Raw genomic sequence first — 54,981 nt, forward strand, 5'->3', positions numbered from 1 at the left:
GCAGCGTGTCGCCGAGGTGGAGGCCGCCCAGCGCGGTGGTGATCGCGTGGTGGCGGGCCTGGTCCTGCTGCAGCGTCTCGGTGAGCAGCTCGGTGAGGTAGAGCACCTCCACGTCGCGGTCGCGCAGCGCCTGCGCGAAGGCGTCGTGCTCCTCCTGGGCGCGGCTGACCCACGGGATGCCGTCGAAGAGCAGCTTGTCGTTGTTGCGCGGGGTCAGGCGCTTCAGCTCGGGTCCCGGACGGTGGAGCATCACCGTGCGGAGGCGACCCACCTCGCTGTCGGCGCCGTGCTTGCGGGGGGCCTGGTCCTGCGTCGTCATGGGCGAAGCCTAGTGCCGACGCGGCAGACACGCCCCTCCCGGCTTTCCCGCGGGACAGCGACGATTCGAGGCGCCGCGGGCGCGCGCGATACCCTCGGTAGGCCGGAGCGACGTCACGCACTCCTCCGCAGCCCAGACTTCAAGCCCCAGACTCCAGCCGGCCGCGCGCGCCGTCCGGGCCCGTGGCCCGCCGTACCGCGCGCAGCGCAACGACGGCCCGCCCGAGTCCGATCCCGGAGACACCCTTGTCCGCTGCTGCCCTGACCGCCCCTGCCCGCGACGACAGCGTGCTCGCCGCGCTGCGCGACCCGCGCCGCCTCCGCACCGAGGTGGTGGCCGGCCTCGTCGTCGCCCTCGCGCTGATCCCCGAGGCGATCTCGTTCTCGATCATCGCCGGCGTCGACCCGCGCCTCGGCCTGTTCGCGTCGTTCACGATGGCCGTCTCGATCGCCTTCCTGGGCGGCCGGCCGGCGATGATCTCCGCGGCGACCGGAGCGATCGCGCTCGTCGTGGCGCCGCTGGCCCTCGAGCACGGCGTCGACTACCTGCTGGCGGCCGTCATCCTCGGCGGCGTCCTGCAGGTGCTGCTGGGGCTCGCGGGCGTCGCCCGGCTGATGCGTTTCGTGCCGCGCTCGGTCATGGTGGGCTTCGTCAACGCGCTGGCCATCCTGATCTTCCTGGCCCAGATGCCCTACCTCGTCGGTGCTCCGTGGCCGGTCTACCCGCTCGTGGCCGTCGGCATCGGCCTCATCGTGCTCGCGCCGAAGGTGACCGATGCGGTCCCGGGTCCGCTGGTCGCGATCGTGGTCATCACGGCCTTCACGCTGGCCGCCGGCCTGGCGCTGCCCGACGTGTCCGACCAGGGCGACCTGCCCGAGAGCCTGCCCGCGCTGCTGTTCCCGAACGTCCCGCTGACCCTCGAGACGCTCCGGATCATCGCGCCGTTCGCGCTGGCGGTGGCGCTGGTCGGCCTGCTCGAGTCGCTGCTCACCGCGAAGCTGGTCGACGACATCACCGACACCCCGTCGGACAAGACCCGCGAGTCGCTCGGCCAGGGCGCCGCCAACGTCATCACCGGCTTCTTCGGCGGCATGGGCGGCTGCGCGATGATCGGCCAGACGATGATCAACGTGAAGTCGTCCGGCGCCCGCACCCGGATCTCGACCTTCATGGCCGGTCTGCTGCTGCTCGTGCTCGTCGTCGGGTTCGGCGACCTGGTGGGCATGATCCCGATGGCCGCGCTGGTCGCCGTGATGATCATGGTCGCGGTGGCGACCTTCGACTGGCACAGCGTCGCTCCCGCCACGCTGAGGCGGATGCCCAAGTCGGAGACCACCGTGATGGTCTCGACCGTGGCCGTGGTCGTCGCCACCCACAACCTGGCGATCGGCGTGGTCGTCGGCGTGCTGGTCGCGATGACGCTGTTCGCCCGCCGCGTCGCCCACCTCGCCGAGGTGCACCGCGAGCTCGTCGAGGATGCCGACGGCCGGGTGCACGCCCGCTACACCGTGACCGGCGAGCTGTTCTTCGCCTCGAGCAACGATCTCTACACCCAGTTCGACTACGCCGACGACCCCGAGCACGTCGTCGTCGACCTCGGCCTGTCCCACGTGTGGGACGCCTCCACGGTTGCCGCGCTGGACGGGATCGTCACCAAGTACGAGCGCAAGGGCAAGCGGGTCGAGATCGTCGGGCTGAACCGGGCGAGCGCCAGCATGCACGAGCGGCTCAGCGGCCAGCTCGCCTGAGGACGAACGGCTCCAGCCGGGAGTACCCCTTGACCGGCCGCCGGGTCATCCGGCGGAACCGGTAGCCGCCGGCCTCGGAGTACGGCGAGAGCTCGGCGAGCTCCTCGGCCGCCCGGTCGACGAGCCGGCCGAGGACCTGGACCGGCTGACCCGCGAGGACGGGCTCGTCGGTGGCCGCGCGCTGCACGGGGATCTCGACGGTGCGGGTGTCGTCCTCGGCGGCGGGACCGGAGAGGAACTCGTAGGCGCCACGGTCGACCAGCACGGTGCCGGGACGGGCGACCGAGGTGAGTCGGGCGGCGATGTTGACGGTGGGCCCGAACACGTCGCCGAGGCGGCTGACCACGTCGCCGTAGGCGATGCCGGCCCGCACCTGCGGGAAGGGGTCCTCGTCGTCGGCGCCGCGCTCGGTCACCGCGAGTGCCACCTCCGCGGCGGCCCTCGGGTCGTCGGTGACGAACAAGACCTCGTCCCCGATCGTCTTGATGACGCGGCCGCCGTGCTCCACCACGGTCCTGGTGACCTGGTCCTCGAAGTGCTCCACGAGGTCGACCAGCTCCGCGTGGCCGAGGTTCTTGCTGCGGCCGGTGTACCCGACGATGTCGACGAACGCGACGGCGGCCGTGGTCGTCGGGCTGCCCTGGGTCACCGACGCAGTGGTGAGGAGCCGGCTGGCGGCGCTGGCGAGGTGGCGGCGCCACACGTAGGCCTGCAGCTCCTCGATCCCGGGGATGACGGCGTCCATCAGCGTCGTCAGCCGCTCCTCGGGGTCGGGGCCCTCCACGGCGAGGCCGGTCAGCAGCCCGACCTGCCACTCCGCCAGCCGGGCGAAGCTGCGGCCCCAGGTGCGCACCAGGGCCGACTGCGAGTCCGGCTCCAGGATTCCCAGGGAGATCAGGTCACTGGTCTGCCGGAGCGCCCGGACGTCGGCCTCGGTGAACGCGACGTCGTCGTCGGCGGTGTGCGGGAAGCCGAGCTGCTGCCACAGCTCCTCGGCCACCTCCAGGGGGACGCCGGCGCGCTCGGCGACCTGCACGCGCGTGAACGTGCGCGGCTCGCCGAGCAGCGCGGCCTCGACCTCCTCGGGCGGCGCGAGCGGGCGTCCCTCGGCCAAGGCCGGCCTCAGCCGTCCGACCGGGTGGCGCCGAGGCGCTCCTCGGCGGCTCGGTCGAGGGCCTTGCGGAAGGCGGGCACCTCGTCGCAGAGCAGGCGCAGGGCGTCGCTGGTGAAGTGGAGCATCTCGAGCCTGGTCAGGCTGACGATCGAGGCGTTGCGCAGCTTGCCCTGCATGACCCCGGCCTCGCCGATGACCTCGCCCGGCCCGAGGCGGGCGACCTCCTGGCCGTCGCGGCGGACCGAGACCTCGCCGGAGAGCAGGATGTAGGCCTTGTCGGCCGGCGTCTGCTCCCAGATGGGGGACCAGTCGGCCGGGGTGGTGACGTAGGTGCCGGCGTTCTTGATCGCCTCGACCTCGGCGTCGGTGAATCCGTCGAAGATGGGCACTGCTCGACCTCTCGGATCACGGGGGCACGCGGGCCGTCCCCCCTCACGTCGCTCCTCCCGGTCCGGATCCTCCCCGAGCCCCGGCGGGCTGTCCAGCGAATGTGGCGCTCAGGACACCAGCTCGTAGACGGTGATCGCGAAGAGGAGGAGGCAGACGCCGGCCCCCAGCAGGTGGAGGGTGCGCAGTCGCACCCGACGAAGAAGCACCCGGCCGACGACCACCGCGAGGCCGCTCACCGCCAGCAGCGCAGCGAGCGCGCCCACGAACACGCTGGCGGGGTCGGAGTACTTCGCGACCAGCGAGAGCGTCAGCAGCTGGGACAGGTCGCCCCACTCGGCGGCGAAGAGCACGAGGAAGCTGGCGCCCACCGCCCGCAGCCCGTGGGCGCCGCCCCTCGCCGAGGCCTTCCCGGCGAATTCCGCCTCCGTGTCGGCCTCGTGGGCGTCGGCGCCGCGGGCCTCGCGGAAGAGCAGCACCGCCCCTGCGAGGAAGAGCGTCGCGGCCGCCAGCCGGACCCACGTGGTCGGAAGGAGGGCGGCGGCGGATCCGAGCAGGACCGCGATCGTGGTCTGCACGGCGAACGCGAGCCCCACCCCGATCCAGACGAGCAGGCCGCGAAACCGCGTGGAGAGGACCAGGGTGGCGATGAAGGTCTTGTCGGGGAGCTCGACCAGGAAGATGGCGGCGAAGGTCAGCCCGACGATGGTCAGATCCACCGCGCGATCCTCCCAGACGCGTCAGCGCGCGAAGTACGCGCGGCTGAGCGCGGACGCCTCGGCCAGCACGTCGGCGACCGGCCGACCGAGCGCCGCGGCCGCGCGGGCCACGTCGTCGTACTCCGGCTGGGCGTTGACCAGGGTGCCGTGGTGGCGGGCCAGCTTGACCGCGATCAGCTGGCCGTCGACCTCGACGGCGACCATCTCGCGGTCGAGGGCGTGCTTGGCGAGCGGCTGCTCGCGCAGCCCGATCGTCGAGGTCTCGCGGAAGACGGTGCTGCGTACGGCCTCGGCCCGGTCCGCGGCCACGAGCACGCTGAGGGTGTGGGCGGGACGGCCCTTCTTCATCAGGATCGGCGTCAGCCACGCGTCGCTGGCCCCGGCGGCCAGGAGGGCGGCGATGACCGCCGGCCACACGCGCGGGTCGAGGTCGTCGACGTTGGCCTCGAGCAGCAGCGCGCCGCTGCCGCCCCCGCTGCCCGGGACCGGCTCGCCGACCAGCAGCCGCAGCGCGTTCGCGTGGCCCTCGGGGTCGCGGCCGCCGGCACCGACCCCGATCGCCGAGGTGGACATCGGCGGCTGGGGTCCCCAGCCCGTTGCGACGGTCGTGAGGACGGCGGCGCCGGTGGGGGTGCACAGCTCCATCTGCGGCGCGCCGTCGGGCCCGGCGTACGACGGGACGCCGCGCAGCAGCTCGGCGACCGCGGGTGGTGGCACCGGGAGGACGCCGTGGGCGGTGCGGACGCTGCCGGAGCCGACGGCCACGGGCGAGACGACGACGTCGCGGGGACCGGAGGCCTTCTCGAGCAGGTGGGTGAAGCCGGCTGCGGCGCCGACGACGTCGGCGATCGCGTCGAGGGCGCCGACCTCGTGGAAGTGGACCTGGTCCGGCTCGGTGCCGTGCACGGTCGCCTCGGCCACCGCGAGCCGCTCGAAGATGCGCAGCGCGAGGGCCCGGACCGCCTCCTCGAGCGGCGCCGCGACCAACAGGTCGCGGACGTCGTGCCAGGCGCGGTGGTGGACGGAGTCGGCGATGTCGACGTGGCACCGGGTAGCGGCGAGCCCGCCCCGCTGCACCCGCTCGACCCGGAGCGCCACCGGCTCGGGGGAGACCGCGTCGACCGCGCGCTGCAGCACCTCGACGGGGACTCCGGCGCCGACGAGCGCGCCGAGCAGCATGTCGCCGCTGGCTCCCGACGACGCGTCCACCCAGACGGTCATGCCTTCGCGCCCACGCGGCGCGCGATCCGGGCGGCGGCGACGCCGGCGCCGTAGCCGTTGTCGATGTTGACCACGGTGATCCCCGGCGCACAGGAGTTGAGCATCGCCAGCAGCGCGGCGACCCCGCCCAGGGACGCGCCGTACCCGACGCTGGTGGGGACGGCGATCATCGGCACGCCCACCAGGCCGCCCACCACGGACGGCAGCGCGCCCTCCATGCCGGCGACGACGACGAGGCAGTCGGCATCCTCGAGCTGGTCGCGCACGTTCAGCAGCCGGTGCAGGCCGGCGACGCCCACGTCGTGGATCTCGGTCACGCCCGCCCCGTGGACCCGCGCGGTCAGCGCGGCCTCGCGGGCGACGGGGCCGTCGGAGGTGCCGGCGCACACGACCGTGACGTTGCCCAGGCCCGCGGGCATCGGCCCCATGGTGGCGGCCCGGGCGACGAGGTCGACGTCGGCGCCGGCCTCGGCCACGGCGTGCAGCGCCTCGTCGGAGAGGCGGGTCGCGAGCACGGCGCGGTCGGGGTGCTTGGCGTGCAGCGTCTGCAGGATGGCCACGACCTGATCGGGCGTCTTGCCCGCGCCGTAGACCACCTCGGCGTCACCGGTCCGGCGGGCCCGGTCCAGGTCGACCCGGGCGAAGCCCAGGTCCTCGGTACGTCCGTCCTCACTCACGGCCCGAATCTAACCCCCGCCACGCCTCTGCCACGAAGTGGCGAGTCAGGTGCGGCGCTCGGGGTCGGCGGGGTAGACGCCGAGGATCTTCACCTCGTGGGTGAAGAACTCGAGCTCCTCGAGCGCCCGCGCCACGGGCGGGTGCTCCGGGTGGCCGTCGACCTCGGCGAGGAACTGGGTCGCGGTGAACTCCCCGTCGACCATGTAGCTCTCGAGCTTGGTCATGTTGACGCCGTTGGTTGCGAAGCCGCCGAGCGCCTTGTAGAGCGCGGCGGGCAGGTTGCGGACGTTGAAGATGAACGACGTGACGATCGGGCCGTTGTCGGGCGGCGCCTCGACGTACTCCTTCGAGAGCACCACGAACCGGGTGGTGTTGTGCTCCTCGTCCTCGACGTCGTGGCGCAGGATCTTCAGCCCGTAGATCTCGGCGGCCAGCGGCGGCGCGATCGCCACCTGGGTGGGGTCCTGGGCCTCGGCGATCTCACGGGCGGCGCCGGCGGTGTCGCCGGAGATGAGCGGGGTGAGCCCGAGCTCGCGGATCACGCGGCGGCACTGGCCGAGCGCGTGCACGTGGCTGTGCACGGTCTTGATCGACTCGAGCGTGGCGCCCTCGGTGGCCATCAGCGAGAACTGGATGCGCAGGAAGTGCTCGGCGACGATGTGCAGGTTCGAGGTGGGCAGGAAGTGGTGGATGTCGGCCACCCGGCCCGCGATCGAGTTGTCGATCGGGATCATCGCCAGGTCGGCCTCGCCGCCCTCGACGGCCGCGAAGACGTCCTCGAACGAGGCGCACGCGACTGCCTCAGCCTCCGGGTAGTGCCGCTTGCACACCAGGTGGGAGTTGGAGCCGGGCTCGCCCTGGTAGGCGATGCGTCGGGAGGTCAGTCGCTGCTGGGTCACCTGCGCCATTTTTCCACGTGCCCCCTCGTGCCGCCGCGGTGCGACCGCGTGCCGAACATAGGCTTCGGCGCGTGGTGCTCGACCTCCTGACCCTCGCCCTGGCCGCCCTCGCCGCCCTGCTGGCCCTCGTGGCCCTGCGCAACCAGGCCGCCGGCCGCCGCCGGCTGGGGGCCGACGCGCTGCCCGAGGACGTCCACGGGCTGCGCCAGGAGGTCGCGGCGCTGCGCGCCGAGGCTCGCGACGCGCTGCGCCACATGGGCGTCGTCCGGTACGACGCCTTCGGCGACATGGGCGGCCACCTGTCCTGGTCGCTCGCGCTGCTCGACGACGGCGGCCACGGCGTGGTGCTGACGTCGATCCACGGCCGCAGCGAGGCCCGCAGCTATGCCAAGAGCATCGAGTCGTGGAGCTGCGCGCAGCCGCTGTCGCCGGAGGAGGAGGAGGCGATCGCGGGGGCCCGCCCCCGCTGACGTTCCTCGCGGGCTGACCGATCAGCCCGGCTCAGCGCGGGACGCGCACCAGCAACCGGCCGTGGACGCAGGTCATCCGCAGCTCCTTGCCGGGGCCGATGGCGTCGCCGTCGAGCTGGCGGGGCGTCTCGGTGGCCGCGCGGACGACGACGGACTGGCCGGTCATCCGGTTGACCAGCTCGTCGGTGTGCTTGCGCTTGAGCAGCACCCGCCAGGCCAGCGGGATCCAGGCGAAGAAGTTGCGGGGGTGCAGGATCACGACGTCGACCTGGCCGTCGTCGATCGCCGCGTCCGGCAGCAGCGGCATGCCGGCCTGGAGGAAGCCCACGTTGCCGATGACGACTGTGCGGGCGCGGTGCCGGGTGAACTCGCCGCCGTCGACGGAGATCTCGACCTTCACGGCCGGGAACATCAGCGACTTCAGCGCCGAGATGACGTAGGCGAACCAGCCGATCTTCTTCTTGATGTCCTCGTTGACGCCCTCCATGATCGCGGCGTCGAAGCCCATCCCGGCCATCACCATGAAGTGGGTGTCCTCCATGCCGTCGCCGGCGACCTCCACCATGTCGATCGCCCGGTCCTGGCCGTTGAGGGCGACGTCGATCGCGGCGCGGATGTAGAGCGGGATGCCGAGGTTGCGGGCCAGCAGGTTGCCGGTGCCGGCGGGGACGATCCCTACCGGGATGCCTGTCCCGGCGAGCTCGGCGCAGACCTCGCGGACGGTGCCGTCGCCGCCGCACACGAGCACCAGGTCTGCGCCGGCGACGGCGGCGGCCTCGGCCATCCCGGTGCCGGGGTCCTCGACGGTGGTGTGGTGCCAGGTCGGGTGCGACCAGCCGGCCTCCCGTGCCATCGCGGTGACGATCGCCTTGAACTGGCCGACGTCCTCGACCTTGACCGGGTTGAGCACGACGGCCAGGCGACGCTCGGACGGCAGCACCTCGGGCAGCGGCTCGGCCTTCTCCGCGAGGCTGCGCGGGAGGGGGCTGTAGACGGCGAGGCCGACCAGGATCACCGTCGTGCCGACCAGCAGCCCGGCGATGGTGTCGCTGGGGAAGTGCCGCCCGAGCAGCACCCGGTCGGCGGCGACGACCAGTGCGAGCACCACGGCGAGCACGTAGGTCAGCTGCCGGACGCTCGAGCGACGGACCAGCATCACCACCAGCACGATGATCGTGCCCGCGAGCGCGGCGATCGAGGAGGAGTGCCCGGATGGGTAGGCGTGCGTCTCCAGCAGCGACTGGGAGCTCTGCCAGTCGGGGCGGGCGCGGCCGATGATCTCCTTGAGCCCGGTGTTGACGACCGTGGTGACGACCAGCGCGCCGACGGAGAACATGGCGGCCCGGCGGTGCTTCTTCCACAGCAGCGCGGCCGCGATCGCCAGCGTGATGACCGTCTTGCCGACGGACCCGAAGATGTCCTCGACGACCAGCAGGGCCCGCACCAGGCCCTCACGGTCCGCGGCCCAGCCCTGGGCGGCCTCGCCACGGTCGTCGAGAGCGGCGACAGGCCCCCAGTCGGCCTGCACGGCGACGGTGAGCAGCGCGAAGAGGACGACGCAGAGCGCGGCCCAGGCGAGCGGGACCCTGCGCGAGCGGTCGAGCACGGTCGGCGCTCCTTCCGGGGGGTACGACGGGTCGCGGGACGCCACGGAGTTTCCCACGTCCGGTCCCCGAACGCGGAGTCCCGGCCCGGGTCGGGGGACGAGACGTGGACCACCTGGGAGCCGGATAGCCTTGCGGGCATGATCGACCCTCGCGTCCTCCGTGAAGACCCCGACCGCGTCCGGGCCGCCCAGGCCAAGCGCGGCCTGTCCGACGACGTCGTCGACCGGGCGCTCTCCGCGGACTCCGCGCGCCGGGCCGCGATCGCCGAGTTCGAGGCCAAGCGGGCCGAGCAGAAGCAGCTCGGCAAGCTGATCCCCCAGGCGCAGGGCGACGAGAAGGCCGGGCTGCTGGCCCGCACCAAGACGCTGGCCGCGGAGGTCAAGGCCGCCGAGGCCGCGCAGAACGCCGCCGAGGAGGAGTGGCACGCCGCCCTGGCGACCATCCCCAACCTCGCCGCCGACGAGGCCCCCGCCGGCGGCGAGGACGACTTCGTGGTGCTCGAGACGGTGGGCGAGCCCCGCGACTTCGGCCGCGAGGGGTTCGAGCCGCGCGACCACATCGAGCTCGGCAGGATCCTCGGGGCGATCGACATCGAGCGCGGCGCCAAGGTGTCGGGCTCGCGCTTCTACTTCCTCACCGGCGTGGGAGCCGAGCTCGAGTTCGCGCTCATCAACCTCGCCAACGAGCACGCCCGCGAGCACGGCTTCACCCAGGTCGTGGCGCCGTCGATGGTCAAGCCGCGCGCCATGGACGGCACCGGCTTCCTCGGCCAGGCGGCCGACGACGTCTACCGCATCGAGGGCCAGGACATGTACCTCGTCGGCACCAGCGAGGTGCCGATGGCGGCGTACCACTCGGACGAGATCCTCGACGCCGGCACGCTGCCGCTGCGGTACGCCGCGTTCAGCCCCTGCTTCCGCAAGGAGGCCGGCTCGCACGGCAAGGACACCAAGGGCATCATCCGGGTCCACTGGTTCGACAAGGTCGAGATGTTCGTCTACTCGACCGTCGAGGACTCCTACGCCGAGCACCAGCGGCTGCTCGAGATCGAGAAGTCCTTCCTCGACAAGCTCGAGCTCGCCTACCGGGTGATCGACACCGCCGCCGGCGACCTCGGCCTGTCGGCGCAGCGCAAGTTCGACTGCGAGGCGTGGATCCCCACGCAGGGCAAGTACCGCGAGCTGACCTCGACCTCCAACTGCACCGAGTTCCAGGCCCGCCGCCTCGACATCCGCGGCCGCTTCCTGAACGACGGCGGCAGCGAGATCCGGCCGGTCGCGACGCTCAACGGCACGCTGTGCGCCTCGACCCGGACCATCGTGGCCATCCTCGAGACCCACCAGCAGGCCGACGGGTCGGTGCGGGTCCCCAAGGCCCTGCAGCCCTGGCTCGGCGGTCGCGAGGTCCTCGAGCCGGTGGGCGGCCGGGCTTGACCCGCCGCGCCGGATGGCGGCCACGGCTGGTCGCCCTCGACATCGACGGCACCCTCCTCAAGTGGGTCGACGGCGCCGGCGCGACGTACGAGCAGATCTCGCCGCGCGTCTACGACGCGGTCCACCGCGCCATGGACCGGGGCGCCGACGTGGTGCTCTCCAGCGGCCGGTCACCGCACGGCATGACCCGGGTCGCCGACCTGCTGGGCCTCCACCGCGAGGAGAAGGACCGGCTGTGGGTGGTCGCCTCCAACGGCGCTGTCATCTTCCGTTACCCGCCCATCGAGGTCGTCCACGAGGAGACCTTCGACGCGGCTCCGGCGGTGGCCGCGGTGCTGGAGCACCACCCGGAGGCGCTGGTCGCCGTCGAGGAGCGCGGCGTCGGCTACCGGGTCAACAACCACTTCCCGAGCGGTGAGCTCTCCGGCGAGATGATCCTGACCGAGGTCGACGAGCTCGTCTCCGGCCCGGTCAGTCGTGTCATCATCCGCGACCCCAACGCCACCGCAGACGACTTCGTCGAGCTCGCCTCCCGGCTCGGCCTGCACGGCACCGACTACGTCGTCGGCTGGACCGCCTGGCTCGACCTCACCCCGGTGGGGGTCTCGAAGGCGTCCGGGCTGGCGATGGTCGCCGAGAAGCTCGGCGTCGAGCAGGACGACGTCCTCGCGATCGGCGACGGTCGCAACGACGTCGAGATGCTGCGCTGGGCCGGCCGGGGGGTGGCCATGGGGCAGGCGATCGAGGAGGTCCACGCGGCCGCCGACGACGTCACCGAGTCGGTCTACGACGACGGCGTGGCCGTCGAGCTCGAGCGGTGGTTCGGGTGAGCCTGCCGGGCGAGGTCGCCACGCTGCGGCTGCGGCTCCCGCTGGTCACCCGCGACGAGCGCGACGACATGCTGGCCGGCCGGCGCCGGCCGCGGTGGCACCCGGACTACCCGCGCGAGGACGACCGCGACGCGGCGAGCATGATCCCCGACGCCGGGCCCGGGCCGTGGCACGTGCGGCACGTGGTCCGCGCCTTCGACGGCCTCGTGGTGGGCACGATCGGGTTCTTCGGTCCGCCCACCGAGGTCGACGGCACCCCGGAGGCGGAGGTCGGCTTCGGGCTGGTCGAGGACGCCCGCGGTCACGGCGCCGCGACCGAGGCGCTGCGCGGCCTGCTCGGCGAGACCGACCGGCTCGGCGTCCGGGTGCGGGCCTCCGTCCGTCCCGAGAACGCCGCCAGCCTGCGGGTGCTGGCCAAGTGCGGCTTCACCGGGCTGCGCGGCAGCAACGAGGACGGCGAGCTGGTGATGGTCCGGCCGCTGGCGCAGCCGGTCGTCGCGTCGTGACCGGCGCGACCGCCCCCCGACCACCGCGTCCGCGCCTGGTCGCCACCGACCTCGACGGCACGTTGGTCCGCAGCGACGGCACCGTCTCGGCGTACACCCACGACGTGATCGCGCGCCTTGACGAGCTCGGGGTGCCGGTCGTCTTCGTGACCGGCCGTCCGCTGCGCTGGGCCGAGGAGGTCTTCGAGTACGTCGGCGGGCACGGGCTGGCGGTCGTCGCCAACGGGGCGCTCGTCTGGGACGTCGAGCGGGACCGGGTCGACCTCACCCGGCCGATCCCGGTCGACGTCGGGCTGGAGGCCTGCCGGCGCATCCGGCACGCCGTGCCGGGGTCGGTCTTCGCCGTCGAGACCCTCGCGGGCATCGCGCTGGAGACCGAGTTCACCGAGCGGCATCCCGTCCCGGACGGCAGCCGCCGCGGCAGCCTGGAGGACGTCTTCGACGAGCCGGCGCTCAAGCTGCTGGCCCGCCACGAGGAGCTGGAGGCGCTCGACTTCTGGACCCGCGCCGAGGAGGCGGTGGGCGACGCGGTCACGATCACCTGGTCCTCGACCTCGACACTGCTGGAGATCAGCGGCGCCGGCGTCACCAAGGCGACCACGCTCGCGCTGCTGTGCGAGCGCCTCGGGGTGGCCCCGCACGAGGTGATCGCGTTCGGCGACATGCCCAACGACATCCCGATGCTCGAGTGGGCCGGCACGGCGTACGCCATGGCGGACGCGCACCCGACGGTCCGGGCGGTGACGCCGCACCTCGCGCCCGGCCACGACGACGACGGGGTGGCGCGGGTGCTGGCTGGTGTGTTCGGCCTGTGATCTGGTGGGATTGCCCCGTGCTTCCCACGGTCCGCCTGCTCATCGCCGCGCTGGTGCTCGCCTGCGTCGGCGTGGTGACCTCCACGTCGCCGGCGCAAGCCTGCCCGTGCACCGCCACGTCCGTCGAGCGTGACGCCGAGCGGGCCGACGTCGTCTTCAGCGGCGTGGTCGTCGACCAGACCGCCCGCAGCGGCAGCCGCGGCACGACCTCCTACCGGGTCGAGCCCGAGACCCTCTACAAGGGCGACGTGTCCCGTACCCGCGTGCGTGTGACGTCGCCGGCCAACGACGAGTGCGGCCTGGGCGACCTGCAGGTCGACGAGCGCTACGTCTTCTTCGTCACCGAGTCCGGCGCCGACCTCGCGACCGACCGCTGCGCCGGCACCGGCCCGGCCGGCGACCGGCTGGTGCGCCTCGTCGAGGAGACCCTCGGCGCCGGCACCGACCTGAGTCCGCGCGAGCCCGCCGAGACCGAGCAGGCGGAGTTCACCCGGCTCGAGGACGCCGAGCCCGAGCGGCTCTCGCGGCTCGCGGCGCCGGGCGTGGCGCTGGTGCTGGTCGGCGTGCTGGGCCTGCTGGTGGTCTCCCGGCGCTCGCGCCGGGCCTGACCGACCGTCCGACGACCTAGAGGTACATCCCGCCGGACTCGCCCTGCTGTCGCGGCACGTCGCCCTGCTCGGCCTCGTGGCGCCCGTGCGGGTGGGGGTGCGCCCCGGGCAGCGCCTTGCGCATCTGCTCCAGCTGGGCGCGGGCGGCGACCTGCTGGGCGTAGATGGCGGTCTGGATGCCGTGGAAGAGGCCCTCGAGCCAGCCGACGAGCTGCGCCTGGGCGATGCGGAGCTCCCCCTCGGACGGGGTGGTGTCCTCCGTGAACGGCAGCGACAGCCGCTCGAGCTCCTCGACCAGCTCGGGGGCGAGGCCGGTCTCGAGCTCCTGGATCGAGGCGTGGTGGATGTCGCGGAGCCGGTTGCGGCTGGCCTCGTCGAGCGGCGCGGCCTTCACCTCGTCGAGGAGCTGGCGGATCATGCTGCCGATCCGCATCACCTTGGCGGGCTGCTCGACCAGGTCGGTGATGGCCCGCTCGTCGTCGCCCTCCCCGGCCTGGCCGGCGGTCGCGGCCGCGACCACCGAGGCGGGCAGGGTGCCGACGGGCTGGCCGTCGGGCCCGACGACCACCACGTGCTGCTCCGGGTCCGGCTGGCCGCCTGCCTGGCCGGCGTTCTCGCTGTCCTCGGGGCGGTTGTCGCTCATGGGCCTCACCCTACGGGGCGGCCGGAGGGGGCAGGTCAGGTCGTGAGCAGGATCTTCCCGACGTTGTCGCCGGCCTCCATGAGGGCGTGCGCCTCGGCGGCGCGCTCCAGCGGCAGGGACGTGTGGACCACCGGCTGCACCGAGCCCTCGGCCACCAGCGGCCACACGTGCTCGGCGACGGAGCGGCAGATCGCGGCCTTCTCGTCGGTCGGCCGCGAGCGCAGCGCCGTCGCGATGACGGCCCCCCGCTTGCGCAGCAGCGCCGCGATGTCGAGCTCGCCCTTCGTGCCGCCCTGCATCCCGATGATGACCAGCCGCCCCTTGTCGGCGAGCGCGGTCACGTTGCGGCCGAGGTACTTCGCGCCCATGTTGTCGAGCACGACGTCGGCCCCGCGGCCGTCGGTGGCCCCACGCACCGCCTCCACGAAGTCCTCCTCGCGGTAGTTGACGGCGACGTCGGCGCCGAGCTCGCGGCAGCGCTCGAGCTTGGCGGGCGAGCCCGCGGTGGTGACGACCCGCGCGTCCAGCGCCTTCGCGAGCTGGATCGCGAAGGTGCCGATCCCGCCGGCTCCGCCGTGGACGAGCAGGGTCTCGCCCCGCTGGAGGTGGGCGACCATGACGACGTTCGACCAGACCGTGCACGCCACCTCGGGCAGCGCCGCCGCCGTCACCAGGTCGACCCCGCCGGGCAGCGGCATGACCTGGCCCGCGGGGACGGCCACCTTGTCGGCGTACCCGCCGCCCGCGAGCAGGGCGCACACCTCGTCGCCGACGGCGAGGCCGGTGACGTCGGGGCCGAGCGCGGCGACGGTGCCGCTGCACTCGAGGCCCAGCACGTCAGAGGCGCCCCTGGGTGGCGGGTAGTGCCCCTGCCGCTGCAGCAGGTCGGCGCGGTTGACCGCGGTCGCGGCGACGTCGAGGACCACCTCGCCCGGACCGGGCTCGGGGTCGGGCAGCTCGGAGACGTTCAGGACCTCGGGTCCTCCGGGCGCGGAGGCGACGACGGCTCGCATGCGGGTCACCCTACGGGCGTCCGCCGGCCCCTCCGGACCCCTCAGTCCTCGAACTCGTCGCCGCTGTGGTCGACCGCGCTGTCGTCGGGGATCTCGTCGTCCACGTCGACCGGGTCTGGCGCGCCGGCGGGCTTGTCCCAGCCCTCGGCAAGGGACTGCGCCCGGGCCGCCAGCTGCTCGACCTGCTCGGGGTCGGCCTTCAGCGTGCCCGCGGCGTAGCCGAGCAGGTAGGTCGTGACCGGCGCGGCCATCCGCTCCACCTGGTGGGCGGCGACGCGCGCCAGGTCCAGCACCAGTGCCTCGTCGACCTCCGCGTCGACGTCGAGCACGTCGCACAGCTCGTCGATCCAGTCGTGCAGGTTCACAAGCCCCACCATGGCGACTCCGGAGTGGCCCCGCAAGCCCCGGGTCAGAGGTCGCGCAGGTCCGCCCAGGTGTCGACGTCGGCCGACTCGGCCCCGTGCGCCGGCACCGTCGCGAGCTCGAGCGGGCCCAGGAGCTGGTGCAGCGGCAGCCCGTGGGGGTCCGCGGGCGCCACCCGCGCGAGCGCCTCGGCGGCGACCACCCCGGCGAGCTGGCGCCGGCCGTCGGGGTCGGCGAGGAAGGCCCCGTCGTGCCCGTCGGCAGCCTCCAGCAGCCGGGTCACGGTCGCGGCCGTCACGTGCGGCATGTCGACGGCCAGCACCACCACGAGCCGCGGCGGGGCTGCGAGCGCGGCCACCCCCGCGAGCAGCCCGGCGGCGGGTCCGCCGTGGGTGGGGTCCTCCCGGGTGAAGGTGACCGGGCGCGACGTGGGGACCGGGTCGCCGACGACGACGGTCTGCGTCGCCGCGGCGGTCGCGACCAGCGCGTGCTCGAGCAGCGTCCGGCCGGCGTGCTCGATGCCGGCCTTGTCGGCGCCGCCGAGCCGGGCGCCGGTGCCGCCGGCCAGCACGACCGCCGCCACGGCCGCGTCGACCGCCCCACGACCCGCGCGCCCCTCCGACCGGTCAGCCACCCCCGCAGTCTCCCACCGACCCCGGCGGGGTGGCAGGCTGGAGGGATGGTGCTGCGAGTCGCGGTGGTGCAGGAGGCGTCCGGGCTGGACCCGGCGGCGAACCGGGAGGCCCTCGCCGGTCTGGTGCCCGACGGCACGGACCTGGTGGTGCTGCCCGAGGCTTACGCCCGCGACTTCGGCGAGGCCGGCTCCGACGTCAGCCCGTACGCCGAGCCGGTGCCGGGGCCGTTCGCCGACGAGGTCGAGCGGGTGGCCAAGGAGCGCGGCACCACCGTCGTGGCCGGCATGTTCGAGCGCAGCGACGACCCGGCCAAGCCGTTCAACACCCTCGTCGTGCGCGGAGCCGCCACGGCGGACTACCGCAAGATCCACCTCTACGACTCGTTCGGCTACCGGGAGTCCGACCGGCTCACCGCCGGGGTCGTGGAGCCGCGGCTGGTCGAGGTCGGCGGGCTGCGGCTGGGCCTGATGACCTGCTACGACCTGCGCTTCCCCGAGCTGGCCCGGCTGCTGGTGGGCGAGGGCGCCGAGGTGCTGGTGGTCCCGGCCGCCTGGGTGGCCGGTCCGCGCAAGGTCGACCACTGGCGCACCCTCGTCCGTGCCCGGGCGATCGAGAACACGGCGTACGTCGTGGCGGCGGCGCAGCCGGGCCCGCGCTACACCGGTCACTCGCTGGTGGTCGACCCGATGGGCGAGGTCCTGGCCGAGGCCGGGGACGGCCCGGAGACGCTGCGGGCCGAGCTGGACCGCGAGGTGCTCGCCGAGGCCCGGCGTACCAACCCCTCGCTGGCGAACCGCCGAATGTAACCTAGACGTCCGTGTCCACCGCCCCACCGCGTCGCCGCGCCGTCCGGCCGCCGTCCCGGTGGGAGCGCGCCCTGACGCGGACGGAGGAGCGGATCAGGAAGCTCCGGTCGAGCCGGTTCCCGCAGCTGCTCTGGGTGCTCGCCGTCGTCGGTGGTCTGGCCGCGCTCGTGTTCTCCGGGGTCGGCATCGGCCCCGAGTGGCTGGGTGCCGCCGGCTCGACGGCGATCGCGAGCGCCTACACGTGGGCGCTCGCCGCCCGCGCCGGTGGCCGGCCGCTGTTCTTCGGGGCGCTGGCGTTCGCCTACGGCGTGACGGCCACGGTCGCCGGCACCGACGTCCTCACGACGGGTGCCGCCGTCGGCACCTGCGTCGTCAGCGCCGTCCTCGCGGTCATGGCGACGGTCCCGGCGGTCCGATTCGTGCACGCTGCACGCGAGGCGGTCGTGGCGCTGCTGGTCGCGGCCGTCGGCGCGGTCGCCACGGTCGGCTTCGAGCCCACGATCTCCCTGCTGCGTTTCGAGTACGTCACCCTCGGCCTCGCCCTCGCGGGCGCGCTCGGGCTGGTCTACCGGCTCGGCGCCGGCCTGCACGGGTTGGGTCGTCGCGGGGTGGTCGTCGTGCTCGTCGGCAGCGTCGTCCTCGGCGTCACGCTGGCGTACGCCGAGTTGCTGCGCCGCTACGGCACCCCCGGCCTGGTCGGGTCGCTGCTCGACGGCATCCGGTGGACGCGCGCCGAGCTCGGCGCCTTCCCACGCCCGCTCGTGGCCGTGCTCGGCATCCCGGCGCTGGTCTGGGGCTGCTACATGCGCGCCCGCCGCCGGCAGGGCTGGTGGGTCTGCGCGTTCGGTGTCGCGGCGACCGCCCCCGTGGCGCAGGCGCTCGTCAACACCACCGTCTCGCGCACCGAGGCGCTGCTGGCGGTCCTCTACGCGCTCGTCGTGGGCCTCGCGGTCGGCTTCGTCCTCGTCCGGCTCGACCTGCGGTTCACGGCCCCGAAGGGCCGCCGCGGCCGCCGTGCCGAGGAGGCGGCCAGCGCCGTCCGTCCCGAGCCCGGCCGCACCGAGGCGCTGCTCTGAGGGCCCCATGAGGGCGCCGGTGCGGCTGTTCCGGGTACGCGCGAGTAACGACTAGGTTCGCGTGCATGGCGCGCGAACAGGTGACGGAGATCCTCGCGGAGATGGTGGCCAACGTGATGAACGTCGAGGTCGCCCCCGGGGACACCGTCACGGCCGGCGACACCGTGGTGCTGCTGGAGTCGATGAAGATGGAGATCCCCGTGATCTCCGAGCACACCGGCCGGGTCTCGGCGGTCAAGGTCAGCCCCGGCGACGTCGTCCAGGAGGGCGACGTCCTCATCGCCATCACGCACTGAGCGGATCCCGGGCGGGGTCCCTACCGGGATCTCGGTACCTGCCGGGCGCAAGGGTCTCCGAGCCGGTCGCTGCGGCTAGCGTCCCGTGGCAGTGACTCTGGCCTCCAGACCCTCCGGGAGGTGCCATGTCCCGACGTGGCTCCGCACTGACCCTCCTCACCTCTGCCGCCCTCCTCGTGGCGGCCGCCCTCGTGGCGACACCCGGCGCTTCGGGGGACGCACCGGACAACCGTCCACCCGTGGTCGTGGTCGACCCGGAGTTCGAGGTGGGGGCGCAGGTCAGGAGATGGCTCGGCTACGTCTGCGAGGGGCATGAAGTCACTGAAGTGCCCTACCTGGTCCGCTACTCCGCCACGGATGAGTCCGGCATCCGCTGGTACAACCGGTGGAACCTCGACGGGGACAGTGAACCCGAAGGTCCTAGCGACTTCTGGGGTGACTTCGACAGGCTCCCGTGGCACGACACCCTGACGGACTACGGCGGCGAGTGCGGCGGACGCATCCCGGAACAGTCGGGGTGGGCGGTCACCGCCTACGACCAGGCGGACAACGCGAAGTACGCCACCTCGGGTCCGGCGCAGCCGGAGGTCTACCAGCAGGACGGCGTATCAGTGGAACTTGACGCTGAGGCCATCCCCGTCGACCGGACCGGCCGGTGGCGGACGTCGACGTGCCGGTGCGCCTCGGGCGGGACGCAGATGCACACCTGGGGACGCGGCGCCACGGCGACGTACTGGATCGAGGTCGCCTCGGCGCGCGGGGCGCACCTCGGCCTGGTCATGCCGCAGGGGCCGAAGCGGGGGCGCTTCCAGGTCCTCGTGGACGGGGACGTGGTGGCGACGCTGGACAGCCTCGCGACGCGCAACCGCAACCGTGTCGTCGTGTGGCACGGCGTGGTGGAGCAGGGCGACCACACGCTGGCGGTGCGCAACCTGCGGACCTCGGGCCGGGGACGGATCGACGTCGACGCGGTGCTGGTCTACGAGCGGCGGCAGTACGTCTCGTGATCCTGACTGGCAGAGGGGGCGGGATTCGAACCCGCGGCTGACATCTCTGCCAGCGACCGCTTTCAAGGCGGTTCCGATCGGCCACTCCGGCACCCCTCCGTGCCGTCCGGGGACGGCGCGACGAGTCTAGGCGCCCGCCCGGGCGGCGAAGTGGGCCGGGCGGCCCTGAGGGTCAGCCATCACTCGGACCCGCCGAGCTCCAGCTCCACCTCGTCGTACGCCAGGTCGTGCAGCCGCTGGCAGTAGTGGCCGATGTCCGTGGTCAGGCGCCGCAGCTCCCGGCAGATGCCGGCCACGTCCGGGCTCTGGAGGACCACCGGTCCGAGCCGGCCGAGCCGCCCCAGCAGCAGGTCGCGCTCGCGCAGCAGCGTCACGCTGCGCGCCGCCAGCCAGCCGTCCGTCGCCGCGTCTCCCTCGCTGCCGAGGGCGTCACGCAGCTCGCCCAGCAGGCGTCGTACCTGCCAGCGCCAGCTGGCCGTCGCGCCGGTGGGTGCCTCGGGGACGGCCGACAGCGGCAGCGGTGGCGCGTCCAGCGCGACCGTGAGGCTGTGGAGCGCGGTCGCGGTGGGGGTAGCGGTCATGACGACCTCCCGGATGGCCCAGGTTCCGGCGGGGGATTCGAGTGTCCGCCCGCGGCCCCGCCGCGGCAACCCCTCCGGACGGCCGGTTCCGGCGGCGAGGGACAATCGACCCCATGTCGTCCGACTATCGGCTCGCTCCCGCCCTCGGCGCCCGCCTGGTGGGCCTGCTCATCGTCGCCGTGGCTTTGCTGGTCTTCGGAGCGACCCTCCTGATCGCCGTGCTCGAGCTCTCCGTGCTCGTGCTGCTGCCGGTCGCGGTGGTCGGCGTCGCGGCCGTGCTGGGCGTGGGAGCGTGGCTGCGGGCCACTCCGGTGGTCCGGCTCGACGACGAGGGCTACCGGGTCCGGCTGGTGCGCGGCGCCGGCGTCCGGCAGGCCCGCTGGAAGGACGTCGCCGAGGCGGTGGCCTCCCACCCGCGCGGCATCCCGTGCCTCGTGCTGCGCCTCGCTGACGGCCGCAGCACCACCATCCCGGTGCAGGCACTGGCGGCGGACCGCGACGAGTTCGCCAAGGACGTGCGCGAGCACCTGCGCCGCGCGGAGGGCCTCCGCCCGCTCGACGGCGAGTGAGCAGGACGCCCGGGACGTCCGGGTCGGCACCTGATTCGGCACCCGCGGCACCGGCCTTGTAGCCTGTGCGGGCTGTCCGAGTCGTCGTACGACGACGCGGGCCGTGGAGGAGGCGTCGCCTAGTCCGGTCTATGGCGCCCGCCTGCTAAGCGGGTTGAGGGCAAACCCCTCTCGCGGGTTCAAATCCCGCCGCCTCCGCGGTAGCGTCCGGCCCCTCCGGTTCATCCGGAGGGGCCGTTCGTCTTCCAGGGGCAAGCCGCGTGCCCACGACTGCAGGAAAATGCACTGCAAGTTTCTGACCCAACGATCGACTGCCGATCTCTGCACGGGTCCACCAAGATTGGTCCATCGGGTCCAGCCCAGCACCCGAACCCCGACGCGAAGGCGGAAATCAACATGAAGATCGTGACCAAGGTCGGCATCGTCGTGGCGACCGTTGCGATGAGCGTCGGACTGCTCGGCGCTCCGGCCGAGGCCCTGCGCGACACCAGCTGGGGCTGCCCCGGCTGTCGCGTCGCTCCCTGAGAACACCCCCCCTGTTTTGAGACGGGGACCTGCCACCCCCCACCCGACCGGTCCCAGTGCCACCCCCCCGGCCCGTCTCAACCACACGAGGACAGTGACCATGTCACTGTCCTCGTGTTGATTTCTGAGCCGAGCGGGTGAGCTGGTCGTCGGCCTGAGCGGCGCGCTAGTCGTCGGCCTGAGCGGCGCGCTAGCCGTCGGCCTGAGCGGCCGAGGCGTCGGTGCGCTCCCGTCCGGAGATGCCGCGCTGCCCCATGACGTAGCCGAGCTGGAACCGGGTCTCGGCCTCGTACTCCGATTTGAGGTCGGCGACGTAGCCGGCGTAGGTGCGCGGGCTGACCCCGAGCCGCTTGGCGCTCACCGGGTCGGCGTGGCCCTCGATGAGCATCCGGATCGTCATCGCGCGCTGCTCGGCCGCGATGTCGCGCAGCAGCGACGTCTCCCGGTTGGTGAAGGGCCGGGCGCGCTCCCAGGTCCGCTCGAAGATGTCGACCAGGTAGGCGATCATGTTCGGCTCGCGCACCGACAGCGCGACCGCCAGTCCCGCTTTCCCCGGGATCACGGCGATGCGACGGTCGACGATGATGATCCGGTTGAAGAACTCGTCCAGCGTGCGCACCTCGGCGCCCTTGGCGGTGACGGCCGCGACGTACTGGTGCGTGACCGAGGACCGCCGGGCGCTGTGCTGGTAGAGGGTGCGCATCCGCACGCCGCGCTCGAGCGCCGCGGTGTCGCGCTCGGCGGCGGCCGCCATGATGGCGGCGTCGCGGCCGGTCTGGGGCTGCGCCGTCAGCAGCTCCTCCTCGGCGTCGGCCACCACGCCGGAGATGTAGGACTGGATGGCCTCGGGACCGTGGATCTCGGTCAGCGGCCCGCGGGCGGACTGGGGTGACTTGCGCCAGGCCTGCGACAGCGAACCGAAGGCGCGGGCCCACTCGGCGGACTCGGCGATCAGCTCGGCGCCACGGACCCCCAGCGGTCCCACCACGCGCGACTGCACCGTCGACGGGTCGACCGCGACGTAGCCCTCGGTCTCCCGGTCGAGGATGACGAGGTCGAGCTCGAGGAGCAGCTCGAACGCGGCGCGGCACTCCGCACCCTCCGTGATGCGGGGGTCGTCGGCGGCGATGCCGTCCTGCGCGACGATCTCCTCGTAGAGGGACGCGGCCTCGTGCTGGAAGAGCGCGCGCCTGTCAGGTCCGAACTCGCTCACTCACGCTCCCGTCGTCCCCCGTGTCACCCGTGCCAGAGCGCCGATCATGGCACAGCGGCGGCCCCGGAACGCGGAGAGCCCCGACCGCCCTGGGGCGGCCGGGGCTCCCCCGGTGTCGTGCGTGGTGCTCAGGCGCCCAGTCGGGCCTTGAGACCGTCCAGCTCGGTCCAGAGAACCGCGGGCAGCTGCTCGCCGAACTTCTCGAACCACTCCTGGATCTGCGGGATCTCGGCCTTCCACTCCTCGACGTCGACCGCGAGCGCCGCCTCGAGCTGATCGGCGGTCATGTCGAGCCCGTCGGTGTCGAGCGCCTCCGGGGTCGGCACCTGGCCGATCGGCGTCTCGACCGCCGGGGCCTGGCCGTCGATCCGCTCGACGACCCACTTCAGCACGCGGCTGTTCTCGCCGAACCCGGGCCACAGGAAGTCGCCCTGCTCGTCGCGGCGGAACCAGTTGACGTAGAAGATCCTCGGCAGCTTGGCCGCGTCGTTCTCCTTGCCGACCGTGATCCAGTGGTTGAAGTAGTCGCCGGCGTTGTAGCCGATGAACGGCAGCATCGCCATCGGGTCGCGGCGCACCACGCCGACCTGGCCGACCGCGGCTGCCGTGGTCTCGGACGACAGGGTGGCGCCGAGGAAGGTGCCGTGGGTCCAGTCGCGGGCCTCGAACACGAGCGGCACCGTGGTCTTGCGTCGACCACCGAACAGGATCGCGTCGATCGGGACGCCGCGGGGGTCGTCGTACTCGGGCGCGAGGATGTCGCACTGCTTGATCGGGGTGCAGTAGCGGCTGTTGGGGTGGCTGGACAGTGCGTCGCTGCCCGGGCCCCACTCCTCGCCCTTCCACGACGTGGCGCGGGCCGGTGGGTTCTCGAGGCCCTCCCACCAGATGTCGCCTTCCTCGGTGAGGGCGACGTTGGTGAACACGGAGTTCCCCTTGTTGATGGTGCGCATCGCGTTGGGGTTGGTGTGCTCGTTGGTGCCGGGGGCGACGCCGAAGAAGCCGTACTCCGGGTTGACCGCCCACAGCCGGCCGTCGTCGCCGATCCGCATCCACGCGATGTCGTCGCCAAGGGTCTCGACCTTCCAGCCCGGGATCGTGGGCTGGAGCATCGCGAGGTTCGTCTTGCCGCAGGCGCTCGGGAAGGCGGCCGCGATGTACTTCACGACGCCCTCGGGCGAGGTCAGCTTGAGGATCAGCATGTGCTCGGCCAACCAGCCCTCGTCGCGGGCCATGACGCTGGCGATGCGCAGGGCGTAGCACTTCTTGCCGAGCAGCGAGTTGCCGCCGTAGCCGGAGCCGAACGACCAGATCATGCGCTCCTCGGGGAACTGCACGATGTACTTGGTGTCGTTGCACGGCCACGGCACGTCGGCCTGGCCGTCCTCGAGCGGCATGCCGACCGAGTGGAGGGCGGGCACCCAGCTCATCTCGGCGCCGGCGGCCTCGAGCTCCTCCATGCGGCGCAGCACGTGGGTGCCCATGCGAGCCATCACGCGCATGCTGGCGGTGACGTACGCGGAGTCGGTGATCTCGATGCCGAACATCGGCTTCTCGGCGTCGAGGTGGCCCATGACGAAGGGGATGACGTACATCGTCCGGCCCTTCATGCAGCCCGCGTAGAGCTTGCGCATGAGCGCCTTCATCTCGTCCGGGTCCATCCAGTTGTTGGTGGGACCCGCGTCCTTCTTGTCGACGGAGCAGATGTAGGTGCGGTCCTCGACCCGGGCCACGTCGGTGGGGTCGGTGCGCGCGTAGAAGGAGTTCGGCTTGATCTGCGGGTTGAGCCGGGTGAAGGTCCCCGACGCCACCAGGGCGTCGGTGAGCTCGGTCCACTCCTCGTCGGAGCCCGTGCACCAGTGGATCCGGTCGGGTGTCGTCAGGGTGGCGACCTCGTCGACGAAGTCGAGGATGCCCCGGTGGGTCGTGGGCGCCTGCGTCTGGGCGGTCATGAGTTCCCTCTCGCGCATTCGCGGCGCCTGCCCCCGTCGTACGACGCTTGTCGCGCGGCGTGGGAGCCGCCGGCCGTCGAGCGTATCGACGGTGGTGTCGTGGAGTCCTATGCGTGCGCACGGCCTCGTTGCCGGCGACGATTTGTGGCCGGAGGGTCGTCGAACCCCCCGCGTTGCTGGGAGGCTATCCCGCTGGGGACGGCCCACCTATTGGATCGATCAACGCTGAACGCCTTGCGCGACGGCCGTCTGGGCTCGCGGTCTGCGGCGGATCGAAGGGGGCGCGGAGAACAGTACTGCTTAGGACTTTTCCGGATCGAAGCGGGCCACCACGTCCCACGCCTGCTCCTTGGTGAGGTTCTCGAGCAGCACCCGGGCGCCGAAGAACTCGGTCACCGGCGTCGGCAGCATCACGACCTGGTTCTCGTCGAGGATCAGCACCACCGCCCCGCTGGCCGTCGCCTCGGCGACCGAGCGACGTACTGCCCGCCGGTCCTCGGGCGCGAAGCGGAGGGACGCAGTCCAGCTGGTGTTCCCGTCGGCCGAGTCCATGCGCGCCTCGGCGAGCGTCACCTGCTTGACCTTCCCGAACGCGAGGTAGGTGCGCTCGCCGTCCAGTGAGCAGACCCGGCCACGACCCTCGACCGGGTCGCACGTCTGCCCGCTGTAGACGATGCGTCCCGCCTGCACCGTGACGGCGCGCCGGCCCTCGAAGTGGGGGCGCCCGCTGTCGAGCACGAGGGTCGGCTCCTCCCCGGCCGACCGTGCCGGTGACTCGGTCGACGTGCAGCCCAAGAGGCCCAGCAGCAGCGCGAGCGTGACCGCGACACCCGCCACCACGGGGGGCGTGGTGGTGGTCGGTCGGGGGTGCCGACGCGTGGGGGCGGTCACACTCCGATCCTCCCAGCCGCACTGATTTAGGCAACGCCGAACAGGTCCGCTATTCTCGTCCAGTCGTTCGGCCCGCCGGGCGGCATGCGCCCGTAGCTCAACGGATAGAGCATCTGACTACGGATCAGAAGGTTTGGGGTTCGAATCCCTACGGGCGCGCAGATCGAAGCCGCAGGACCGCCACGGTCCTGCGGCTTCATTCATTTCCGGGGTGAGGATCGCCGGCCGCACGTCGACGCCGTGGAGCAGCGCGTGGTGGGTCAGGCCCACGCCCTCCTGCGGTGCCTCCGCGCAGTCGACGGCTGCTGCGCGTACGTCGCCGTAGATCCCGACGTAGCCCCAGCCCACCAGCCCCGCCGGCCCCTTCCTCGGCGGCGCTGCAGTCCGTGAGCAGCGCCGCGACGGCGGCGACGGCGATGGCGACGAGGGTCCTTCGCATGGCGCCTCCTGTCGCGCGGTTCGCGCACGTCCGTGCCTGCTGGTCAGGGTGCTCCGTCCCGCCGCACGGGGCATCGGATCTTCCTGACTTGACTGGGCCGCAAAGGTCCGTACATTAGATACCCCAGAGGGTATCCAAGCGAGAGCGAGAGAGGCTCCCCATGCAGATCCATTCCTTCCGCACCCCCGGGCTCGGGGACCAGACCTACCTGCTCGAGCACGAGGGCAAGGCCGTCCTGGTCGACCCGCAGCGCGACATCTCCCGCTTCCTCGACGAGGCGGCCGCACGCGACCTCGACCTGCGCTTCGTCCTCGAGACCCACCTCCACAACGACTACGTCTCCGGCGCCGAGCAGGCCGCGCGGCGCACGGGCGCCGAGCTGGTGCTCCCGGCCGCCGCAGCCGCGGCGTACCGCTACACGCCCGCGTTCCACCTCGAGGAGCTCAAGGGCGAGGGCGGCCTGTCCATCCGCCCGCTGCACACCCCCGGGCACACCCCGGAGCACACGAGCTACGTGATCCTGCTCGACGGCAAGGAGGTCGCGGTCTTCTCCGGCGGCAGCCTGCTCGTCGGCTCCGCGGGCCGCCCGGACCTCCTCGGCCCGGAGCGTGCCGAGACGCTGGCGCGCCTGCAGCACCAGTCGCTTCACCGACTGGCCAAGCTGCCCGGCGAGGTGGAGCTGCTGCCGACCCACGGTGAGGGCTCCTTCTGCACCTCCACCGGCGCCGGCAAGTACACCTCCACGATCGCCGACGAGGTCGCCAGCAACCCGCTGCTCCAGATCGAGGACCCGGACGACATGGCCAAGGAGATGCTCCGGATGCCGATGCCGATCCCGGGCTTCTACCAGTACATGGGCCCGACCAACACGCTCGGCGTCAAGCCGATGCCGGAGGAGAAGAAGCCGTCGCTCACCGCCGAGGAGCTGCGCCGAAGCGACCTGCACGTCGTCGACATGCGGCCGCGCGAGCGGCAGGCCCTCGGCCTGGTCCACGGCAGCGTCGGCATCGAGATGGGCATCGACTTCGGCAGCTGGGCCGGCTGGCTGGTGCCCTACAACCAGCCCGTCGCGATCGTCGCCGACCGCGACCAGGACGCCGAGGAGGCGGTCACCCAGCTTGCCCAGATCGGCTTCGACTCCGTCGAAGGCCTCGCCATCGACCTGCCGGTCGACGCGTTCGGCCCGGGCTTCGTCCTCGTCGACCTCGACGAGGCGAGGCGGCTGCAGGACGAGGGCATCCAGGTGCTCGACGTGCGCATGCCGAGCGAGCTCGAGCAGGTCCGCCTCCCCGGCGCCGTCGAGCGGTTCGCCGCCGACGTCTTCACCCAGGGCGTCCCGGAGGGGCTCGACCCCGAGAAGCCGGTGCTCGTCGGCTGCGCCAGCGGCCGCCGCGCCTCGATCGCCGCCAGCCGCCTGGTCGCGGCAGGGTTCGCCGACGTCCGGGTCCTCACCGGCGCCGGCATCCCCGACCTCGCCGGTGTGGCCGCCTGACCCGGCAGCCGCCCAGAACCCGCACCCGAAGCACGAAGAACACAGGAGCAGTACATGACCGAGTCCACCGTCCAGAGCATCGGCGTCGCCGAGGCCCAGGCGCTGATGCAGCAGCCGAACACACTCGTCCTCGACGTACGGAGCCCCGGTGAGTTCGAGACCGCCCACATCGACGGGGCCGTCAACATCCCGGTCGACCAGCTCGACCCGCACCTGCGGCAGATCGTTCACAACGCCGGCGGCACCCTGGTGCTGGTCTGCCAGAGCGGTGGCCGCGCCGAGCAGGCGGCCACCAAGCTGAGCCGTGAGGGCAAGCAGGACCTCGTCCTGCTCGCCGGCGGCATGAACTCCTGGCTGGCCGCGAACGCGCCGGTGAAGCGCGGCGAGGTCGAGAAGTGGGCGCTCGAGCGCCAGGTCCGCCTGGTCGCGGGCAGCATCGTGCTCCTCGCGGTCGTGGCGAGCATCTGGGTCCCGGCGCTGAAGTGGGTCGCCGCCGCCGTCGGCTTCGGCCTCACCTTCGCCGCCGTCAGCAACACCTGCATGATGGGCAACCTGCTGGCCAAGCTGCCCTACAACCGCGGCGCCACCTGCGACATCGACCAGGCGCTGGCGCGGCTCGGCGCCCGTTGACGGGCCCGACCTTCGGGGCGGCCCTCACCTGCATCGACGGGCGCATCACCGGGCTCGTCGTCGAGCACCTGCGAACCACCTGGGGCGTCGACCACGTCGACGTGGTGACCACGCCCGGGCCGGAGACGTCCTCCGGACTGGCCGCGCCACACCTGTGGGAGGCGCTCCAGGTCTCCGTCGAGCGGCACGGCACGCATGACGTGGCCGTGGTGGGGCATACCGACTGTGCGGCCAACCCCGCCGCCGACGACGACCGTCGCAGCCAGATCCGCGACGCGGTCGCGGTCGCCCGCACCCGGCTGCCCGGGACCACGGTCACCGGGTGGCTGGCCCACACCCACGAACAGCGTCTGGAGGAGGTCGCGTGAGCGAGCAGACCACCACGACCGGCCGGACGGGCCGGCTGGCCACGTTCCTGCCGATCGTCGGCTGGCTGCCGTCGTACCGCCGTGCGGACGGGACCGCCGACCTGCGGGCGGGCGCCACCGTCGGCGTGCTCGTCGTGCCGCAGGCCATGGCCTACGCCGCACTGGCCGGCGTGCCCCCCATCGCGGGCCTGTACGCCGCCATGGTCAGCCTCGTCGTGTACGCCGTGTTCGGCACCAGCCGCTTCATCTCGGTCGGTCCGGTCGCGATCGACTCGCTGCTCACGGCGGCCGCGGTCGCGCCGCTGGCCGACGGCGACAGTGGCCGGTACGTCGCGCTGACGGCGCTGCTGACCCTGATGATCGGCGTGATGCAGGTCGGGGCGGGACTCGCCCGGCTGGGCGCCCTCGTCAACCTGCTGTCGGTGCCGGTGATCGCCGGCTTCACGAGCGCCGCCGCGCTCACCATCGGGCTGACGCAGGTCAAGGACCTGCTCGGCCTCGACCTCTCGGGCTCCAGCACCTCCTTCCTCGAGGCGATGGGCTCGGTCGTGCCCGCCCTCTCCAGCCTGGACCCGGTCACCACGACGCTTGGCGCGGCCTCCCTCGTGGCGCTGGTCGCGTTGAAGCGGTGGGCGCCCCGCGTGCCCGGGCCGCTGCTCCTCGTCGCGGTCGCGACGGTCCTGGTCGTCGTGCTGGACCTCCCGGTCACGCAGATCGGCGAGATCCCCTCGGGCATCCCGCTCCCGTCGTGGCCCGGCGGGGTGTGGGCGGACGTGACGGCGCTGCTGCCGGCTGCGGCGGCGATCGCGCTGATCAGCTACATGGAGTCCATCAGCACCGCGAGCGCCTTCGCCCGGCGGACCCGGACCCGGATCGACCCCGACCAGGAGCTGGTCGCGGTCGGCCTGGCCAACGGCTCGGCCGGCCTGATGCAGGGCATGCCCGTGGCCGGCGGCTTCTCCCGCGGCGCCGTGAACTTCAACGCCGGCGCCCGGACCCCGCTCTCGGGCGTGGTGGCGGCCGTCCTGGTCGCGATCAGCCTGCTCTTCCTGACGCCGCTGCTGGCGCAGATCCCGAAGGCGGTGCTCGCGGCGATCATCCTGGCCGCCGTGGGCAGCCTGGTGGACGTCAAGGGCGCCCGGGCGGTCGGCCGGATCCGTCGCAGCGACCTCGCCGCCCTGCTGGCGACCGCGCTGGCGACGCTGGCCCTGGGCCCGACCTGGGGCCTCGCCGTCGGCGTCGGCGTGAGCTTCGCGCTCTTCCTGCGGCACCTGAACCGGCCGCACATGCCGGAGCTCGGCTTCTCGCCGGAGCAGGGCGTCTTCCGCAACGTCCGTCGGCACGACGACGTCGTGACCCACCCCGAGGTGCTGGTCGTCCGCATCGACGCCCCGCTGTCGTTCGTCGGGGCGCGGGCGATCGCCGACGACCTCGCCGAGCGGCTGCGCGAGCGGCCCGGGGTCCGGTTCCTGGTCCTCGACGCCACGGCGATCACCGCGGCGGACTTCACCGGCGTCGAGATGCTCGGCGAGCTGGTCACCGACCTGGGCGAGACGGGTGTCGAGCTCTGGCTGGGCGGCGCCCGCGGGCCGGTGCGCGACGTCCTGTCCCGGGCCGACTGGTACGCCGCCCTCGAGGAGCAGGGCCGCAGCCGCGGCACGGTGGTCGAGGTGGTGCGGGCGCTCCCGCTCGACGCCGGCAGCCCGGCCGGCTGGCCGCTCCCGGCCGGCGCTCAGCCGGGCCCGGTGACGTCGACCTGGTAGGACTGCGAGCTCGACCAGTGGGCGGTGAGGCTGAACCGGCTGCCGCGGACGAGCGTGCGCCGGAACTCCACCGGCCGGTCGCCCGCATGGCCCGTCCGCTCGATCATCAGCGCGGCCTCGTCGTCCGCCATGGCGAGCAGCTCGCGCTGGCCGGCGGTGGGCAGCACCGCGCGGATCGTCTCCCGGCCACCGGACAGCCGCACCCCGGCCACGCGGTGCCACTCGTCGTACAGCGCGGTGTGGCTGAGGTCGGCCTCGAGCAGCGGCGCCGCCAGCTGGGGGTCGAGCCAGGCGCAGTCCCAGGCGAGCGGCTCCTCGTCGGCCCGCCGCAGCCGCTCGATGTAGACCAGCGGTGAGCCGGACCGCAGCTCGAGACGGTCCGCCACCACGTCGTCCTGCCGCTCCTCGACGACGAGCACCTCGCTGCGCTGCTCGATGCCGCGCCGCTCCAGCTCGTGGAAGAGTGAGTACATCGCGCCGAGGTCCTGCGCGATGAGACCCGGGGCGACGACGCTGGACCGGCCACGGGAGGACTGGATGACGCCCTCGCGACGCAGCCGGCCGAGGGCCTCGCGCACGGTGTGGCGGCTGACGCCGTAGGCCTCCATCAGCTCGAGCTCACCGGGGAAGGTCTCGGGGAACTCGGTCGCCTCGATCCGCCGCACCAGGTCGTCATGGAGCTGCTGCCACAGCGGTGCCGACGCGGTGCGGTCCAGGGTGCGGGGGCCCTTGGTCCGGGGTGTCATCGGCCGGCCCTCCCTCCTCGTGCCCTGCTCGTGCCCTACTCGTGCCCTACTCGCGGTCGTGCTCGTCGTCCCGCTCGCGCGTCGAGCGAGTGTAGTCAACGGGCTCGTCCGCGAAGACCGACTCGACCAGCTGCTGCCACTGCGGCTGCACACCCGAGATGGACACCTGCACGTCGCCGCGGCCGAGGTCGCGGCAGATGGCGCGCAGGACCAGCGCGCCGGTGAGGTCGATGCGCCCCAGCCGCTGGAGCTCGAGCCGCACCCGGCTGACCTGCGGGCGGTCGGCGATCTCGCTGATGATCCGGGTCTCCAGCCGCGGTGCCGAGCCGAAGTAGAGGACCCCCTGCGGGCGGACGTGCAGGGTGGAGCCACGGCGCCAGATCTCCACGTCGAGCCGGAGCTCGCGCCACAGGTGGACGGCGAGCGAGACGGCGACGCCGGCCACGACCCCCCACTGGACCTGCGGCGCTGCCAGCAGCGAGACCGCGAGCGTCACCATCGCGACCGCGAACTGGGCGCGCGACATCCGCCAGGTCCGGAAGACCGGCCGCGGGTTGAGCAGCGGCAGGACCGACACCACGACCAGGCCGGCGAGGGCCGCGGTCGGCAGCCCGGCCAGCACGTCGGCCACCGGCAGCACCGCGGCCACGCAGAGGCCGGTGACGGCGCCGCTCCAGCGGGTCCGGGCCCCGGACAGCCGGTTGAGGGCCGAGCGGGAGAAGGAGCCGCCCACGGGGTAGCCGCCGAACAGCCCGGAGCCGAGGTTGGCGAGCCCCTGCCCGACGAACTCACGGTCGGGGTCCCAGGGGGAGCGGTCGACGCCGGCGTACTGCCGGGCGATCGACGCCGGCTCGGCGAAGCCCACGAACGCGATCACCACCGCCGGCACCAGCAGCTGGGGGACTGCCGACCACGGCAGGTCCAGCTGCGGCGCCGGGAGGCCGCTCGGCAGCGACCCGACGACCGCGGCGTCCAGCGACCAGAGGTGCACGGCGAGGGCGGCCAGCACCGAGCCGACCAGTGCGGCGGGCAGCAGCGGGTCGACCCGCCGACCGACCAGCACGAGTGCGCCGACGACCGCCCCGATCACCAGCGACGCGGGCTGCCATGCCCCGGGGTCGGTCAGCGCGGCCGCCGCCCGGACGACCGGGTTGTCCGACTCGGGCGGGACGCCGAGCAGGGCGGGGACCTGCGAGCCCACGATCATCACCGCGGCCGCCAGGGTGAACGCCGCCACCACAGGCTGGCTCATCAGGTAGGCGACGACACCGGTGCGGGTGACGCCGACGAGGAACCGCACCGCGCCGACCAGCAGGGCCAGCAGCGCCGCGAGGGCGACGTACTCGGCCGTGTCGGAGGAGGAGAAGGGCGCGAGGGCGCCGAGCACCAGCAGGCTGGTCAGCGCCACCGGGCCGGTCTGGAGGTACGGCGAGGAGCCGACCGCCGCGGCGAACACCGGCGCGGCCGCGGCGGCGTAGAGGCCCACCTGGGGCGGCAGGTCCGCCAGCGCGGCGTAGGCGATGGCCTGCGGCACCAGCACCAGCGCGACCGTGACGCCTGCGACGAGGTCGCCCCGCCGGGGCGGGGTGACGTGCAGCCGGGCCCTGGTCAAGGCGTGCTCCGTGCGCTCGTTGTTCGTCAGCCCTCGTCGACGAGGTAGGCGCGCCGCTTGGGCATGACCGGGCGCATCATGAACTCGGGGCGCCGCTGCCCGCCGGGGCCGAGGGTCGCGCGGGTGAGCGCGAGCCACTCCTCGTAGACCTCCGCCGACTTCGACGTGTCGACCACGACGTCGCCGTACTCGTCGTCGGGGTGGGCCTTCTCCACGGTCACCTTCTGCAGCCAGCAGTGCATGCCGGACCACGGGTCGGGCTGCACCGGGAAGGTGAGGTTCTGGTGGACGCCCGGGTCGTCCCAGTAGATGCGGCCGGAGTCGGGGTCCTCGGACGGGAAGGGTTTGATGCCCTCGGTGTAGCGCAGCCGCCACCGGGTGCCGTCGTGGTCGAGGTCGACCTTGCCCATCGTCCACCGCGACCCCTCGCCGTCGCGCAGCCGCCAGCGGCCCATGTGGTGGGAGAGCGCGATGACGCCGGGCCGGATGCCGTCGGTGGCCCACACCCGGGCGACGAAGTGGCCGATCCGGGTCGAGATCCGCACCAGGTCGCCCGTGTCGACCCCGAGCGCGCGGGCGTCGGCGGCGTTGGTCCACAGCGGGTGGCTGTTGGAGATCTCGTTGAGGTACTTCGCGTTGCCGGACCTGGTGTGGATCATCGTGGGCAGCCGGAACGTCGGCACCAGCACCCGCTCGCCGGCGGCCAGGTCGACCTGGCGGCGGGAGACGTGCGACTCGATGTAGCCGGGGGTGGCGTGCTCGGGCCAGCCCCAGTCCCGCATCGCGGTGGAGTAGACCTCGAGCCTCCGGCTCGGGGTGAGCCAGCCCTGGGTGCGCGACCCGTCGTCGTGGACGAGGCCGACCGCGCCCGCCTCGCCCACCAGCGGCACCTGGGTCTCGAGGTCGACCGGCTTGCGCAGCACGCCGTCGGCGTCGGGGACGGCGCCCTCGCACTCGGCGTCGGAGAGCTGCCGCTCGTCGATGCGGTAGAGGTCCTTGGCGACCTCGACCACGCCGTACCGGCGCATGTACTGCAGGGGCGTGAGCCCCTCGGCGGCCGCCTTCTCCGGCAGGCCGGGGACGTTGTGGTCGAACACGTGGCCGTAGTACTCGTCGACGGTTATCCGCTCGCCGGGCCGCGTCGGGGACTCGAAGTACTTCCGGATGCCGAGCGAGCCGTCGGGGTCGATGCGCCAGGAGAGCTCGAACCAGAACTCGGTCTCCTCCCAGACCTCACCGGGGTTCCAGTCGCGGCTGTCGCCGAAGGACTTCCCGTCGGGCGGGGTCCCGCCGAGCTTCTCCATGGCGACCCGGCGCACCGGCTGCCGGAAGCCGAGCCACTTGCCGGCGTGCGTCTCGTAGGAGTGGGTGTCGTGCCGCTCGGTGGAGTGGCCCATCGGCAGCACGTAGTCGGCGAACTCCGCGGTCTCCGACCAGGTCGGGGTCAGTGCGACGTGGCAGCCGACACGCCCCTCGTCGGTCAGCGCCTCCAGCCACGAGAAGCCGTCGGGGTTCGTCCAGATCGGGTTGTAGACCCGCGAGAAGTAGACGTCGAGCTTGCCGCGGCCCTCGCGCAGGAAGTGGGGGAGCAGGATCGAGAGCTCGTTGGTGGCGAGGGGGTACTCGCGCGGCCAGGTCAGCTCGTTCCAACGGTCGTGGCCGCCGGGCATGTTCGGGCCGTGCGGGATGATCTTGTCCCAGCCGTTGGGGCTGGTGCCGCCCTCGGTGCCCACCGACCCGGTCAGCACGACGAGGAACATGAGGGCGCGCGACACCATCCAGCCGCCGCGGTTCCCCGCGGTGGCGCTCCGCCACACGTGGGCCGAGAGCCGGCCGTCCGCCTCCGCCACGATCTCCGCGAGCTCGCGGACCTGCTCGACGGGGATGTCCGCCTCCTCGGCGGCGTACTCGAACGTGTAGCGCTGGTAGTCGGCGGTGAGCCGTTCGCAGAAGGTGTCGAAGTCGACCGGGGCGTCGGGGTGGAGGTTCTCCAGGTAGGTGCGCCAGTTGAGCCAGCGGCGGAGGAAGTCGCGGTCGTAGCGCCCCTCGCGCAGCAGGTACGCCGCCACGGCGAGCAGGATCGCGGCCTCGGAGCCGGGCCACGGCGTGAGCCACGCGTCGGCGTGGGAGGCGGTGTTGGAGAGCCGGGGGTCGAGGACGACCAGCTTCGCGCCGTTCTGCTTGGCGGTCATGATCCGCTGCGCGTGCGGGTTGAAGTAGTGGCCGGTCTCGAGGTGGCTGGAGAGCAGCAGCACCACCTTGGCGTGGGCGTAGTCCGGCGACGGCCGGTCGTAGCCGCCCCAGAGGCTGTAGCCGAGGCGGGCGCCGGCGGAGCAGATGTTGGTGTGGGAGTTGTGGCCGTCGACGCCCCAGGCGAGGAGGAACCGCTCGGCGAAGCCGTCCTCGCCCGGCCGGCCCACGTGGTACATGACCTCGTTGTGCCGGTCCTCCGAGATCGCCTTCCGGATCCGGCCGGCGATGTCGTCGAGGGCCTCGTCCCAGCTGACCCGCTCCCACTGGCCGCCGCCGCGCTCGCCGGTCCGCCGCAGCGGGTGGAGGATGCGCTCGGGGTCCTCGATCTGGTTGAGCGTCGCCGGCCCCTTGGCGCAGTTGCGGCCCCGGCTGCCGGGGTGGGCCGGGTTGCCCTCGACCTTCTTGATCGAGAGGTCGTCCTTGTCGACGTACGCCAGCAGCCCGCAGGCGGACTCGCAGTTGAAGCAGGTGGTGGGGACGAGCATGTAGTCGCGCGGCTCGCGGGTCTTCGGGTCCCGCTGCGTGTGGTGGTCCCACTCCTCGACGGGCGGGAAGTTGCGAAGGCCCCACCGGGAGCGCTCGCCGGGGAGCGGGTGGGAGCTGGTGCGGTCGGCTTCCGTGGTCACGAGAGCGGGACCTCCTGGGCGGCACGGACGAAGACGTGCTCGTAGGCGACGAGGGACGGCTGGACGAGCAGGGCGCCCAGGACCGCGAGGGCGTCCGCGCCGGTGAGCAGGAAGAGCGCCACGCACGCCAGCGCCACCAGGCCGGCCACCAGCGATGCGTGGTACGTCGCGGCGTGGCGGCCGCGGGTCATCAGGGTCCGCGCGGCCCGGGCGTTCGCGGTGCCGTGGTCGTTGCCCGCCCAGCCGTGCTCGAGGAGCGTGATGGCGAGGTGCCAGACCAGGCCCACCGCCGTCGCGGCGGCGAGCAGCGTCCGCAGGTCGTCGGTGGAGCCGGTGAGGTACGACAGCAGCAGGAGGGCGCCGCCGCCGACCATCACCGCCTGCGCCAGCAGGTGCCAGAACAGCCACGGCGACTGCCACAGGTCCCGACCCTCGGCCTGGCCGAACAGGAAGGCTGTGTAGCCGGCGGTGAGCGCACCCGCCACGACCCCGACGGCCATCACGAACGGCAACGGCCCGTCGACGTCGAGCAGCGCGAGCAGGAACCACAGGAAGGAGACGCCGGCGGCCGCGGCGAGGACGAAGCCGCCCTTCACGAGCCAGGAGCTCAGGTGGGGCCGGGTCATCAGGTAGAGGAAGCGCTCGGGGCGCTTGAGGTCCGCGATGAGCAGCACCGCCGTGGCGAGCAGGCCGGCCATCGCCACGAGGGGAGTGACCACGTCGACCAGGGTCTCGTTGCCGACGTCGACCGCGCCGGTGAGGGCGGCCACCGGCGCGATCATCATGGCGCCCGCCGCGACGCCCTTGGTCCACAGGTAGGACGTCACCTTCCAGCCCCACACGACCGGGTGGGCGGTGTTGAGGGTGGTGCGGGCGTTGGTGGCCGGGTCCACCGGCAGGTCGCGGGCGACAGCGGTGCGCAGGCTGTCGGGCTGCGCCCAGATGTAGCTGCTGTCCACCGGGGCGGCCAGCGGGTCGAGCACCGCGGGCGAGGCGCCGACGTAGTGGACGTTGGGGCCGGTGCCCTGCTCGGGCGCGCGTACCTGCGTCTCGTTGGAGGCGACGAACCGGGAGATCGCGCTGTCCGCGTCGTCGAGGTCGCCCACCCAGATGGACTCGGTGGGGCAGACGACCACGCATGCCGGCTCGAGCCCGTCGTCGACCCGGTGCGCGCAGAAGTTGCACTTCGCGGCGGTGTGGGTGTCCTCGTCGATGTAGAGGGCGTCGTACGGGCAGGCCTGCATGCAGGCCTTGCAGCCGATGCACACCGAGTTGTCGAAGTCGACGATGCCGTCCTCGCGCTTGAACAGCGCCTCGGTCGGGCAGATGGTCACGCAGGGGGCGTCGGTGCAGTGGTTGCACCGCAGCACCCCGAAGTCGCGGGTCGACTCGGGGAAGGTGCCGGAGTCGACGTACTTGACCCAGGTGCGGAACTGACCGAGCGGGACGCCGTGCTCGGTCTTGCAGGCCACCGTGCAGGCGTGGCAGCCGATGCAGGTCCGGTGGTCGATGGCGAATCCGTACTGCACCTGGGGTCCTCCCTCGGCCCGCTGCGCCCGTCGCGGCGCACTGCTGGTGCGTCGAGGCTAGCCGCGGCGTGACCCGCACCACAAGCATTTGTCCGTTCATTTTCTCCGGGGGATGGGGGGTGGGGGTTCAGGTGGGCGGCGGAGCCGTGGCACACTCCTCCAAAGATCTTTGGAGGATGAGATGAATGAGTCGCGGGACCGCCTCTTCGACGAGCTCGCCGTCGTCGGCAAGGCCTTCGGCAGCGCCAAGCGGCTGCAGCTCGTCGAGCTGCTCGCCCAGGGCGAGCGCGGGGTCGAGGAGCTGGCCCGGACCGCCGACATGGGGGTGACCACCGTGTCGGCGCACCTCCAGGTGCTCAAGGCCTCCAACCTGGTGGCCACCCGCCGGGTCGGCACCCGGGTCCTCTACCGGCTGGCCGGCGACGACGTCGCCGCGTTGTACGCCGCGATGCGGGCGGTCGCCACGGAGCGGTCCGCCGACGTGGCCCGCGCCCTCGACTCCTACCTCAACGTCCCGGGGGACGACACCGTCGGCGTGATGACGCGGCAGGAGCTGCGGGATGCCCTGGAGTCCACGGATCTCGTGCTCCTCGACGTCCGTCCCGCCGAGGAGTTCGCCGCGGGCCACATCCCGGGCGCCCGGAGCGCGCCGCTCGGGACGCTCGAGGAGCTCGCGGCGACGCTGGGCGCCAACCCGGGCGCGACGGTGGGCATCGTGACCTACTGCCGCGGGAGCTTCTGCGTCATGGCGCACGACGCCGTGCGCGTGCTCGGCGCCCACGGCGTCCGCGCGACCAGGCTCGAGGGCGGGATGCTGGAGTGGCGCAGCGAGGGCCTTCCGGTCGAGGCGGGCGCCTCGTGACCGGCCTCGCCTCCATGCGCGCCTGGTCCGGCCGGCGCTGGGCCACGGCGACCGGCACCGCGGTGACGGTCGTCCTCCTGGTCGCTGTCCCGACCGACCTGGTCGACACCCCCTTCTTCTCCCGAGAGATCCCGCCCACGTGGTGGGCGTGGCCGGGCCTGCTGCTGACCGCCGTGCTGGGCGGCCTCGTCGCCGCCACCTACGTCGACGCGGCTCCGGGCGCGCAGGCCACCACACCCGGCAGCCCGGGCGCGGCCGGGGCGCGACCGCGCACCGCCGGCTGGTGGGGCGGGGTCCTCACCTTCCTCGCCGTCGGCTGCCCGGTGTGCAACAAGGTCGTGCTCCTGCTGCTCGGCACGTCCGGGGCGCTGACCTGGTTCGAGCCGCTCCAGCCGCTGCTGCAGGTCGTCGCCGTCCTGCTGCTCGGCGCCGCCCTCGTCGTCCGGCTGCGCGGCGAGGTCGCGTGCCCGGTGGACCTGTCCCCGATGTCGACCGGACCCGGCCGGGTCCGTGGAGAAGGAGCCTGACGTGAGCAACCGGAACCGGGCAGTGTTCCCGGCAGTGGTGGCCCTGGCCGCCGCACTCGTGGCCGCCGTGATCGTGGGGGTGCAGGTCCTCACCTCGGGAGGTGGCGGAGCGAGCGGCGGGACCGGCGGCACCGACGCCGCGGAGGGCCCGCCGGACGGCTGGCAGCAGCTGGTGCGCGCCGAGCCCGGCGACCCGATGGCCCGCGGCGACGTGGACGCTCCCGTCGTGCTGATCGCCTACTCGGAGTTCCAGTGCCCCTTCTGCGGCAAGTTCGCCCGTGACACCGAGCCCGAGCTCGTCGAGGAGTACGTCGACGAGGGGATCCTGCGCATCGAGTGGAAGGACTTCCCCTACCTCGGGCCCGAGTCGCACACCGCCGCCCTCGCCGGCAGGGCGGCTGCCGAGCAGGACGCCTTCTGGGCGTTCCACGACGCCATGTACGCCGACCAGCTGCCGCCCAACAGCGGTGACCTCGACGAGGACCACGTCGCCGCGGTGGCCGAGGACATCGGCCTCGACGTCGACCGCTTCCTCGAGGACATGCGCAGCGACGCCGCCGAGCGCGCCGTCGACCGCGACTTCGCCGAGGGTCAGGCGATCGGCGTGACGGGCACGCCGACCTTCGTCGTCAACGGCGTCCCGGTCGTCGGTGCCCAGCCGATCGACGTGTTCCGGCAGGTGATCGAGGACGAGGCGGCGAAGGCCGGGGCCGGGGGATGACCGAGGTCACCACGCTGGCGGCGGTCGCCGCCGGGGTGCTGGCACTGCCGTCGCCGTGCAGCGCACTGCTGCTTCCCTCGTTCTTCGCCTACGCGTTCGCGAGCCCGACGGCCCTCGTGGGGCGCACCGCGGTGTTCTACCTCGGGCTCGCGTCCACCCTCGTGCCGCTCGGGGTCGGGGCCAGTGCGGCGTCGACGCTCTTCTACGGACACCGGGCGCTGCTGATCTCCGTCGCGGGCTGGACCGTCATCGGCCTGGGAGTTCTCCAGATCCTCGGTCGCGGCTTCGCGGTGCCGGGGGTCGGACGGCTGCACGCCGGGGTCATGGGGCGCGATGGCGCCCGGTGGCTGTCGACCTACCTCCTCGGGTCGGTCTACGGTCTCGCCGGCTTCTGCTCCGGCCCCGTGCTCGGCGCGATCCTCACCGTGGCAGCCACGAGGGACACCCCGGTCGCAGGCGGCCTGCTGCTGGCGGCGTACGCGTTCGGGATGACGGTCCCCCTCTTCCTGCTGGCGCTGGCGTGGACCCGGTTCGACCTCGGCCGCCGCGGCTGGCTGCGGGGCCGCTCGGTGCGGCTGGGACCGGTCACCGCCCACACCACCTCGCTGGTGTCGGGACTGCTGCTCGTGGGCGTCGGCGTGCTGTTCGTGCGGTACGACGGAACCGCGGGGCTCACAGGGGCGCTGGGCCTCGGCGACACCACGGACCTCGAGTTCGCCGCCCAGCAGCTGGTCACCGAGTGGGCGGCCCGCGTCCCGGCGTGGGCACTCCCGCTGACGGTGGCCGCGGGCGCCGCGTGGGTGGCCTGGCGCCGCCGCGAGCCCGGGGGGCCGCGGAAGCAGGAGGAGCCGCGTCCCCTGGAGGGTGCGGACTCGTGAGCCGATACCGTCGGGGGTGTCGTTCCGCCGGACGCCGGGAGGGTTCGCGTTGACCGGTCGACCCGGTTCGGTCACCACGCTGGGGCTGCGGGAGAACCTGCCGCAGTTCCTCCTGCTGGTCGCGGTCAACGCGCTCGTCGGCGGCATGCTCGGCCAGGAGCGGACCGTGCTCCCGCTGCTCGCGCGCGACGAGTTCGGGCTCGACAAGTACACCGCCGTCCTCACCTACATCGTCGCCTTCGGGCTGGCCAAGGCGGCGTCGAACTACCTCGCCGGCACCTGGGCCGACCGCTTCGGCCGCAAGCCGGTGCTGGTCGCCGGCTGGCTGATCGCGCTGCCGGTGCCGCTGATGCTGATCTGGGCACCCGAGTGGTGGGTCGTGGTCGTCGCCAACGTGTTGCTCGGCGTCAGCCAGGGCCTCACCTGGTCCATCACCGTGATCATGAAGATCGACCTCGTGGGGCCGCACCGGCGCGGTCTGGCGATGGGCTTCAACGAGGCCGCGGGCTACATGGCGGTCGCGGGCACCGCCCTGCTGACCGGCTACCTCGCCGAGGCCTACGGCCTGCGGCCCGCGCCTTTCCTCGTCGGGGTCGCGTTCGCCGCGATCGGGCTCGGGCTGTCGGCCCTCGTCGTGCGCGAGACCCACGGGCACGCCCGGCTCGAGGCCGGGAGCCACCCCGCGCCGGAGTCCGGCGAGGGCACGCGGCTGACGGACGGCGAGGTCTTCCGCCGCACCAGCGCGACCGAGCCGGCCCTCTCCTCGGCCAGCCAGGCGGGCCTCGTGAACAACCTGAACGACGGCGTGGCGTGGGGCCTGTTCCCGGTCCTGTTCGCCACGTCCGGGCTCGCGGTCGGCCAGATCGGCATCCTCACCGCTCTCTACCCCGCGGTGTGGGGCCTCGGCCAGCTGGTGACCGGGGGCCTCTCCGACCGCTGGGGCCGCAAGGGGCTGATCGTGGCCGGCATGCTCGTGCAGGCGGTCGGCCTCGGCCTCGTGGCCGCCGCCGACGACTTCGTCTGGTGGGCCGTCGCGGCGGTGCTGATCGGCGCCGGCACGGCCATGGTCTACCCGGTGCTGCTCGCCGTCATCGGCGACGTCGCCCACCCGTCGTGGCGGGCGCGGTCGGTGGGCGTCTACCGGCTGTGGCGCGACGGCGGCTTCGCCGTCGGCGCCCTGCTCGCCGGGGTCGTCGCCGACGCCTTCGGGATCCGGGCCGCCGTCTGGGTCGTCGCCGCCCTCACCGCCGCCTCCGGGCTGCTGGTGGCGGCGCGCATGTACGAGACCGGTCCCCGGTCGGCCCGGGACCGGGTCAGTCCGTGAGGTCGGTGCCCGGCTCGAGGTGCCCGGTGCGCCAGAGGCCCGGGTGGTCCGCCAGCCAGTGCTCGGCGTCGCGACGCCCCAGGGCGGCGGCCGCGTCGAAGAAGTCGGGGTCGAACAGCAGGTAGGAGAGCAGCTCGCCCTGCAGCGGGCTGTCGCTGCCGAGCAGCCGGTGCACGAGCTGCAGGTCGGGGTCGCCGAGCGTCCGGCGCAGCGTGCCGTGGTTGGCACGGAAGACCTCCATCGCCACCTCGGCCAGCTCGTCGCCCCGGTCGGGGGCGACCGCGACGTACGGCACCACCCGGTACGCCGGCCTGCCGCGCCGCTCCCGGTGCCGTGCGAGCGCGGGCGCGAGGTCGTCGTCCCCGGCGAGCGCGTTGACCTCGGCCAGCCGTCGCAGGTCGTGGCGCATCGGGTCGTCCATCACCGCCCCCAGCAGGGTCGCGCCGCTGTCGCCCAGGTCGACCGCCTCGCGGTCGCGCTCCACGTCCGGCGCCGGCGGGCGCAGGCTGCCGGTGCCCACGGCCACCAGCCGGTCGGCGCCCAGCTCGAGCGCCGGGGCGAGCGGCACCCGCCGCCGCGTCGCGCCGTCGACGTACCAGCCGGCCGCCTCCTCCGGCTCGGTGACCTGCACCGACGGGAAGAGCGCCGGGATGGCCGCGGACGCCATCAGGTGCTCGACCGCGAGCCGCGTCGGGACGAACCCGCGGTGGTGCTCCCGGGGCGGGGTGGGCAGCCCGTCCGGGGCGCGGGCCGTCTCGGTGAAGAGGACGGACCGGCCGGTGCGCACCGAGGTCGCGGTGACCGCGGCGACGTCGACCCGCCCGGCGTCGACGTTGCGGTGCAGCTCGTCCCACGAGATCGACCGGGCCAGCGTCCGAGCCAGCGGCCCCGTGCCGACGAACCCGCGCAGGCGGAACGACGAGACCCCCAGCGTCTCGGTCGCGTAGCGGGCGAGGACCACCGGTGCCTGCCGCCACAGCGGCTGCATCACGTGCTTCTTGGTCGCGCCGGTCAGCACGTCGCGCAGCCGGGTGGCCTGCTCCTCGGCGTCGAGGTGCGCGGTCGCCGCCAGCGCCGCCGTGAGCAGCGCGCCGGCGCTGGTGCCGACGAGCACGGTCGGCCGTCGGCCGTCGGCGGCGAGCGCCGGGAGCAACGCCTCGAGGGCGCCCACCTGGTACGCCGACCGGGCGCCGCCCGCGTCCAGCACGAGGGCGGTCGTCGAGGAGCCTGCCGGGGTTCGTGACGGGACCATCTGTCGGAGGCTAGTCGGCCCGCTGCGGGCGTGGGCGGCATGCTTGGTGCCATGCGATTCACCGAGCACGAGCTGACCGCCGCCCTCACCGGCGCCGCCAAGACGGTGGTCGCGGCGCAGACCAAGGACGTGCGGCGCGGCAAGCGGGACGTCGAGGAGGTGTGGGAGGCCATGGACCGCTACGCGCGCTACCAGGTCCTCGACGCCCTCGGCGGTCAGCTGCTGCCGGTGCTCGTCGCGCTTCCCGACGTCGAGGTCGAGTCGGGGACCCGGCCGACGTTCACCGACGCGCAGATCACCGAGGCCGTCGAGCAGGTGATGGGCGAGGGCAAGGGGCTGCGCCGCAAGGTCGAGCTCCAGGCGAGGGTCGCGCTGGTGCGCGCCGCGCTCCAGCACGTCCCGCCGCGCAGCGACCCGGACGCGCTGATCGTCCCCGACCACCTGTAGCGCGCAGCCCCTCGCCGGGGCCGCCTCCGGGCACTACCGTCGAGCCATGACGCCTGCCAAGCTCCTCGTGGACGCGCTGTCCCGGGTCGTCGAGAACGCCGAGGCCGTGGTCGGCGGCCTGACGGAGGACGAGCTGGCCCACCGGCCGACCCCCGACGCCAACCCGATCGGCTGGCTGGTCTGGCACCTCGCCCGGGTGCAGGACGACCACGTCGCCCACGTGGCCGGCAGCGAGCAGGTGTGGACCGCGCAGGGGTACGCCGAGCGGGCGGGCCTGCCGCTCGACGAGCGCGACATCGGGTTCGGGCACACGTCGGAGCAGGTGGCGCTGGTGCGGCTGCCCGGCGAGCTGCTGCTCGACTACCTGCGTGCCGTCAACGCCCGCAGCGTGGAGTACCTCCGCACCCTGTCCGAGGCGGACCTCGACCGGGTCGTGGACCGTCGGTGGGACCCGCCGGTGACGCTCGGCGTCCGCCTGGTCAGCGTCGTCGACGACTGCGCGCAGCACGCCGGCCAGGCTTCGTACGTGCGCGGCCTGCTGGGGCGGTGAGCCCGGTCGCGAGTCGTCGGCCGGTCAGCGGGTCCGGGTGAGCGTCCCGGTGTAGTGGTCGGCGATGCCCGCCACCCCACCGGCGTCGAGCGGCTCGCCCACCAGGCTCCCGGCGCCGCGGAGCCCGGCGAGGGAGCCGTAGGAGTCGACGACGGACCAGGAACCCACGGACCCGCCCTGCCCGAACCGGGCGGAGAGACGGACCACGAAGCCGCCGCCCTGGTCGCACTGGATGTCGCGGACGCCGACGAAGACGCCGAGGAAGCCGCTGCCGGAGCCGGTGAAGGCGGCCCTCGCCATCACGTCGACCGAGGTCGCGGTCGGGCACTCGGCGAGGCTCGTGGTGACCTGCCCCGTGTCGCTGGTGAAGAGGCGGGTGTCGGTGAACTCGACGGGGACACGGCTTGCCGCGGCCGCCGGGGGAGGAAGCGTGACGGCGGTGGCCGCGACCACCGCCGCTGCGATCCGGACCGGCCTCCGCGTGAGCGTCGTGTGCATGACGGCCTCCCCATCCTGGTTGCTGGGCTCATCCAACGCCCGCGCTCCTTCGATCCGCACCCCCCCCATCAAGGGGGGGGTTCTGGTCCACCTGTCCGAGCACGGGGGCCCCTACGATGGCGAGCCACCCAGGACCCAGGAGCAAGCCGTGGCCGATGCGCAGACCCTCCCTCCGGCCACCGCGCTGGTCGTCGTCGACGTGCAGGAAGGGTTCGACGACCCGTGGTGGGGCCGCCGCGACAACCCGGCCGCCGACGCGAACATCGAGGCGCTGGTCGACGCGTTCGCCGCGTCGGGACGGCCGCTGGTCTACGTGCGGCACGAGTCGGCCAACCCCGACAGCCCGCTCCACCCCGACCAGCCGGGCAACCGGCTCAAGCCCTACCTCGCCCGCCACGCCCCGGCGCTGACCGTCACCAAGTCGGTCAACTCGTCCTTCCACGGCGAGCCGGACCTGCACGCCTGGCTGCAGGGGGCGGGGGTGACGTCGGTGGTGGTCGCCGGGATCACCACCAACCACTGCTGCGAGACCACGGCTCGCGTCGCCGGCAACCTCGGCTACGACACCTGGTTCGCGCTCGATGCCACCCACACCTTCGACCGGGCTGCGCCCGACGGCACCGTCATGACCGCCGAGGAGCTCGCGCGGGCCACCGCCACCAACCTGCACGGCGAGTTCGCGACTGTGGCGCCGACCCGTCAGCTGCTGGAGATGCTGGGCGAGCCCGGCGCGGCCGGCGCGCCCTGACCGGTCGCGCGCGGCGCGACACCGAGGGACTCCGCGACGAGGTCGGCGGCTGCCAGCACGTCGGCGGGCACGTCGACGTGCGCGATGAAGCCGTGGCCGCGCGGCCCGTAGCCCGTCGGGGTGTCGTGCAGCCGCGCCACCTCGCCGAGCAGCAGCGAGGCGTGGTGGCCGGCGGTCCAGCCGCCCCACAGGTCCGGCAGTGCCAGCCCGATGCCGCCCTCTCGCACGACGAACCGCTGCTCGTAGCCGGCGAAGCCCAGGGCCCGCGGGAGTCCGCCGTCCGGCCCGACCGGCCAGAGGTGCTCGAAGCCGGCGAGCATCCGGCGCTGCATGGTGCGGTCCTGCACGAGCACCACCGAGCGCGGCCGGAGACCCGCCCGCCGGACCACCTCGGCCGCCCGGGCGATGTTGCTGCCGCAGTCGGTGGAAAGCTCCTCGACCAGCACGTCGTACAGCCCGTGCTCGTCGGCGAGGTAGCGCGCCATCAGCGTCGCCTCGGGCAGGCCCTGCGCGTCGGGATAGCGCCCGGCCATCGCACGCCACAGCACCGGCGTGGTGTGGCCGATCCCGCCGACCAGCAGCAAGTCGCGGGCGACCCCCGACGCCACGGCCCGGGCCACGCCGTCCCAGGCGCCGGGTGGGCAGGCGCCGAAGAGGACCAGCAGGTCCGCGGACTCCTCGCCGAGCACGTCGGCGAGGTGGCGACGGGTGAGGGCGGGGACGTCCCGGACCGCGACGAAGTCGTCGATGCGCGAGAGCGCCGCGGCAACGTCCCGGAGGTCGTCGCCGCGGCGCTCTCGCCGCAGGGTGAGGAGGGTCAACCGCGACCGCTGCTGGACCGTGCCCGGCGCGAGACCGAGTCGATCGCGACGGCCAGCAGGAGCACCGCGCCGGTGACCATGAACCGCACCGAGGAGTCGACGCCGATCACGTTCAGGCCGGTCTGGATCGACTGCAGCACCGCGATGCCGAGCAGGGCCGCCCAGGCCGTGCCGCGGCCGCCGAAGAGGCTGGTGCCGCCGATGACCGCCGCCGCGATGGCGGTGAGGTTGGTGTCCGTGCCACCGGAGGCCTGCGACACCGAGGTCAGCTGGCCCGCGGCCATCAGCCCGCCGAGCGCGGCGAACATGCCGGTCAGCGCGAAGACCGAGATGTAGACCCGGTCGACCCGGATGCCGGAGCGGCGGGCTGCCTCCTCGTTGCCGCCGACCGCGTAGACGTGGCGGCCCCAGCGGGTGCGGCGCAGCACCTGGTCCATGACCACGACCAGCGCGATGAACAGCAGCGGCAGGTAGCCGATGCCGCGGTCGATGTTGAGGTAGTAGGTCAGGTAGCCCAGGCCGACCAGCATCAGGCCCGCCTTGATGCCGACCGCCACGAGCGACGGGGCCGACAGGCCCGCGGCCCGCCGCCGGCGGATCTTCCACAGCTGCGAGGCGACGTACGCCGCCACCGCGACGACGACCAGGGCGTAGGCCACGGCGTCGGACAGGAAGGACTGGCGGGTGAACTCGACGAGGCCTGAGCTGCGGGGCAGGTTGACCGTGCCCCGGTCGCCGAGGACGACGAGCTGCAGGCCGAGGAACCCGAGGAGGCCGGCGAGCGTGATGACGAAGCTCGGGACCCCGACCCGGGTGTACAGCAGTCCGTAGACGAGGCCGATGCCCAGGCCGGTCCCGAGGCCGGCGAGCATGCCGAGGACCAGGGACTGGTCGTTGTAGACGACGACCACCGCCATGACGGCGGCGGCGAGGCCGCTGACCGAGCCGACCGACAGGTCGATCTCCCCGAGGAGCAGGACCAGCACCACGCCGAGGGCGATGATGCCGATGGGGGCCGCGAACAGCGTGATGTTGACCAGGGAGCGCGACGAGAGGAACGCCGGGTCCTGGACGTAGAAGACGACCGCGATGACGACCAGGCCGACGATGACCGGGAGTGTGCCGAGCTCACCGCCGCGGATCCGGTGGCCGAACGCCTGGACGGCGCCCCAGAGGCCCTTCTGCTGCATGAGCCGCTCGTCGGCGAGGTCGGCCGGGAGCGGGGCGTCGCTCTCGACGGTGGTGGTGTCGCTCATTCGGGGGTCCCTTCCGCGGCGCGCCGGCGGGCCCGCTCGGCGACGACGTTGTCCGAGGCGCCGGTGATCGCGGCGACCAGCTGGTCGGTGGTGGCCTCCTCGACCCGGAACTCGGCGGCGTTGCGGCCGAGCCGCAGCACCACGATCCGGTCGGCGACGGCCTGCACGTCGGCCATGTTGTGGCTGATGAGGATGACGCCGAGGCCGTGGTCGCGCAGCCGCTCGATGAGGTTGAGCACCTCTGCGGTCTGGGCGACGCCGAGGGCCGCGGTCGGCTCGTCGAGCATCACGACCTTGGGGTTGCCGACGAGGCTGCGGGCGATGGCGACGGTCTGCCGCTGGCCGCCGGAGAGGCCGGCGATCGGGATCCGGACCGAGGGGATCTTGGCGGAGAGGGTGCGCAGCAGCCGCCACGCCTCCTTCTCCATCTCCACCTCGTCGAGCCAGCCGGCGGAGGTCTTCTCCTGGCCGAGGAAGAGGTTGGCAACCACGTCGAGGTTGTCGCAGAGAGCGAGGTCCTGGAACACGGTGGAGATGCCGAGGGCCTGCGCCTCGCCGGGGCCGCCCACGTGGATCTTGCGGCCCGCGAAGGTGATGGAGCCGCCGTCGGGCTGGTAGACGCCCGAGATGATCTTGACGAGCGTCGACTTGCCGGCGCCGTTGTCGCCGACCAGGGCGACGACCTCGCCGGGCGCGACGTCGAGGTGGACGTCGGTGAGCGCCTGCACGGCGCCGAACCGCTTGTTGATGCCCCGCAGGGACAGCACCGCCTCGGTGGCGGGTGCCGGTGCGCCCGGTGGCTCGGTCATGGTGGTCATGGGTCCTCCGTCGCGGCCGCTGGCCGACGGTCGTTGCCGGTGTGGTGGTGCTGCTGGTGGATCTGATGGTGGTGTGCAGCGGCCCGCCGGTCCAGGTGCCCCGGCGGGCCGCTCACAGGTGGTGCTGGTCGTGCTGGGTACCTCTGGTGGATCAGGACAGGCCGGCGTCGGCGCACGCCTTGGCGTAGTCGCCGGAGCAGATGTCCTCGATGCTGTAGAACTCGTCGGCCACGACGGTGTCGGCGATGTTGTCCACGGTCACCACGATCGGGTCGTAGATGTAGGACGCGACGCCCTCGAAGTCGGTGGTGTCGGTGACGTCCTCGCCGTTGACGAGCTTGACGGCCAGCTCCGCGGCGCCGTACGCCTCGACCTTGATCGGCTTGTAGATCGTCATCGCCTGCTCACCGGCGACGATGCGCTGGATCGCGGCGAGCTCGGCGTCCTGGCCGGTGATCGGCGGCAGCTGGTCGGCCGGCACGCCGGCACCGGTCATGGCGGCCACGACGCCGCCGGCCTGGCCGTCGTTGGCGGCGTAGATGCCGTCGAGCGACTTGGGGTCGATCTTGCCGAGCTGGTCGGTGGTCCACTGCTGGGCGTTGTCCGGGCTCCAGTCGGGGTTGTCGTACTCCGCCAGGATGTCGGCCTTGCCGTCGAGCGCGGCGTGCGCGCCCTCCTTGAACTGCGCGGCGTTCGGGTCGGTCGGCGCGCCGTTCAGCATCAGGATCTTGCCGCTGCCGCCCATGGCGTCGAGCAGCGCCTCGCCCTGCAGCTCGCCGACGGCGGCGTTGTTGAAGGACAGGTAGTAGTCGGAACCCTCGATGAAGCGGTCGTAGGCGACGACCGGGATGCCCTCGTCCTGGGCCGAGGTGACGAGGCCGGCGGCGGCCTTGCCGTCGACCGGGTCGAGCACCATGACGTCGACGTTGTCGCTGATCGCCGTCTCGACCTGCTGCTGCTGCTTCGCAGGGTCCTGGTCGGCGTTGAAGTAGGTGATCTCGCAGTCGCTGCAGAGCTCGGCGACGCGCTCCTCGAAGAGCGGCCGGTCGAACGCCTCGTAGCGGGTGGTCTTCGACTCCGGCAGGAGCAGGGCGATCTTCTTGCCCTCCTCGGCGCTCTCCTGCGCCTCGTTGGCGCCGCAGGCGCTCAGGACTCCGGCACCGAGGACGGCGACGGCCGCCAGCGAGACGGCGGTGCGGGTGAAACGGGCCACGGTTCCTCCTCGTGGGGGTCGGGGCGCTGTCGCTACCCGACGACTGGCTTCTGGGACCGAGTGTGACCACGGCCACCTCTAGCCGTCAAGACTTGAATGAAAATGTTTCAGAAGCGCGCACATTGCGTCCGTTGCATGACAACGACTTGGTGCGAAAGGGTTGACGGTGAGGCGCGTCACAGCCCTATGGTTCGGGCATGCCGCCGATGTCCGACCCGGTCGACGCCCCCGCGCCGGGGTCGACGTCTTCCCTGCGCGCCGCCAACCAGCGCCGCGTCGTGGAGGTCCTGCAGCGCAGCGAGGACCGGCGGCCGGTGAGCCAGGCGGACATCGCCCGGGCCACCCGGCTGGCGCCCGCCACGGTCTCGAACATCGTGCGCGAGCTCTCGGGCGCCGGCATGGTCGAGACCACCGTCGTCGGCGGTCGCCGCGGGACGATGGTCCGGATCGCCCGGGAGGCGGGCTACGTCGCCGGCATCGACTTCGGCCACCGGCACCTGCGGGTCGCGGTCGGCGACCTGAGTGGCGAGATCCACGCCGTGGAGCGCGAGCCGATCGCGCCCGACCACCCGCACGAGGACGGCCTCGCGCTCGCCGGCGAGATGCTCGACCGGCTTGCCGCCCAGGTCGGCACCGAGCGTTCGGCCATCGCGCACGTCGGGCTGGGCCTGCCCACGCCGCTCGACCGGGACGGCCTCGTGATGTCGGCCGCGATCCTGCCCGGGTGGGTCGGGGTCGACGCCCATCGCGAGGCGGAGCGGGTCCTCGGTCGCCCCACCACCATCGAGAACGACGCCAACCTCGGCGCGCTCGCCGAGCACCGTTGGGGTGCCGGTCGTGGCCACGCCACGATGGCCTACGTCAAGGTCTCCTCGGGTGTCGGTGCCGGCCTGGTCATCGACGGCCAGATCTTCCGCGGCGCCTTCGGCACCGCCGGCGAGCTCGGGCACCTCACCATCGACGAGCAGGGGCCGTTCTGCCGGTGTGGCAGCCGTGGCTGCCTCGAGGCCTACGCCTCCGTCGGCATGGCACAGGAGGCGCTCGCCGACCAGATGCCCGGCGCCGGCGTCGACGATCTCGTCGCGGCCGCGCGGCAGGGGGCGATGGGGCCGCTGCGGGTCTTCGAGGACGCCGGGCTGCGGCTGGGCTGGGGCCTGGCCATGCTGGCCAACCTGCTCAACCCGAGCTGCGTCGTCGTGGGCGGCGACATGTCCCGGGCCGGCGACCTGCTGCTGGACCCGGTCCGGGTGGGGCTGCGCCGCCACGCGCTGGCATCGGTCTCCGCGGCCACCGAGGTGCGGCTCGCCTCGCTGGGCGACCGCGCGTCGGTGATCGGCGCGGTGATGCTGGCCCTCGACAGCACCGAGCTCATCCCGGCCACCGGCGTCGGGTGAGCGGTCCTGCGGTCGCGGGGGAGGATGGCGGGGTGAGGATCGCCCACGACGCCGCACCGCTGGTCCTCGACGGCGGGCTCTCCAACGCCCTCGAGGAGCGCGGCCACGACCTGTCCTCGGACCTGTGGACCGCGCGGCTGCTGCTCGACGACCCGGCCGAGGTCGCCGCGGTCCACGAGGCGTACTACCGGGCCGGTGCCGACGTCGCCACCACGGCGACCTACCAGGCCAGCGTGCCCGGCCTCGTCGCCGCGGGCCTCGACGAGGAGCGGGCCCGCGCCGTCATCCGGGCCGGGGTCCGCGTCGCCCGCGAGGTGCGCGACCGGCTCTCCGGCGAGCTCGGTCGCGAGCTGCTCGTCGCGGCCTCGGTCGGGCCCTACGGCGCCTACCTGGCCGACGGCTCGGAGTACCGCGGCCGCTACGGGGTCTCCGCCGCCGCGCTGCGCGACTTCCACGGCCCCCGGCTCGAGCTGCTCGCCGCGGAGGAGCCGGACCTGCTCGCCGTGGAGACGGTCCCCGACGCCGACGAGGCGGAGGTCCTCGTCGGGCTGCTCGGCGACCTCGGCCTGCCGGCCTGGTTCTCCTACGCGGTCGCCGGCGACCGCACCCGGGCGGACCAGCCGCTGGAGGCGGCGTACGCCGTGCTGGCGGGCTGCCGTCCGGTGGTCGCCGCCGGCGTCAACTGCTCGGCGCCCCGCGACGTCGCCCCGGCACTGGCCGCGGCCACGCGCGCCACCGGGCTGCCCACCGTCGCCTACCCGAACCTCGGGGAGGGCTGGGACAGTGCGGCCCACGCCTGGGTGGGCGAGGGCGAGCTCGACCCCGCCCTCGCCGCCACGTGGGTGGCTGCGGGGGCGCGGCTGGTCGGCGGCTGCTGCCGGGTGGGCCCGGACCGGATCCGGGAGATCGCGGCAGCCGTCAGGCCGTGACGATCTTCGAGTCGACCGTCTGCTGGATGTCCGGCGTCAGGTTGGTGATGCCGTGCACCTCGGCCGCGTGCCGGGCGACCTGCTGCATCAGCTCCTCCCGCGTCTCCGTCTCGAAGTGGGCCGAGCAGCCGGGCATGATGTCACCGCACGCGACCTGGTAGCTCATGGTGTGCCTTCCGTCGGTGGTGTCCCCGGGAGTGCGCAGAAGTTGTCCGACGATCGTAACCCCGCCGCGCGGGTGTCAGGCCGGCTCGCGGGCCGCCGTCGCGGGCGACGCTGGCCGGCCGACCGGACGGTGGGCCGCGGGCAGCGTGAACCAGAACGTCGAGCCCGGCGACGGGTGGTTGGACTCGATGCCGATGCTGCCGCCGTGCCGCTCGACGATCCGGCGGCAGATCGCGAGGCCGAGGCCGGTGCCCTCGTAGTCGTCGGCGTGGGCGCGGTGGAACTCGTCGAACACCTGCTGGCGCTGCTCGTCGGGGATCCCGATCCCGTTGTCGACCACTGATACGCGCACCATGCCGCGATCCCGCCGGTCGCGGACGGCGTGCACGCTGACCCACGGCTCGGTGCCGGGCGCGACGTACTTGAGGCCGTTGCCGATGAGGTTGTCGAGGACCTGGCGCAGCAGCGACTCGTCGGCCCGCACGCCGGCGAGGTCCGGGTCCACGGTGACGTACGGCGTGTCGCGGGCCAGGGCGACGTCCTCGACGAGGGCCGCGAGGTCGAGGTCGGCCAGGTCGAGCGGGCCGTCCTTGCTGCGGGCGTGGGTGAGCAGGTCGGAGATGAGCTGCCGCATGCGCTCCACGCCCCGGCTCACCCGGCGGACCGCGTCCTGGGCCAGGTCGTCGCCGTCGCCGAGCTCGGCCTCCAGCACCTCGGCCCACCCGGCGACCGAGGTGACCGGGTTGAGCAGGTCGTGGGCGACGACGCCGGCGAACGCGGCCAGCTCGCGCTGCTGCTGCCGCTCGTCGGTGACGTCGCGGAAGACCATGACGGCACGCCGCGGCTGCCCCGGCCGGGACTGCAGCGGCTGCGCGGAGACCGCCAACGTCCGCGAGCCGCCGCTCCCCGGGGCGGTCACGTCCATGCCACTCGTCGTCTCACCGGCGAGTGCCCGCACGTGGGGATGCTCGGTTTCGGAGAGCGCCGACCCGTCAGCGCGTTCCCAACCGAGGTCGCCCACTCTCGTGACCGGCGCGCCGGTGAGCGTGGCCGCGGCGGGATTCTGCAGCAGGATGGCGCCGTCGCCATCGACGACGAGAAGGCCCTGATCGATCGACCCGATGATCGTGCGCAGAAGCTCGGCACGGTCGCGGGCATCGCGCTCGGTGGCGGCGAGCGTGCGCGTGAGCGCCGCCTGCTCCTCGCGACCCACGGCGAGGAGCAACCCCATCATCAGCATCAGGACGACGAACAGCTGGGCCAGCAGGGCCTGCATCTGCAGTGCCTGCACCTCGGCGAACGGACCGTGGCCCTGCAGCGTGAGGACGACCGCGAGCACCCCGACCGTCCACGAGTGCGTGATGCTCAGGGCAGGCGAGAAGCGCAGCCCTACCCACACCGTGCTGACGAGCAGCGGGAACTCCAGGGGGAGGCCGTCCACGGCGAACACGCCGACGCAGGTGACCACTGTCGTCACCAGGGCTGCCAGGAACTCCCCTCGGCGCTTGTCGCCGACGGAGAGCACGCGTCGCCAGGACCGTGTGGCGGAGTACTGCTGGCCCAGGACGACTCCCAGCCCGCTGACCGCCAAGATGCCGCACAGGTTGCGGCCGAACCAGACGACGGAGGACGCCGGGTCGACCGAGCCGGTCGCCGCCAGCAGACCCAAGGTTCCCAGACCGACACCTGCGAGCGCGCCTGCTGCGGCAGCGGCGGCGAACCGGGCGACGTCGCGGGTCGAGGCCAGCGCATGGCCGCCGCCCGTTCCCCAGACCCGCGGCAGCCAGCGGTGAAGCAGGCTCGCGACCAGGAGTGCCATGACCGTGTTGGTGGCGGTGAAGACGAGCGCCACGTCGGTCTCGGCGCCGGTGAGCCGGTTCACCAGGAATGCGATCAGAGCCAGGAGCGGCACGTCAGGGTCCCGGAGGCGGACCTCGCCGGCGAGGAACCACAGGACAGCGACACCTGCTGCGGGCCAGACGAGGCTGAGTGACTGCCCGTCGACGACTGTCATACGTCCGATGTGTCCTGCTACCGCGAACGCCAGGGCGAAGCCGAGCCGCTGCGGCCACCACCGGGTCCACGGGGACCGACGCAGACCGGTGGGGTTGCTCACGGGACGCACGATACTGATGTGTCGGCCCCTCGGCGGCTACTTCGTCCGGTCCGGTGTCAGCCCGTGACCGTGACGACCACCTTGCCGCACGGGCCGCCGTCGAGGTCGTCGAGGGCGTCGTGGACCCGCTCGAGCGGGTGGGTCGCGTCGACCGCGGGTCGCAGCAGGCCCTTCGTGGCGAGGTCCCCCAGCTCTGCCAGGTCCCGCCCGTCCTCGCGGGAGACGAAGAACGGGATGCGCTGGCGCACGAACGGCGACAGCGCGGCGCCGAGGAGCTGGCGACGGACGCCCAGCCACCTGCCGCTGAGCCCGCCGACGAGGACGAGCGAGCCGCCCGGGGCCAGCAGCGCGCGCAGCTCGCGCAGGCGACGGCAGCCGGCGATGTCGAGGACCAGGTCGTACGCCGTGCCGCGGGCGTCGACGGCCTCCGTGCGGTGGTCGATGGTGGCGGCCGCGCCGAGGGACCGCACGAACCCGGCCTTCGCCGCGCTGCACACGCCGACCACCTCGGTCGCCCCGAGCGCCTGCGCGAGCTGGACGGCGTACGAGCCGACGCCGCCGGAGGCGCCGATCACCAGCACCCGCTGGCCCTCGCGGAGCCGGCCGGCCCGCAGCGCCTGCAGGGCGGTGAGCGCCGAGACCGGCACCGCCGCGGCCTCGGCGAAGGAGAGCGCGGCCGGCTTCGGCGCCAGGCGGCGGACCTTGGCCGCCGTCCGCTCGGCCAGCGACCCGTCGGCGGTCCCGAACACCTCGTCCCCGACCGCGAACCCGTGGACGTCCGGGCCGACCTCGACGACCACACCGGCGAGGTCGCGGCCGACCACGGGCTGGCGCGGCCGGCGCGGGCCGAGGGCCAGCCGGACGGCGAGCGGGGTGCCGGTCATGAGGTGCCACGTGCCCCGGTCGACGGCCGCCGCCCGGATCTCGACGACCACCTCGTCGTGCCCGGCCCGGGGCTCGGGGGCGTCGTCGACGACCTCGACCACCTCGGGTCCGCCGTACCCCCGCTGCAGCACCGCCCGCATCGTCACTCCCTTACGATGTAAGTCTGTCGTCCCGACGCTAGCCTTACGGTGTAAGTCCGTCAAGGGAGGGAGTGGCCGTGGCGCGTAGCCGGACCCGGGGCACCCGGGGGACCCTGTCGCGGGACGAGGTGGTGCGGGCCGGGGTGGCGATCGCCGACGGGTCGGGCATCGGCGCGCTGTCGATGCGGGCCGTCGCCCGCGAGCTCGGCGTCGAGGCGATGTCGCTCTACCACCACGTCGCCGGCAAGGAGGACCTCCTCGACGGGATGGTCGACGCGGTCTTCGGGGAGCTGCACCTGCCACGCACCGACGGCGACTGGCGCGCGGAGCTGCGGCGCCGCTCGGTGTCCGGCCGCGAGGCGCTGCTGCGCCACCGCTGGGCCGTGGGACTGATGGACTCCCGCACCTCGCCGGGGCTCGCCACCCTGCGCCACCACGACGCCGTGCTCGGCTGCCTGCGCGCGGCCGGCTTCTCGGTCACCATGGCGGCGCACGCGTTCGCGCTGCTCGACGCCCACCTCTACGGGTTCCTCGTCCAGGAGATCGCGCTGCCCTTCGACGAGGGCGACGACCTCACCCCGCTCGCGGACGCGATGCTCGGCGAGAACGCCGAGGCGCTGCCCCACCTCGCCGAGGTCGCGCGCGAGGTGACGACCCGGCCCGGCTACCGCTTCGGCGACGAGTTCCACTACGGCCTCGACCTCGTCCTCGACGCGCTGGAGGCCCGGCGGGACGGGTAGCCGGGCGGGTTCGGCAGGATGGCCGACCAGGGCCGGCGCACCCGCCGGGACGGACCCAGGGGAGGAAATCGCCATGCCGCTGCTCGAGGACCGCGTCGCCGTCGTCACCGGAGGGGCCCAGGGCCTCGGGCTGGCCATCGCCGAGCGGTTCGTGGCGGAAGGCGCCCGGGTCGTCCTCGGCGACGTCGACCGCGACGCCGCCCGCGAGGCGGCCGCCGGGCTGGGCGAGGGCCGCGCGCTCGCGGTGGCCTGCGACGTCACCTCCGAGGTGCAGGTGGCCGCGCTCGTCGGCGCCGCGACCGAGCACTTCGGCGG

General features: G+C 73.3%; 58 protein-coding genes and 3 tRNA genes (2 of these 61 only partly in view). 31 read left to right on the forward strand and 30 right to left on the reverse strand.

Going from position 1 to position 54,981, the window contains the following annotated elements; translation table 11 throughout:
* Positions 1-319: the beginning of an arginine deiminase gene (locus ACFP2E_RS02470; RefSeq protein WP_378522281.1), read on the reverse strand. 923 nt of this gene lie to the left of the window's left edge; the window shows 319 of its 1,242 coding nt (coding positions 1-319); the start codon lies at positions 317-319; its stop codon lies off the left edge, out of view.
* A gap of 287 nt (positions 320-606) precedes the next feature.
* On the opposite strand from ACFP2E_RS02470, the gene ACFP2E_RS02475 reads away from it, so the two are divergent.
* Positions 607-2,067 carry a SulP family inorganic anion transporter gene (locus ACFP2E_RS02475; RefSeq protein ID WP_378522507.1) on the forward strand — a complete coding sequence of 487 codons (1,461 nt, stop codon included), beginning with the start codon at positions 607-609 and terminating at the stop codon, positions 2,065-2,067.
* Here ACFP2E_RS02475 and ACFP2E_RS02480 read toward each other — a convergent pair.
* The 6 genes from ACFP2E_RS02480 to ACFP2E_RS02505 all read right to left on the reverse strand — a co-directional run bounded on the left by ACFP2E_RS02480 (position 2,048) and on the right by ACFP2E_RS02505 (position 7,085).
* Positions 2,048-3,181, reverse strand: a complete 1,134-nt coding sequence (locus ACFP2E_RS02480; RefSeq protein ID WP_378522282.1) for an adenylate/guanylate cyclase domain-containing protein — start codon at positions 3,179-3,181, stop codon at positions 2,048-2,050. The genes ACFP2E_RS02475 and ACFP2E_RS02480 overlap by 20 nt on opposite strands.
* Before the next feature lie 8 nt (positions 3,182-3,189).
* On the reverse strand, positions 3,190-3,570 hold the full coding sequence (locus tag ACFP2E_RS02485) for a Crp/Fnr family transcriptional regulator (RefSeq protein ID WP_378522283.1): 381 nt from the start codon (positions 3,568-3,570) through the stop codon (positions 3,190-3,192).
* A gap of 108 nt (positions 3,571-3,678) precedes the next feature.
* On the reverse strand, positions 3,679-4,287 hold the full coding sequence (locus tag ACFP2E_RS02490) for a TMEM165/GDT1 family protein (RefSeq protein WP_378522284.1): 609 nt from the start codon (positions 4,285-4,287) through the stop codon (positions 3,679-3,681).
* 21 nt (positions 4,288-4,308) lie between these two features.
* Positions 4,309-5,508, reverse strand: coding sequence for a nickel pincer cofactor biosynthesis protein LarC (larC, locus tag ACFP2E_RS02495; protein ID WP_378522285.1), 1,200 nt, complete (start codon positions 5,506-5,508; stop codon positions 4,309-4,311).
* Positions 5,505-6,185 carry a nickel pincer cofactor biosynthesis protein LarB gene (gene larB, locus ACFP2E_RS02500; protein ID WP_378522286.1) on the reverse strand — a complete coding sequence of 227 codons (681 nt, stop codon included), beginning with the start codon at positions 6,183-6,185 and terminating at the stop codon, positions 5,505-5,507. The genes larC and larB overlap by 4 nt, the downstream gene beginning before the upstream one ends.
* A 45-nt stretch (positions 6,186-6,230) precedes the next feature.
* Positions 6,231-7,085 carry a prephenate dehydratase gene (locus tag ACFP2E_RS02505; RefSeq protein ID WP_378522287.1) on the reverse strand — a complete coding sequence of 285 codons (855 nt, stop codon included), beginning with the start codon at positions 7,083-7,085 and terminating at the stop codon, positions 6,231-6,233.
* Positions 7,086-7,156: 71 nt separating this feature from the next.
* Here ACFP2E_RS02505 and ACFP2E_RS02510 point away from each other — a divergent pair, with 71 nt between their 5' ends.
* On the forward strand, positions 7,157-7,555 hold the full coding sequence (locus ACFP2E_RS02510) for a DUF4446 family protein (RefSeq protein ID WP_378522288.1): 399 nt from the start codon (positions 7,157-7,159) through the stop codon (positions 7,553-7,555).
* Positions 7,556-7,586: 31 nt separating this feature from the next.
* Here ACFP2E_RS02510 and ACFP2E_RS02515 read toward each other — a convergent pair whose 3' ends face one another.
* Complete coding sequence (locus ACFP2E_RS02515; protein WP_378522289.1) at positions 7,587-9,161, reverse strand: diacylglycerol kinase family protein; 1,575 nt, start codon at positions 9,159-9,161, stop codon at positions 7,587-7,589.
* A 138-nt stretch (positions 9,162-9,299) separates the two neighbouring features.
* On the opposite strand from ACFP2E_RS02515, the gene serS reads away from it, so the two are divergent.
* From serS to ACFP2E_RS02540, 5 genes are read left to right on the forward strand one after another with little or no spacing between them, the layout of a single operon-like run.
* Complete coding sequence (gene serS, locus ACFP2E_RS02520) at positions 9,300-10,595, forward strand: serine--tRNA ligase (RefSeq protein ID WP_378522290.1); 1,296 nt, start codon at positions 9,300-9,302, stop codon at positions 10,593-10,595.
* Positions 10,592-11,425 (forward strand): HAD family hydrolase, encoded by an 834-nt coding sequence (locus ACFP2E_RS02525; protein WP_378522291.1) that lies wholly within the window; start codon positions 10,592-10,594, stop codon positions 11,423-11,425. The genes serS and ACFP2E_RS02525 overlap by 4 nt, the downstream gene beginning before the upstream one ends.
* Complete coding sequence (locus ACFP2E_RS02530) at positions 11,422-11,931, forward strand: GNAT family N-acetyltransferase (protein ID WP_378522292.1); 510 nt, start codon at positions 11,422-11,424, stop codon at positions 11,929-11,931. Before ACFP2E_RS02525 ends, ACFP2E_RS02530 begins: the two co-directional genes overlap by 4 nt.
* On the forward strand, positions 11,928-12,746 hold the full coding sequence (locus ACFP2E_RS02535; RefSeq protein ID WP_378522293.1) for an HAD family hydrolase: 819 nt from the start codon (positions 11,928-11,930) through the stop codon (positions 12,744-12,746). Before ACFP2E_RS02530 ends, ACFP2E_RS02535 begins: the two co-directional genes overlap by 4 nt.
* Before the next feature lie 17 nt (positions 12,747-12,763).
* Positions 12,764-13,354: a hypothetical protein gene (locus ACFP2E_RS02540; protein WP_378522294.1), complete on the forward strand. Its 591-nt coding sequence runs from the start codon at positions 12,764-12,766 to the stop codon at positions 13,352-13,354.
* A gap of 16 nt (positions 13,355-13,370) precedes the next feature.
* Here the strand turns inward: ACFP2E_RS02540 and ACFP2E_RS02545 are convergent, their stop codons facing one another.
* Genes ACFP2E_RS02545 through ACFP2E_RS02560 form a run of 4 tightly spaced genes read right to left on the reverse strand, consistent with a single transcriptional unit; the run spans position 13,371 to position 16,007 of the window.
* Positions 13,371-13,997, reverse strand: coding sequence for a bacterial proteasome activator family protein (locus ACFP2E_RS02545; RefSeq protein ID WP_378522295.1), 627 nt, complete (start codon positions 13,995-13,997; stop codon positions 13,371-13,373).
* Positions 13,998-14,032: 35 nt separating this feature from the next.
* Complete coding sequence (locus ACFP2E_RS02550) at positions 14,033-15,010, reverse strand: NAD(P)H-quinone oxidoreductase (protein WP_378522296.1); 978 nt, start codon at positions 15,008-15,010, stop codon at positions 14,033-14,035.
* A 41-nt stretch (positions 15,011-15,051) separates the two neighbouring features.
* On the reverse strand, positions 15,052-15,387 hold the full coding sequence (locus ACFP2E_RS02555) for a DUF6457 domain-containing protein (protein ID WP_378522297.1): 336 nt from the start codon (positions 15,385-15,387) through the stop codon (positions 15,052-15,054).
* Positions 15,388-15,419: 32 nt separating this feature from the next.
* Positions 15,420-16,007, reverse strand: coding sequence for a molybdenum cofactor guanylyltransferase (locus tag ACFP2E_RS02560; RefSeq protein WP_378522298.1), 588 nt, complete (start codon positions 16,005-16,007; stop codon positions 15,420-15,422).
* A gap of 45 nt (positions 16,008-16,052) precedes the next feature.
* Here ACFP2E_RS02560 and ACFP2E_RS02565 point away from each other — a divergent pair, with 45 nt between their 5' ends.
* The 4 genes from ACFP2E_RS02565 to ACFP2E_RS02580 all read left to right on the forward strand — a co-directional run bounded on the left by ACFP2E_RS02565 (position 16,053) and on the right by ACFP2E_RS02580 (position 19,193).
* Entirely contained in the window at positions 16,053-16,814 is a 762-nt protein-coding gene (locus ACFP2E_RS02565) for a carbon-nitrogen hydrolase family protein (protein ID WP_378522299.1), read from the forward strand.
* Positions 16,815-16,825: 11 nt separating this feature from the next.
* On the forward strand, positions 16,826-17,890 hold the full coding sequence (locus tag ACFP2E_RS02570; RefSeq protein WP_378522300.1) for a hypothetical protein: 1,065 nt from the start codon (positions 16,826-16,828) through the stop codon (positions 17,888-17,890).
* A 65-nt stretch (positions 17,891-17,955) separates the two neighbouring features.
* On the forward strand, positions 17,956-18,186 hold the full coding sequence (locus ACFP2E_RS02575) for a biotin/lipoyl-binding carrier protein (RefSeq protein WP_378522301.1): 231 nt from the start codon (positions 17,956-17,958) through the stop codon (positions 18,184-18,186).
* Positions 18,187-18,311: 125 nt separating this feature from the next.
* Entirely contained in the window at positions 18,312-19,193 is an 882-nt protein-coding gene (locus tag ACFP2E_RS02580; protein ID WP_378522302.1) for a hypothetical protein, read from the forward strand.
* Positions 19,194-19,200: 7 nt separating this feature from the next.
* Here the strand turns inward: ACFP2E_RS02580 and ACFP2E_RS02585 are convergent.
* Together ACFP2E_RS02585 and ACFP2E_RS02590 are read right to left on the reverse strand one after the other, a co-directional pair.
* A tRNA-Ser gene (locus ACFP2E_RS02585) sits at positions 19,201-19,292 on the reverse strand.
* A gap of 80 nt (positions 19,293-19,372) precedes the next feature.
* Positions 19,373-19,774, reverse strand: a complete 402-nt coding sequence (locus tag ACFP2E_RS02590) for a hypothetical protein (protein ID WP_378522303.1) — start codon at positions 19,772-19,774, stop codon at positions 19,373-19,375.
* Positions 19,775-19,887: 113 nt separating this feature from the next.
* Here ACFP2E_RS02590 and ACFP2E_RS02595 point away from each other — a divergent pair, with 113 nt between their 5' ends.
* From ACFP2E_RS02595 to ACFP2E_RS02605, 3 genes are all read left to right on the forward strand, one after another.
* The gene (locus tag ACFP2E_RS02595) at positions 19,888-20,343 is read left to right on the forward strand and encodes a hypothetical protein (RefSeq protein ID WP_378522304.1); all 456 of its coding nucleotides are present in this window, start codon (positions 19,888-19,890) and stop codon (positions 20,341-20,343) included.
* A 108-nt stretch (positions 20,344-20,451) separates the two neighbouring features.
* Positions 20,452-20,541 (forward strand) — tRNA-Ser (locus ACFP2E_RS02600).
* A gap of 198 nt (positions 20,542-20,739) precedes the next feature.
* Positions 20,740-20,868, forward strand: a complete 129-nt coding sequence (locus ACFP2E_RS02605) for a hypothetical protein (protein WP_378522305.1) — start codon at positions 20,740-20,742, stop codon at positions 20,866-20,868.
* 190 nt (positions 20,869-21,058) lie between these two features.
* Here ACFP2E_RS02605 and ACFP2E_RS02610 read toward each other — a convergent pair whose 3' ends face one another.
* From ACFP2E_RS02610 to ACFP2E_RS02620, 3 genes are all read right to left on the reverse strand, one after another.
* The gene (locus ACFP2E_RS02610; RefSeq protein ID WP_378522306.1) at positions 21,059-22,081 is read right to left on the reverse strand and encodes a LuxR family transcriptional regulator; all 1,023 of its coding nucleotides are present in this window, start codon (positions 22,079-22,081) and stop codon (positions 21,059-21,061) included.
* A 128-nt stretch (positions 22,082-22,209) separates the two neighbouring features.
* Entirely contained in the window at positions 22,210-24,033 is a 1,824-nt protein-coding gene (locus ACFP2E_RS02615) for a phosphoenolpyruvate carboxykinase (GTP) (protein ID WP_378522307.1), read from the reverse strand.
* Positions 24,034-24,333: 300 nt separating this feature from the next.
* Positions 24,334-24,924 (reverse strand): hypothetical protein, encoded by a 591-nt coding sequence (locus ACFP2E_RS02620; protein ID WP_378522308.1) that lies wholly within the window; start codon positions 24,922-24,924, stop codon positions 24,334-24,336.
* Between the two features lie 86 nt (positions 24,925-25,010).
* On the opposite strand from ACFP2E_RS02620, the gene ACFP2E_RS02625 reads away from it, so the two are divergent.
* From ACFP2E_RS02625 to ACFP2E_RS02645, 5 genes are all read left to right on the forward strand, one after another.
* Positions 25,011-25,083 (forward strand) — tRNA-Arg (locus ACFP2E_RS02625).
* A gap of 440 nt (positions 25,084-25,523) precedes the next feature.
* Entirely contained in the window at positions 25,524-26,855 is a 1,332-nt protein-coding gene (locus tag ACFP2E_RS02630; protein WP_378522309.1) for an MBL fold metallo-hydrolase, read from the forward strand.
* Between the two features lie 54 nt (positions 26,856-26,909).
* Positions 26,910-27,485 (forward strand): rhodanese-like domain-containing protein, encoded by a 576-nt coding sequence (locus ACFP2E_RS02635; RefSeq protein ID WP_378522310.1) that lies wholly within the window; start codon positions 26,910-26,912, stop codon positions 27,483-27,485.
* Positions 27,482-27,853, forward strand: a complete 372-nt coding sequence (locus ACFP2E_RS02640; protein ID WP_378522311.1) for a carbonic anhydrase — start codon at positions 27,482-27,484, stop codon at positions 27,851-27,853. Before ACFP2E_RS02635 ends, ACFP2E_RS02640 begins: the two co-directional genes overlap by 4 nt.
* A complete protein-coding gene (locus ACFP2E_RS02645) occupies positions 27,850-29,616 on the forward strand; it encodes a SulP family inorganic anion transporter (RefSeq protein ID WP_378522312.1) in 1,767 nt (588 codons plus the stop codon). The genes ACFP2E_RS02640 and ACFP2E_RS02645 overlap by 4 nt, the downstream gene beginning before the upstream one ends.
* Here ACFP2E_RS02645 and ACFP2E_RS02650 read toward each other — a convergent pair.
* The 4 genes from ACFP2E_RS02650 to ACFP2E_RS02665 are packed head-to-tail and all read right to left on the reverse strand — an operon-like array spanning position 29,586 to position 36,382.
* Positions 29,586-30,362, reverse strand: a complete 777-nt coding sequence (locus tag ACFP2E_RS02650; RefSeq protein WP_378522313.1) for a GntR family transcriptional regulator — start codon at positions 30,360-30,362, stop codon at positions 29,586-29,588. The two genes, ACFP2E_RS02645 and ACFP2E_RS02650, sit on opposite strands and share 31 nt — an antisense overlap.
* A 46-nt stretch (positions 30,363-30,408) precedes the next feature.
* Positions 30,409-31,974, reverse strand: a complete 1,566-nt coding sequence (locus ACFP2E_RS02655; protein ID WP_378522314.1) for a SulP family inorganic anion transporter — start codon at positions 31,972-31,974, stop codon at positions 30,409-30,411.
* Positions 31,975-32,000: 26 nt separating this feature from the next.
* Positions 32,001-34,853, reverse strand: a complete 2,853-nt coding sequence (locus ACFP2E_RS02660; RefSeq protein WP_378522315.1) for a molybdopterin-dependent oxidoreductase — start codon at positions 34,851-34,853, stop codon at positions 32,001-32,003.
* The gene (locus ACFP2E_RS02665) at positions 34,850-36,382 is read right to left on the reverse strand and encodes a 4Fe-4S dicluster domain-containing protein (RefSeq protein ID WP_378522316.1); all 1,533 of its coding nucleotides are present in this window, start codon (positions 36,380-36,382) and stop codon (positions 34,850-34,852) included. Before ACFP2E_RS02665 ends, ACFP2E_RS02660 begins: the two co-directional genes overlap by 4 nt.
* Positions 36,383-36,563: 181 nt before the next feature.
* On the opposite strand from ACFP2E_RS02665, the gene ACFP2E_RS02670 reads away from it, so the two are divergent.
* Genes ACFP2E_RS02670 through ACFP2E_RS02690 form a run of 5 tightly spaced genes read left to right on the forward strand, consistent with a single transcriptional unit; the run spans position 36,564 to position 40,694 of the window.
* Positions 36,564-37,244 (forward strand): ArsR/SmtB family transcription factor, encoded by a 681-nt coding sequence (locus ACFP2E_RS02670; protein WP_378539262.1) that lies wholly within the window; start codon positions 36,564-36,566, stop codon positions 37,242-37,244.
* Entirely contained in the window at positions 37,241-37,771 is a 531-nt protein-coding gene (locus tag ACFP2E_RS02675; protein WP_378522318.1) for a hypothetical protein, read from the forward strand. The genes ACFP2E_RS02670 and ACFP2E_RS02675 overlap by 4 nt, the downstream gene beginning before the upstream one ends.
* A gap of 1 nt (position 37,772) precedes the next feature.
* Positions 37,773-38,492 (forward strand): DsbA family protein, encoded by a 720-nt coding sequence (locus ACFP2E_RS02680; protein WP_378522319.1) that lies wholly within the window; start codon positions 37,773-37,775, stop codon positions 38,490-38,492.
* Positions 38,489-39,370 carry a cytochrome c biogenesis CcdA family protein gene (locus ACFP2E_RS02685; RefSeq protein ID WP_378522320.1) on the forward strand — a complete coding sequence of 294 codons (882 nt, stop codon included), beginning with the start codon at positions 38,489-38,491 and terminating at the stop codon, positions 39,368-39,370. The genes ACFP2E_RS02680 and ACFP2E_RS02685 overlap by 4 nt, the downstream gene beginning before the upstream one ends.
* 49 nt (positions 39,371-39,419) lie before the next feature.
* Positions 39,420-40,694, forward strand: a complete 1,275-nt coding sequence (locus ACFP2E_RS02690) for an MFS transporter (protein ID WP_378522321.1) — start codon at positions 39,420-39,422, stop codon at positions 40,692-40,694.
* On the opposite strand, the gene ACFP2E_RS02695 is transcribed toward ACFP2E_RS02690, so the two are convergent.
* Complete coding sequence (locus tag ACFP2E_RS02695; protein ID WP_378522322.1) at positions 40,684-41,946, reverse strand: patatin-like phospholipase family protein; 1,263 nt, start codon at positions 41,944-41,946, stop codon at positions 40,684-40,686. The genes ACFP2E_RS02690 and ACFP2E_RS02695 overlap by 11 nt on opposite strands.
* Before the next feature lie 51 nt (positions 41,947-41,997).
* On the opposite strand from ACFP2E_RS02695, the gene ACFP2E_RS02700 reads away from it, so the two are divergent.
* Both ACFP2E_RS02700 and ACFP2E_RS02705 read left to right on the forward strand, forming a co-directional pair.
* A complete protein-coding gene (locus ACFP2E_RS02700; RefSeq protein ID WP_378522323.1) occupies positions 41,998-42,393 on the forward strand; it encodes a hypothetical protein in 396 nt (131 codons plus the stop codon).
* A 46-nt stretch (positions 42,394-42,439) separates the two neighbouring features.
* Positions 42,440-42,943 carry a DUF664 domain-containing protein gene (locus tag ACFP2E_RS02705; RefSeq protein ID WP_378522324.1) on the forward strand — a complete coding sequence of 168 codons (504 nt, stop codon included), beginning with the start codon at positions 42,440-42,442 and terminating at the stop codon, positions 42,941-42,943.
* A gap of 24 nt (positions 42,944-42,967) precedes the next feature.
* On the opposite strand, the gene ACFP2E_RS02710 is transcribed toward ACFP2E_RS02705, so the two are convergent.
* Positions 42,968-43,441 (reverse strand): hypothetical protein, encoded by a 474-nt coding sequence (locus tag ACFP2E_RS02710; RefSeq protein WP_378522325.1) that lies wholly within the window; start codon positions 43,439-43,441, stop codon positions 42,968-42,970.
* A gap of 148 nt (positions 43,442-43,589) precedes the next feature.
* On the opposite strand from ACFP2E_RS02710, the gene ACFP2E_RS02715 reads away from it, so the two are divergent.
* Positions 43,590-44,189 (forward strand): cysteine hydrolase family protein, encoded by a 600-nt coding sequence (locus tag ACFP2E_RS02715; protein WP_378522326.1) that lies wholly within the window; start codon positions 43,590-43,592, stop codon positions 44,187-44,189.
* Here ACFP2E_RS02715 and ACFP2E_RS02720 read toward each other — a convergent pair.
* The 4 genes from ACFP2E_RS02720 to ACFP2E_RS02735 all read right to left on the reverse strand — a co-directional run bounded on the left by ACFP2E_RS02720 (position 44,141) and on the right by ACFP2E_RS02735 (position 48,297).
* Positions 44,141-45,010: an ElyC/SanA/YdcF family protein gene (locus ACFP2E_RS02720; RefSeq protein WP_378522327.1), complete on the reverse strand. Its 870-nt coding sequence runs from the start codon at positions 45,008-45,010 to the stop codon at positions 44,141-44,143. The genes ACFP2E_RS02715 and ACFP2E_RS02720 overlap by 49 nt on opposite strands.
* Positions 45,007-46,266, reverse strand: a complete 1,260-nt coding sequence (locus ACFP2E_RS02725; protein ID WP_378522328.1) for a sugar ABC transporter permease — start codon at positions 46,264-46,266, stop codon at positions 45,007-45,009. Before ACFP2E_RS02725 ends, ACFP2E_RS02720 begins: the two co-directional genes overlap by 4 nt.
* A complete protein-coding gene (locus ACFP2E_RS02730) occupies positions 46,263-47,084 on the reverse strand; it encodes an ATP-binding cassette domain-containing protein (protein WP_378522329.1) in 822 nt (273 codons plus the stop codon). The genes ACFP2E_RS02725 and ACFP2E_RS02730 overlap by 4 nt, the downstream gene beginning before the upstream one ends.
* 151 nt (positions 47,085-47,235) lie before the next feature.
* Positions 47,236-48,297 (reverse strand): substrate-binding domain-containing protein, encoded by a 1,062-nt coding sequence (locus ACFP2E_RS02735; protein WP_378522330.1) that lies wholly within the window; start codon positions 48,295-48,297, stop codon positions 47,236-47,238.
* 197 nt (positions 48,298-48,494) lie between these two features.
* Here ACFP2E_RS02735 and ACFP2E_RS02740 point away from each other — a divergent pair, with 197 nt between their 5' ends.
* Together ACFP2E_RS02740 and mmuM are read left to right on the forward strand one after the other, a co-directional pair.
* The gene (locus ACFP2E_RS02740; RefSeq protein ID WP_378522331.1) at positions 48,495-49,691 is read left to right on the forward strand and encodes an ROK family protein; all 1,197 of its coding nucleotides are present in this window, start codon (positions 48,495-48,497) and stop codon (positions 49,689-49,691) included.
* A gap of 32 nt (positions 49,692-49,723) precedes the next feature.
* Positions 49,724-50,620 carry a homocysteine S-methyltransferase gene (gene mmuM / locus ACFP2E_RS02745; protein ID WP_378522332.1) on the forward strand — a complete coding sequence of 299 codons (897 nt, stop codon included), beginning with the start codon at positions 49,724-49,726 and terminating at the stop codon, positions 50,618-50,620.
* Here the strand turns inward: mmuM and ACFP2E_RS02750 are convergent.
* The 3 genes from ACFP2E_RS02750 to ACFP2E_RS02760 all read right to left on the reverse strand — a co-directional run bounded on the left by ACFP2E_RS02750 (position 50,610) and on the right by ACFP2E_RS02760 (position 53,926).
* Positions 50,610-50,786 carry a DUF1059 domain-containing protein gene (locus ACFP2E_RS02750; RefSeq protein ID WP_378522333.1) on the reverse strand — a complete coding sequence of 59 codons (177 nt, stop codon included), beginning with the start codon at positions 50,784-50,786 and terminating at the stop codon, positions 50,610-50,612. The genes mmuM and ACFP2E_RS02750 overlap by 11 nt on opposite strands.
* 75 nt (positions 50,787-50,861) lie before the next feature.
* Positions 50,862-52,901 (reverse strand): ATP-binding protein, encoded by a 2,040-nt coding sequence (locus tag ACFP2E_RS02755; RefSeq protein WP_378522334.1) that lies wholly within the window; start codon positions 52,899-52,901, stop codon positions 50,862-50,864.
* 56 nt (positions 52,902-52,957) lie between these two features.
* Entirely contained in the window at positions 52,958-53,926 is a 969-nt protein-coding gene (locus ACFP2E_RS02760; protein WP_378522508.1) for an NAD(P)-dependent alcohol dehydrogenase, read from the reverse strand.
* A gap of 77 nt (positions 53,927-54,003) precedes the next feature.
* Here ACFP2E_RS02760 and ACFP2E_RS02765 point away from each other — a divergent pair, with 77 nt between their 5' ends.
* Together ACFP2E_RS02765 and fabG are read left to right on the forward strand one after the other, a co-directional pair.
* Positions 54,004-54,666, forward strand: coding sequence for a TetR/AcrR family transcriptional regulator (locus ACFP2E_RS02765; RefSeq protein WP_378522335.1), 663 nt, complete (start codon positions 54,004-54,006; stop codon positions 54,664-54,666).
* 73 nt (positions 54,667-54,739) lie between these two features.
* Positions 54,740-54,981 carry the 5' portion of a 3-oxoacyl-ACP reductase FabG gene (gene fabG / locus ACFP2E_RS02770; protein ID WP_378522336.1) on the forward strand. It continues 496 nt past the right edge of the window, so 242 of the gene's 738 nt are visible here — the first part of the coding sequence; it begins with the start codon at positions 54,740-54,742; its stop codon lies off the right edge, out of view.

This window comes from Nocardioides sp. GCM10027114 (genome assembly GCF_042659625.1).
Lineage (GTDB): Bacteria > Actinomycetota > Actinomycetes > Propionibacteriales > Nocardioidaceae > Nocardioides.

Bases quoted from the DNA above. Each gene is read 5' to 3' on its own strand.
- larC (WP_378522285.1), bottom strand. From the start codon at position 5,508: ATGACCGTCTGGGTGGACGCGTCGTCGGGAGCCAGCGGCGACATGCTG.
- serS (WP_378522290.1), top strand. From the start codon at position 9,300: ATGATCGACCCTCGCGTCCTCCGTGAAGACCCCGACCGCGTCCGGGCC.
- ACFP2E_RS02545 (WP_378522295.1), bottom strand. From the start codon at position 13,997: ATGAGCGACAACCGCCCCGAGGACAGCGAGAACGCCGGCCAGGCAGGC.
- ACFP2E_RS02550 (WP_378522296.1), bottom strand. From the start codon at position 15,010: ATGCGAGCCGTCGTCGCCTCCGCGCCCGGAGGACCCGAGGTCCTGAAC.
- ACFP2E_RS02555 (WP_378522297.1), bottom strand. From the start codon at position 15,387: ATGGTGGGGCTTGTGAACCTGCACGACTGGATCGACGAGCTGTGCGAC.
- ACFP2E_RS02565 (WP_378522299.1), top strand. From the start codon at position 16,053: ATGGTGCTGCGAGTCGCGGTGGTGCAGGAGGCGTCCGGGCTGGACCCG.
- ACFP2E_RS02575 (WP_378522301.1), top strand. From the start codon at position 17,956: ATGGCGCGCGAACAGGTGACGGAGATCCTCGCGGAGATGGTGGCCAAC.
- ACFP2E_RS02580 (WP_378522302.1), top strand. From the start codon at position 18,312: ATGTCCCGACGTGGCTCCGCACTGACCCTCCTCACCTCTGCCGCCCTC.
- ACFP2E_RS02590 (WP_378522303.1), bottom strand. From the start codon at position 19,774: ATGACCGCTACCCCCACCGCGACCGCGCTCCACAGCCTCACGGTCGCG.
- ACFP2E_RS02595 (WP_378522304.1), top strand. From the start codon at position 19,888: ATGTCGTCCGACTATCGGCTCGCTCCCGCCCTCGGCGCCCGCCTGGTG.
- ACFP2E_RS02605 (WP_378522305.1), top strand. From the start codon at position 20,740: ATGAAGATCGTGACCAAGGTCGGCATCGTCGTGGCGACCGTTGCGATG.
- ACFP2E_RS02615 (WP_378522307.1), bottom strand. From the start codon at position 24,033: ATGACCGCCCAGACGCAGGCGCCCACGACCCACCGGGGCATCCTCGAC.
- ACFP2E_RS02630 (WP_378522309.1), top strand. From the start codon at position 25,524: ATGCAGATCCATTCCTTCCGCACCCCCGGGCTCGGGGACCAGACCTAC.
- ACFP2E_RS02635 (WP_378522310.1), top strand. From the start codon at position 26,910: ATGACCGAGTCCACCGTCCAGAGCATCGGCGTCGCCGAGGCCCAGGCG.
- ACFP2E_RS02650 (WP_378522313.1), bottom strand. From the start codon at position 30,362: ATGACACCCCGGACCAAGGGCCCCCGCACCCTGGACCGCACCGCGTCG.
- ACFP2E_RS02670 (WP_378539262.1), top strand. From the start codon at position 36,564: ATGAATGAGTCGCGGGACCGCCTCTTCGACGAGCTCGCCGTCGTCGGC.
- ACFP2E_RS02685 (WP_378522320.1), top strand. From the start codon at position 38,489: ATGACCGAGGTCACCACGCTGGCGGCGGTCGCCGCCGGGGTGCTGGCA.
- ACFP2E_RS02695 (WP_378522322.1), bottom strand. From the start codon at position 41,946: ATGGTCCCGTCACGAACCCCGGCAGGCTCCTCGACGACCGCCCTCGTG.
- ACFP2E_RS02700 (WP_378522323.1), top strand. From the start codon at position 41,998: ATGCGATTCACCGAGCACGAGCTGACCGCCGCCCTCACCGGCGCCGCC.
- ACFP2E_RS02705 (WP_378522324.1), top strand. From the start codon at position 42,440: ATGACGCCTGCCAAGCTCCTCGTGGACGCGCTGTCCCGGGTCGTCGAG.
- ACFP2E_RS02710 (WP_378522325.1), bottom strand. From the start codon at position 43,441: ATGCACACGACGCTCACGCGGAGGCCGGTCCGGATCGCAGCGGCGGTG.
- ACFP2E_RS02725 (WP_378522328.1), bottom strand. From the start codon at position 46,266: ATGAGCGACACCACCACCGTCGAGAGCGACGCCCCGCTCCCGGCCGAC.
- ACFP2E_RS02730 (WP_378522329.1), bottom strand. From the start codon at position 47,084: ATGACCACCATGACCGAGCCACCGGGCGCACCGGCACCCGCCACCGAG.
- ACFP2E_RS02740 (WP_378522331.1), top strand. From the start codon at position 48,495: ATGCCGCCGATGTCCGACCCGGTCGACGCCCCCGCGCCGGGGTCGACG.
- ACFP2E_RS02750 (WP_378522333.1), bottom strand. From the start codon at position 50,786: ATGAGCTACCAGGTCGCGTGCGGTGACATCATGCCCGGCTGCTCGGCC.
- ACFP2E_RS02760 (WP_378522508.1), bottom strand. From the start codon at position 53,926: ATGCGGGCGGTGCTGCAGCGGGGGTACGGCGGACCCGAGGTGGTCGAG.